Annotated in this window: 53 protein-coding genes; 23 read left to right on the forward strand and 30 right to left on the reverse strand. The window is 64.6% G+C overall.

The features are described from left to right. Window positions 1–158 (reverse strand): SDR family NAD(P)-dependent oxidoreductase (locus DIE17_RS31070; protein WP_124523396.1); only part of this gene is annotated, 158 nt, incomplete at its 3' end. Window positions 159–209: 51 nt separating this feature from the next. Beyond that, entirely contained in the window at window positions 210–950 is a 741-nt protein-coding gene (locus tag DIE17_RS31075; RefSeq protein WP_044846508.1) for an acetoacetate decarboxylase, read from the reverse strand. A gap of 449 nt (window positions 951–1,399) precedes the next feature. On the opposite strand from DIE17_RS31075, the gene DIE17_RS31080 reads away from it, so the two are divergent. Continuing rightward, window positions 1,400–1,981 (forward strand): undecaprenyl-diphosphatase, encoded by a 582-nt coding sequence (locus tag DIE17_RS31080; protein WP_124921568.1) that lies wholly within the window; start codon window positions 1,400–1,402, stop codon window positions 1,979–1,981. Between the two features lie 39 nt (window positions 1,982–2,020). Here DIE17_RS31080 and DIE17_RS31085 read toward each other — a convergent pair whose 3' ends face one another. From DIE17_RS31085 to DIE17_RS31095, 3 genes are all read right to left on the reverse strand, one after another. Beyond that, on the reverse strand, window positions 2,021–2,245 hold the full coding sequence (locus DIE17_RS31085) for a hypothetical protein (protein ID WP_124921569.1): 225 nt from the start codon (window positions 2,243–2,245) through the stop codon (window positions 2,021–2,023). A gap of 119 nt (window positions 2,246–2,364) precedes the next feature. Then, window positions 2,365–3,186 carry a siderophore-interacting protein gene (locus DIE17_RS31090; protein ID WP_124530145.1) on the reverse strand — a complete coding sequence of 274 codons (822 nt, stop codon included), beginning with the start codon at window positions 3,184–3,186 and terminating at the stop codon, window positions 2,365–2,367. A gap of 38 nt (window positions 3,187–3,224) precedes the next feature. Next, window positions 3,225–3,935 (reverse strand): PadR family transcriptional regulator, encoded by a 711-nt coding sequence (locus DIE17_RS31095; RefSeq protein WP_044846504.1) that lies wholly within the window; start codon window positions 3,933–3,935, stop codon window positions 3,225–3,227. Between the two features lie 875 nt (window positions 3,936–4,810). On the opposite strand from DIE17_RS31095, the gene DIE17_RS31105 reads away from it, so the two are divergent. From DIE17_RS31105 to DIE17_RS31120, 4 genes are all read left to right on the forward strand, one after another. After that, the gene (locus tag DIE17_RS31105) at window positions 4,811–7,594 is read left to right on the forward strand and encodes a type VI secretion system Vgr family protein (protein WP_124488985.1); all 2,784 of its coding nucleotides are present in this window, start codon (window positions 4,811–4,813) and stop codon (window positions 7,592–7,594) included. 11 nt (window positions 7,595–7,605) lie between these two features. Further along, window positions 7,606–9,780: a DUF3274 domain-containing protein gene (locus DIE17_RS31110; RefSeq protein ID WP_124488986.1), complete on the forward strand. Its 2,175-nt coding sequence runs from the start codon at window positions 7,606–7,608 to the stop codon at window positions 9,778–9,780. Between the two features lie 149 nt (window positions 9,781–9,929). Then, entirely contained in the window at window positions 9,930–11,414 is a 1,485-nt protein-coding gene (locus DIE17_RS31115; RefSeq protein WP_260434459.1) for a DUF2875 family protein, read from the forward strand. Between the two features lie 19 nt (window positions 11,415–11,433). Next, window positions 11,434–11,694: a PAAR domain-containing protein gene (locus DIE17_RS31120; protein ID WP_124524079.1), complete on the forward strand. Its 261-nt coding sequence runs from the start codon at window positions 11,434–11,436 to the stop codon at window positions 11,692–11,694. A gap of 69 nt (window positions 11,695–11,763) precedes the next feature. Here DIE17_RS31120 and DIE17_RS31125 read toward each other — a convergent pair whose 3' ends face one another. From DIE17_RS31125 to DIE17_RS31135, 3 genes are read right to left on the reverse strand one after another with little or no spacing between them, the layout of a single operon-like run. Then, complete coding sequence (locus DIE17_RS31125; RefSeq protein ID WP_124488989.1) at window positions 11,764–12,885, reverse strand: aromatic ring-hydroxylating dioxygenase subunit alpha; 1,122 nt, start codon at window positions 12,883–12,885, stop codon at window positions 11,764–11,766. Beyond that, window positions 12,879–14,459 carry a GH3 auxin-responsive promoter family protein gene (locus DIE17_RS31130; protein ID WP_124921571.1) on the reverse strand — a complete coding sequence of 527 codons (1,581 nt, stop codon included), beginning with the start codon at window positions 14,457–14,459 and terminating at the stop codon, window positions 12,879–12,881. Before DIE17_RS31130 ends, DIE17_RS31125 begins: the two co-directional genes overlap by 7 nt. Before the next feature lie 13 nt (window positions 14,460–14,472). Beyond that, the gene (locus DIE17_RS31135) at window positions 14,473–15,408 is read right to left on the reverse strand and encodes a fatty acid desaturase (RefSeq protein ID WP_044846489.1); all 936 of its coding nucleotides are present in this window, start codon (window positions 15,406–15,408) and stop codon (window positions 14,473–14,475) included. Window positions 15,409–15,521: 113 nt separating this feature from the next. Between DIE17_RS31135 and DIE17_RS31140 the strand changes: the two genes are divergently transcribed. Together DIE17_RS31140 and DIE17_RS31145 are read left to right on the forward strand one after the other, a co-directional pair. Beyond that, on the forward strand, window positions 15,522–16,406 hold the full coding sequence (locus DIE17_RS31140; RefSeq protein ID WP_124524083.1) for a metal-dependent hydrolase: 885 nt from the start codon (window positions 15,522–15,524) through the stop codon (window positions 16,404–16,406). Further along, the gene (locus tag DIE17_RS31145; protein ID WP_124530148.1) at window positions 16,403–17,323 is read left to right on the forward strand and encodes a hypothetical protein; all 921 of its coding nucleotides are present in this window, start codon (window positions 16,403–16,405) and stop codon (window positions 17,321–17,323) included. Before DIE17_RS31140 ends, DIE17_RS31145 begins: the two co-directional genes overlap by 4 nt. On the opposite strand, the gene DIE17_RS31150 is transcribed toward DIE17_RS31145, so the two are convergent. Continuing rightward, window positions 17,311–18,429 carry a hypothetical protein gene (locus tag DIE17_RS31150; RefSeq protein ID WP_260426310.1) on the reverse strand — a complete coding sequence of 373 codons (1,119 nt, stop codon included), beginning with the start codon at window positions 18,427–18,429 and terminating at the stop codon, window positions 17,311–17,313. The two genes, DIE17_RS31145 and DIE17_RS31150, sit on opposite strands and share 13 nt — an antisense overlap. After that, window positions 18,422–19,111, reverse strand: coding sequence for a hypothetical protein (locus DIE17_RS31155; protein WP_235879180.1), 690 nt, complete (start codon window positions 19,109–19,111; stop codon window positions 18,422–18,424). Before DIE17_RS31155 ends, DIE17_RS31150 begins: the two co-directional genes overlap by 8 nt. Between DIE17_RS31155 and DIE17_RS31160 the strand changes: the two genes are divergently transcribed. Continuing rightward, window positions 19,110–20,669, forward strand: a complete 1,560-nt coding sequence (locus tag DIE17_RS31160; RefSeq protein ID WP_260426311.1) for a fatty acid desaturase family protein — start codon at window positions 19,110–19,112, stop codon at window positions 20,667–20,669. The two genes, DIE17_RS31155 and DIE17_RS31160, sit on opposite strands and share 2 nt — an antisense overlap. Window positions 20,670–20,990: 321 nt before the next feature. Then, on the forward strand, window positions 20,991–21,365 hold the full coding sequence (locus DIE17_RS31165; RefSeq protein ID WP_260434461.1) for a cobalamin-dependent protein: 375 nt from the start codon (window positions 20,991–20,993) through the stop codon (window positions 21,363–21,365). Between the two features lie 161 nt (window positions 21,366–21,526). On the opposite strand, the gene DIE17_RS31170 is transcribed toward DIE17_RS31165, so the two are convergent. Beyond that, on the reverse strand, window positions 21,527–22,474 hold the full coding sequence (locus tag DIE17_RS31170) for a ketopantoate reductase family protein (RefSeq protein WP_124893861.1): 948 nt from the start codon (window positions 22,472–22,474) through the stop codon (window positions 21,527–21,529). Between the two features lie 10 nt (window positions 22,475–22,484). Continuing rightward, the gene (locus tag DIE17_RS37610; protein WP_185735409.1) at window positions 22,485–22,730 is read right to left on the reverse strand and encodes a hypothetical protein; all 246 of its coding nucleotides are present in this window, start codon (window positions 22,728–22,730) and stop codon (window positions 22,485–22,487) included. A gap of 264 nt (window positions 22,731–22,994) precedes the next feature. Between DIE17_RS37610 and DIE17_RS31180 the strand changes: the two genes are divergently transcribed. The 3 genes from DIE17_RS31180 to DIE17_RS31190 all read left to right on the forward strand — a co-directional run bounded on the left by DIE17_RS31180 (window position 22,995) and on the right by DIE17_RS31190 (window position 25,961). Next, entirely contained in the window at window positions 22,995–23,903 is a 909-nt protein-coding gene (locus DIE17_RS31180; protein ID WP_124921588.1) for a LysR family transcriptional regulator, read from the forward strand. Between the two features lie 352 nt (window positions 23,904–24,255). Beyond that, window positions 24,256–25,188, forward strand: coding sequence for an MBL fold metallo-hydrolase (locus tag DIE17_RS31185; protein ID WP_124921572.1), 933 nt, complete (start codon window positions 24,256–24,258; stop codon window positions 25,186–25,188). A gap of 242 nt (window positions 25,189–25,430) precedes the next feature. Further along, the gene (locus tag DIE17_RS31190; protein WP_124893865.1) at window positions 25,431–25,961 is read left to right on the forward strand and encodes a YbhB/YbcL family Raf kinase inhibitor-like protein; all 531 of its coding nucleotides are present in this window, start codon (window positions 25,431–25,433) and stop codon (window positions 25,959–25,961) included. Window positions 25,962–25,977: 16 nt separating this feature from the next. Here DIE17_RS31190 and DIE17_RS31195 read toward each other — a convergent pair whose 3' ends face one another. Continuing rightward, on the reverse strand, window positions 25,978–26,727 hold the full coding sequence (locus DIE17_RS31195; RefSeq protein WP_124921573.1) for an SDR family NAD(P)-dependent oxidoreductase: 750 nt from the start codon (window positions 26,725–26,727) through the stop codon (window positions 25,978–25,980). A 110-nt stretch (window positions 26,728–26,837) separates the two neighbouring features. On the opposite strand from DIE17_RS31195, the gene DIE17_RS31200 reads away from it, so the two are divergent. Together DIE17_RS31200 and DIE17_RS31205 are read left to right on the forward strand one after the other, a co-directional pair. Next, entirely contained in the window at window positions 26,838–27,722 is an 885-nt protein-coding gene (locus tag DIE17_RS31200; protein WP_124524089.1) for a LysR family transcriptional regulator, read from the forward strand. A gap of 435 nt (window positions 27,723–28,157) precedes the next feature. After that, window positions 28,158–29,153 (forward strand): alpha/beta fold hydrolase, encoded by a 996-nt coding sequence (locus DIE17_RS31205; RefSeq protein ID WP_124921574.1) that lies wholly within the window; start codon window positions 28,158–28,160, stop codon window positions 29,151–29,153. 224 nt (window positions 29,154–29,377) lie between these two features. Here DIE17_RS31205 and DIE17_RS31210 read toward each other — a convergent pair whose 3' ends face one another. Beyond that, complete coding sequence (locus DIE17_RS31210; protein WP_185702672.1) at window positions 29,378–31,102, reverse strand: ATP-binding protein; 1,725 nt, start codon at window positions 31,100–31,102, stop codon at window positions 29,378–29,380. A gap of 205 nt (window positions 31,103–31,307) precedes the next feature. Between DIE17_RS31210 and DIE17_RS31215 the strand changes: the two genes are divergently transcribed. Then, window positions 31,308–31,529: a hypothetical protein gene (locus tag DIE17_RS31215; protein WP_124921576.1), complete on the forward strand. Its 222-nt coding sequence runs from the start codon at window positions 31,308–31,310 to the stop codon at window positions 31,527–31,529. A gap of 281 nt (window positions 31,530–31,810) precedes the next feature. Here the strand turns inward: DIE17_RS31215 and DIE17_RS31220 are convergent, their stop codons facing one another. Beyond that, entirely contained in the window at window positions 31,811–32,761 is a 951-nt protein-coding gene (locus DIE17_RS31220; RefSeq protein WP_124921577.1) for a helix-turn-helix domain-containing protein, read from the reverse strand. A gap of 265 nt (window positions 32,762–33,026) precedes the next feature. On the opposite strand from DIE17_RS31220, the gene DIE17_RS31225 reads away from it, so the two are divergent. After that, window positions 33,027–34,514 carry an NAD-dependent phenylacetaldehyde dehydrogenase gene (locus DIE17_RS31225; protein WP_124921578.1) on the forward strand — a complete coding sequence of 496 codons (1,488 nt, stop codon included), beginning with the start codon at window positions 33,027–33,029 and terminating at the stop codon, window positions 34,512–34,514. Between the two features lie 72 nt (window positions 34,515–34,586). On the opposite strand, the gene DIE17_RS31230 is transcribed toward DIE17_RS31225, so the two are convergent. From DIE17_RS31230 to DIE17_RS31250, 5 genes are all read right to left on the reverse strand, one after another. Further along, window positions 34,587–35,678 (reverse strand): porin, encoded by a 1,092-nt coding sequence (locus tag DIE17_RS31230; protein WP_124921579.1) that lies wholly within the window; start codon window positions 35,676–35,678, stop codon window positions 34,587–34,589. 220 nt (window positions 35,679–35,898) lie between these two features. Next, window positions 35,899–36,621, reverse strand: a complete 723-nt coding sequence (locus DIE17_RS31235) for an SDR family NAD(P)-dependent oxidoreductase (protein ID WP_124921580.1) — start codon at window positions 36,619–36,621, stop codon at window positions 35,899–35,901. Then, window positions 36,599–37,720 (reverse strand): 2,3-butanediol dehydrogenase, encoded by a 1,122-nt coding sequence (locus DIE17_RS31240; RefSeq protein WP_124921581.1) that lies wholly within the window; start codon window positions 37,718–37,720, stop codon window positions 36,599–36,601. Before DIE17_RS31240 ends, DIE17_RS31235 begins: the two co-directional genes overlap by 23 nt. A gap of 1 nt (window position 37,721) precedes the next feature. Next, window positions 37,722–39,032 (reverse strand): MFS transporter, encoded by a 1,311-nt coding sequence (locus DIE17_RS31245; protein WP_124921582.1) that lies wholly within the window; start codon window positions 39,030–39,032, stop codon window positions 37,722–37,724. An 18-nt stretch (window positions 39,033–39,050) separates the two neighbouring features. After that, complete coding sequence (locus tag DIE17_RS31250; RefSeq protein ID WP_044846474.1) at window positions 39,051–39,584, reverse strand: 2,4'-dihydroxyacetophenone dioxygenase family protein; 534 nt, start codon at window positions 39,582–39,584, stop codon at window positions 39,051–39,053. 177 nt (window positions 39,585–39,761) lie between these two features. Between DIE17_RS31250 and DIE17_RS31255 the strand changes: the two genes are divergently transcribed. Continuing rightward, a complete protein-coding gene (locus DIE17_RS31255; RefSeq protein ID WP_124489006.1) occupies window positions 39,762–40,724 on the forward strand; it encodes a helix-turn-helix domain-containing protein in 963 nt (320 codons plus the stop codon). Window positions 40,725–40,816: 92 nt separating this feature from the next. On the opposite strand, the gene DIE17_RS31260 is transcribed toward DIE17_RS31255, so the two are convergent. The 4 genes from DIE17_RS31260 to DIE17_RS31275 form a co-directional block, all read right to left on the reverse strand. Beyond that, on the reverse strand, window positions 40,817–42,406 hold the full coding sequence (locus DIE17_RS31260) for a GMC family oxidoreductase (protein ID WP_409410401.1): 1,590 nt from the start codon (window positions 42,404–42,406) through the stop codon (window positions 40,817–40,819). Between the two features lie 187 nt (window positions 42,407–42,593). Then, a complete protein-coding gene (locus DIE17_RS31265; RefSeq protein WP_124921584.1) occupies window positions 42,594–43,562 on the reverse strand; it encodes a helix-turn-helix domain-containing protein in 969 nt (322 codons plus the stop codon). 584 nt (window positions 43,563–44,146) lie between these two features. Beyond that, complete coding sequence (locus DIE17_RS31270; RefSeq protein ID WP_124921585.1) at window positions 44,147–45,094, reverse strand: aldo/keto reductase; 948 nt, start codon at window positions 45,092–45,094, stop codon at window positions 44,147–44,149. A 359-nt stretch (window positions 45,095–45,453) separates the two neighbouring features. After that, a complete protein-coding gene (locus tag DIE17_RS31275) occupies window positions 45,454–46,074 on the reverse strand; it encodes a LysE/ArgO family amino acid transporter (RefSeq protein ID WP_044846469.1) in 621 nt (206 codons plus the stop codon). A 106-nt stretch (window positions 46,075–46,180) separates the two neighbouring features. Here DIE17_RS31275 and DIE17_RS31280 point away from each other — a divergent pair, with 106 nt between their 5' ends. After that, entirely contained in the window at window positions 46,181–47,074 is an 894-nt protein-coding gene (locus DIE17_RS31280) for a LysR family transcriptional regulator ArgP (protein WP_124524112.1), read from the forward strand. 60 nt (window positions 47,075–47,134) lie between these two features. Here the strand turns inward: DIE17_RS31280 and fnr are convergent, their stop codons facing one another. The 3 genes from fnr to DIE17_RS31295 all read right to left on the reverse strand — a co-directional run bounded on the left by fnr (window position 47,135) and on the right by DIE17_RS31295 (window position 49,309). Next, window positions 47,135–47,881, reverse strand: coding sequence for a fumarate/nitrate reduction transcriptional regulator Fnr (gene fnr, locus DIE17_RS31285; RefSeq protein ID WP_044846467.1), 747 nt, complete (start codon window positions 47,879–47,881; stop codon window positions 47,135–47,137). A 190-nt stretch (window positions 47,882–48,071) separates the two neighbouring features. Next, window positions 48,072–48,539 carry a universal stress protein gene (locus DIE17_RS31290; protein WP_124489012.1) on the reverse strand — a complete coding sequence of 156 codons (468 nt, stop codon included), beginning with the start codon at window positions 48,537–48,539 and terminating at the stop codon, window positions 48,072–48,074. Window positions 48,540–48,898: 359 nt separating this feature from the next. Continuing rightward, entirely contained in the window at window positions 48,899–49,309 is a 411-nt protein-coding gene (locus DIE17_RS31295; protein WP_044846465.1) for a DUF3005 domain-containing protein, read from the reverse strand. A gap of 279 nt (window positions 49,310–49,588) precedes the next feature. Between DIE17_RS31295 and DIE17_RS31300 the strand changes: the two genes are divergently transcribed. Together DIE17_RS31300 and epsC are read left to right on the forward strand one after the other, a co-directional pair. Continuing rightward, a complete protein-coding gene (locus tag DIE17_RS31300; protein WP_044846464.1) occupies window positions 49,589–49,822 on the forward strand; it encodes a hypothetical protein in 234 nt (77 codons plus the stop codon). A gap of 135 nt (window positions 49,823–49,957) precedes the next feature. Next, window positions 49,958–50,878, forward strand: a complete 921-nt coding sequence (gene epsC / locus DIE17_RS31305) for a serine O-acetyltransferase EpsC (RefSeq protein ID WP_124524118.1) — start codon at window positions 49,958–49,960, stop codon at window positions 50,876–50,878. 179 nt (window positions 50,879–51,057) lie between these two features. On the opposite strand, the gene DIE17_RS31310 is transcribed toward epsC, so the two are convergent. From DIE17_RS31310 to DIE17_RS31320, 3 genes are all read right to left on the reverse strand, one after another. Next, the gene (locus DIE17_RS31310; protein WP_124524120.1) at window positions 51,058–51,861 is read right to left on the reverse strand and encodes an SDR family oxidoreductase; all 804 of its coding nucleotides are present in this window, start codon (window positions 51,859–51,861) and stop codon (window positions 51,058–51,060) included. After that, on the reverse strand, window positions 51,861–52,490 hold the full coding sequence (gene folE / locus DIE17_RS31315; RefSeq protein WP_044846461.1) for a GTP cyclohydrolase I FolE: 630 nt from the start codon (window positions 52,488–52,490) through the stop codon (window positions 51,861–51,863). The genes DIE17_RS31310 and folE overlap by 1 nt, the downstream gene beginning before the upstream one ends. A gap of 101 nt (window positions 52,491–52,591) precedes the next feature. Continuing rightward, the gene (locus DIE17_RS31320; protein WP_124489016.1) at window positions 52,592–53,518 is read right to left on the reverse strand and encodes a LysR family transcriptional regulator; all 927 of its coding nucleotides are present in this window, start codon (window positions 53,516–53,518) and stop codon (window positions 52,592–52,594) included. Between the two features lie 117 nt (window positions 53,519–53,635). On the opposite strand from DIE17_RS31320, the gene pobA reads away from it, so the two are divergent. From pobA to DIE17_RS31335, 3 genes are all read left to right on the forward strand, one after another. Continuing rightward, window positions 53,636–54,868, forward strand: coding sequence for a 4-hydroxybenzoate 3-monooxygenase (gene pobA, locus DIE17_RS31325; RefSeq protein WP_124489017.1), 1,233 nt, complete (start codon window positions 53,636–53,638; stop codon window positions 54,866–54,868). 145 nt (window positions 54,869–55,013) lie between these two features. Next, window positions 55,014–55,730 (forward strand): 3-oxoacid CoA-transferase subunit A, encoded by a 717-nt coding sequence (locus DIE17_RS31330; RefSeq protein ID WP_124489018.1) that lies wholly within the window; start codon window positions 55,014–55,016, stop codon window positions 55,728–55,730. A 15-nt stretch (window positions 55,731–55,745) separates the two neighbouring features. Then, window positions 55,746–56,402 carry a CoA transferase subunit B gene (locus DIE17_RS31335; protein ID WP_012365076.1) on the forward strand — a complete coding sequence of 219 codons (657 nt, stop codon included), beginning with the start codon at window positions 55,746–55,748 and terminating at the stop codon, window positions 56,400–56,402. The last annotated feature ends 8 nt before the right edge of the window (window positions 56,403–56,410 follow it).

A 56,410-nucleotide genomic window follows, 5' to 3' on the forward strand; every position in this document is an offset into this window, starting at 1 on the left:
GCCTTGACGATCTCGTCGGCAACCGCGTTTGCGCCGTCCTGGTTCAGGTCGGCGATCGCCACGGCCGCGCCCGCTTTCGCGAGCTCCAGCGCGATTTCCTTGCCGATGCCGCTTGCGGCGCCCGTGACGACTGCGGTCTTGCCATTCAGGTTGCTCATTTCGAATTCCCGTGGTGAAAGGATTGACAGGGAGAAAGGACTGCGGACGTGTTACTGAGCCAGGTAATCGTAGACGACTTCGCCGAGGCCGAGTGTCAAATCCGCGACGAGGTGGCGCGCTTCGACGATCTCGAGCACCGGCAGGTCGGCCACCGGCGCGAGCGCGTGCGGTGCCAGTTCGAGCGACGCGGGGCCCGTCCACGCGCCCTTCATCCTGATGTCCTGCATGTAGTAGCGCACCAGTTCGCACACGCGCGCGGTGCCGTCGACGTGCGGGATGATCTTCAGCAGGAAGTTCGGGCCGGCGAGGCGCTTCGTCTGCTCGTCGATGTCGAGTTCCTTGTGCTTGTAGCCCATCGTGCCGGTCGCGACGCGCACCTTGCCGTAGTCGAGCGTGCCCAGGAGGTGGTCGGTGTTCACGTGCAGCGTGGGCGACGCGAGTTTTTTCGGGAAACCCCACAGCTCGCGGCCGCCGGCGATCGGCGGGTGATCGTCGAGATACATCGCGAGCGTGTAGCCGCCGGCCTGGCCGTTGTACTCGACGGGGATCACCTGGCCGCTTTCCGTGTAGTCGCCGAAGCCGGTCGAATCGGCCATGCGAATGAATTCGTAATGGACGAGCGGCTCTTTGACCTGCAACGGCTCGGGCACGATTTCACGCAGACGGTCCGGATCGGTGCGGTACGTGATGATCAGAAACTCACGATCGACGAAACGGTACGGGCCCATCGGAAAGGCCGGGCTGGTCAACGGCATCGCAAACGCTTTCGATCGGACATCGCTGGGTTTCATGCGGACTCCTTGTTGTTGATCGCTTCGTGGATGAGTGCTCGTAAGCTCGTAATCCTATGCCTGTGCGTTGCCGTTGTGCGATGCCGCATATGGAATTAATTGTTGCCGATTTCGAATGATTTGCGACGCAAATATTGAGACGAACGGTGTAAACGGCATGGCGCGCGTGAGCGGTCCGATACTCGCACGGGCCGGTGACGCCACGATGTGAAAAAGGTGAGCCTTTACGGGATGGTCGGTGAGCTTTTACGGGAGACAGTCGCGCGGGAATGTGACAATTGTGTGAACTTGTGTTGCAGTACAGGCTCTAAGTGCGTTCGCGCGCGGGCCTCGGTCCTGGTCACCGGTCGCCCGGCGCATTAAGCACTGCTTAAGCGAGTGAGCACTAGCATCGTTCGCATCCGACCGGCACCGCCGGTCCCGTCACGACATCCCACGCAACCGGATTCATGCAGAACCTCAATCTCACCCTGTTTTCCGCCTTCAATGCCGGCGCCGCGCCGCACCCCGGCGTTGCCCACCTCGCGATCTTCGCCGCCGACTGGCTCGTCTATGCGCTGCCCGCGATGCTGCTGCTGACCTGGATCTTCGGCGAACGCCCGACGCGCCGCCAGGCGATCGAGGCCGGCGTCGGCACGTGTGTGGCGCTGGCGCTCGCGCAGGTGATCGGGCATTTCTGGTTTTCGCCGCGGCCGTTCATGGCCGGAATCGGCACGCAACTGATTCCGCATGCGCCGGACAGCTCGTTTCCAAGCGATCACATGACGTTTGCCTGGAGTCTCGCGGTCGGCATGATGCTCGCCGGCAGCACGCGGCTGACCGGCGTCGTGATGGCCGCGATGGCCGTCGCGATTGCATGGGGGCGTGTGTATGCGGGCGTGCACTGGCCGTTCGACATGGCCGGCGGCGTGCTGGTCGGCACGGCCGGCGCGCTGGCCGCGCACCTGTACGGACAACGCGTGGTCGAGCTGCTCGAGCGGATCGGCGACGTCGTGCACGCGGTGCTGATGGGGCGCGAGCGCACGCCCTGAGCGGCAGGACTACGCGGGAGAAGTGCGGGCCGGACGCCGTCAACCGGGCGTCTTGGCTGCTTCCGCCGAAGCGGACGGGCCGCCGCCCGCTTCATGCAGTTCGGGCGTCTCGCCCGGATGGTGCGCGGCGTCACGTTCGAGCGCGCTTTCCTTCAGGATCGCGCACATCGCGACGAACAGCGCGAGCACGACGACCGCCAGGCCGCAATAACCGGCGATCTTCAGATTGCGAAGGAAAGGCGAAGCGTGGCGTTCTCTCGTCATGACCGGGCGCTCCTGGGCGGGCTGCGGCGGCTGTCGCCCGACAGCGGCGTCGCAGACATAGATATATACCAGCCGCCCCGCCGATGCCAAGCCCGCCCGTGCGCGGGCACCCGTTCGCGTCAGTCTTCCAGCGTTTCGTGCACGGCCGTCGCGCCGCGCTTCCAGTAGGCCGCCGCGCGGATGCGCGACTTGTCGACGCCGCGCTCGCCGGTCAGGTGCTGACGCACCGCGCGCATCGATTGCGCTTCGCCTGCCGCCCACACGTAACCGTCGCCGGAGGACGGCAGCGGCAGCTCGCGCACCGCGTTCAGCAGCGGGTCGCCGTCCGCGGCGTCGGCTTCGGCGCGAAAGCGCCAGATTTCATGCACGTCGGCACGCGTATCGAACGCGATCTGCGCGGTGCGATCCGCGACTTCCAGCACGACCGCCGTGCGTGCGCCGGCCGGCAATTGCTCGAGACGCCGCGCGACCGCCGGCAGCGCCGTATCGTCGCCGATCAGCAGATGCCAGTCGAAATCGATCGGGACCACGAACGATCCGCGCGGGCCGCCGATGCCGAGCCATTGGCCGACGCGTGCCTGTGCCGCCCACTGCGATGCGGGGCCCGGATGGTTCAGCACGAATTCCAGATCGAGTTCGCAGGCGGCGCGGTCGAAACGGCGCGGCGTGAAATCGCGCGCGACCGGCTTCGGTTCGCCTTCGGGAAACTCGGGGCCGTTCGCGCCGAGCGTCGGCATCGCGGGGCGTTCGGCGCCGGGCGGCGGGAAGAACACCTTCACGTGATCGTCGAACGACGACGATTCGAAATCCGCGAGGTCGGGGCCGCCGAGGGTGACGCGCAGCAGGTGCGGCGTCACGGCGTGCACGCGCACGACCTGCAGCAGGCGGAACTTGAGGGTATGGCGCACGCGCGTGACGGCGCGTTCGGAGGGGTTATGCATCAATCCGTACTCCTTGGGTTTTGACGGGACGGCGCGGGTTACGCGCCGGTGCCGCCTTCGATTTCGGCCGTCGCGCGGCGCATGATTGCCGCGATGCGCCGCTGTTCGTCGGCATCGGCCGCGCTCTTGTGGAGCAGCGCCCGCTTCAGTGCGAGGCGGGCCTCGACGAACTCCGGCAGCCAGCCGGGCTGCGTGTCGTCCTGTGCCTCGCTGCCCGCCGCTTCGCCGGCGAACGCGCGGCGCATGAATTCCATCTTGCGTGCGAGGTGCGTGAGGCGTGCGAACAAGGTGTCGACGCGTTCGCGCTGTGCATCGAGATGCGCGCGGCCGGCGTCGGTCAGCGCGTAGCGCTTGCGGTTGCCTTCCGCCTGCGACGCGACGAAGCCGACTTCGTCGAGATACGTGAGCGCCGGATACACCATGCCGGGGCTCGGGCTGTAGAAGCCGTTCGAGCGCGTATCGAGCGCCTTGATCAGTTCGTAGCCGTGGCTCGGTTGCTCGGCGACCAGCGCGAGCAGCAGGAGCTGGAGATCGTCGGAGCTGAACTGGCGGCCGCGCGGCATGCCGTCGTCGCCGAAATCGCCAAAGCCGCCGCGTCCGCCACGGCCACCGAACGGGCCGCCGCCGAACGGATCGTGGCCGCGCCGATGGCGGCCGATCAGTTGCCAGACACTGGTGTACCAGTCAGGGCCCGCATGCGCACCATGACCGTCGCATCGGGCATGGCCGCGGGAGGAGTTGTGTCGCATGATCGTGTCCTATATGTCGTAAAACATATCTAAAGATATATATCGAAAGATAGGGTGTCAAGGAGGATTATTGGGGGGCGGATGTTGATGGGAGGGGATGTAGGCTGGAAAAACGGTGGCCCTTTTTTGCAGTATTTGAACAAAACTATTAATTTCCCAATTCAATAGCTACCGCTCGAGGTTGACGGGAAGTTCCGCCTAAATGGCGCCCAGCGTCTCGAGACGGGAGATCGTTGCTGTGGCATTGCGGATTGGCAACGGGGCATTGCGATACCAGAAGAGCGTGCTCTGTACGTCGCCGGATATATCGGTTGCTGCCCGAATGATCCGAGGCGCGTCTCCAAGGAACTTCCGTACGCTCTCGGAGCCTGCCAAACGGCTCATCATGTTACGGTGTACATGGGCCAGCCCCGCGAGCGTTTGCATATGGATGTGGATGTGCAAAGCGAGAGCGAATTGCTTCGCCGAGACGATCGGAGCGATGCTCGTCGGTCCTCTCAATGACGCCATGAATTAGGCGAAATCGCTGGAACTGCCGGTGATATCGGATTCCACGACTGCTTTTTATTGCACGCTATATGCACATTTATAGCATCAGCATTCACTTCGGCCCGTCTAGCCAAGACGAACACAGCGATGGAAGCGTGTACGCGCCTTGGGCGGGGCCCGGGAGACATCCGACGTTCGGAGCACTGCGCGTCGGTCCAGATAGAGCGGCGGAATATAGTGTTCTTCGTCGAATAACATGAAAAATTGTTAGTCGGCATCCCCGATTGTTATTTCCGTGTCACATTTTGGTAAACTCGCGCGCAGCCGCCAGCTATTTAGAACAGCAACATCCGGCGGGTCATAACGAATCAAACTGAGAGACCGTCGTGGATATCCGAGAGTCGTTCCGCAAATTCGTATCGGGAATCGATGCGAATCGCCGGCCGGTCGTGCTGAATTGGGGTAAGGCGCAGCACGCGCTGGCGTCGAAGATCGCGTTGCAGCACGCGAGCATCCGCGAAAGCATGATGACCGGCATCAGCGGCTATCTGACCTGCATTTCGCAGCAGGGCGATTTGCCTCCGAAGCTTTTCATTGGTGCGCCGGTCTCAGTCGGTATCGTCACGGATCGCGGCCAACTGCATGCCATCAACGCAATCGTCAGCGCCGTTCAGATCGGCCGGACCGACGGGGAGCTGACGGTTTACCAGTTCACCGTGACCGACGCGGTGAACCTGCTGCAAAAGCGCACCAATTCCCGCATCTTCCGTAACGTCAGCGTTGTCGATGTACTTGGAGTCGTCCTGAGCGAATGGCGACAGCGTAGTGTTGCCCTCGCGCAGGCGTTCGAGTTCGACCTGTCCCAACTCGACAGATCCCGCTATCCAAGTCGCTCTTTCGTACGCCAGGTCAACGAATCTGATGCCCGTTTCATCTCCCGGATTGCACGTCGCGACGGCATCACGCTGTTCGTGCGCGCCGGACGGGTGAGCGGGGAGGCGAAAGACGGCGATCCTCCCGTGCATACGCTGGTGTTCTGCGATGACCCTCAGAAACTGAGCGAGTCCGCCGCAGGTACAGTGCGCGTCCATCCACGAGACGCTGGAACGGAACAGCGCGACACCATCACCGCTCTGACGATGCGCCAGCAACTGATTTCGGGGGAATCGGGGCGACCTTCGTGGGACTACCGATATGCCCGCGTGGACCAGTCGAGCGCATCGACAAGGATCGATCAAGGCGAATCGGGTAACGATCTCGCGAAATTGCTATCGGACTTCGTGATCGACGTCCCGCATATGGCGGACTCGTGGGCAGACCACGAACGGATGACGGAAGATCGCATTCTGGCTCATGAAGCGCAGGCGGTTCGATACGACGGCGTGAGCGGAATTCGCGACCTCGCAGTCGGCTCATGGATCACGATCGCCGGAGAGGACGAGTGGGGCACGCTCCCGTCCGACAAGCAGCAATTCGTGATTACGTCACTGCACCACGAGATCTGGAACAATCTGCCCAAAGGGTTGAACGAGCGTGCGCAGACGCTGTTCGCCGCCAGCCACACGCTTCAGCAGCCACGCTCGCTGAGCGATGGCGACCCGTCCGGGCAGGATACGCGCTACGAAAATACGTTCTCGTGCGTGCCGCGTGGCACGCCTCTCACGCCGCTTTACGATCCCAAGACCGACCTTCCGCCGACGCCGTTGATTACCGGGCGCGTGGTCGGGGCCGAGGGCGAGGAGGTCAGTTGCGACGAGAATGGCTGCGTGTTCGTGCAGATTCTCGGTCAGGATTCCCGCGATCATGCGCACGCGCAGGGTGCCGGAACGAACAGCAACGAGAGCGACAGCGCACCGATCCGCGTGGCATCCAGTCTGGCCGGGCCGAATTTCGGGGAGACTTTCTTGCCGCGGGTGGGCACCGAAGTTCTGCTCGGGAGCCTCGGCGGGGATCCGGACAGGCTGGTCATCATCGGCGTGCTGGCAAACGGCGCGAACATGCCGGCGAGTTTCACTCATACGGGCAGTCTGCCGGGCAATCGCTTTCTCTCCGGTATCAAGACGAAGGAAATCAAGGGGCAACGCTACAACCAGCTTCGTCTCGACGATACACCGCAGCAAATCAGCGCGCAGCTTGCATCGGAGCATGCGCATAGCCAGTTGAATCTCGGCTACCTGACGCAACCACGCGACAACGGACAGGGTGCAGACCGCGGCCAAGGCGCCGAATTGCGCACGGACGCGGCAGCTGCGTTGCGCGCGGCGCAAGGGATGCTTCTGACGACTTACGCGCGTACGCAGGCGAGCGGCGGACAGCTTGACCGCAATGAACTCGTCGAGTTGCTCGGCGAATGCGCTGAGCTGTTCAAGGCGTTGGGAGATTACGCCGGACAGCACGGCGGCACGGCGACCGATGCGACGGGGCAGCAAGCTGTCGTGACCGCCTTCAAGGGATGGACGCCGGGCGGCCACGCTTCAGGCGACGATCGTGCGTCGAACGCCGACGCAGACGACTCTCAGGCGCTGATGGCATTCGGCGCAAAGGCGGGCGCGCTCAATATCACCCCGAAGACTTACGTGACCTACGCCGGCGAGAACATCGATCAGATCGCGCGGCAGAACCTGCAATTCGCCGGCGGTCAGCGCGTAATCACGACGGCGGGCCAGGGCATCCACCTGTTCGGGCGCGGAGAAGGCGTCCGTGCGATTGCCGGCGAGGGCCCCGTTGTCTTGCAGGCGCAACAGGACACGCTTGCGGCGACTGCTCAGAAGGGGATACAGATCATGTCGGTCGGCGACGAGGTGTTGATCTCGGGCAAGTCGATCCGGCTCGTCGCGGAAGACGGAAGCTACGTGAAAGTCGGTGGCGGCGTCGAGGTCGGTTCCGACGGTGCGTTCACCGCGCACACGGCGGGACATGATTTCGTCGGCCCGAACACGGACCACGTTGCGCCGCCGGCGTTCAATCGCGGAGGAGCCGATCAGAAGTTCCGCTTGCGGTACCCCGGCACCGACGGTGACGACGGTATGCATCCCGTGCCGAATCGTCCATACAAGATCACGCTGCGCAATGGCCAGGTCATTAACGGGATCTCGGATGCACACGGGTTGACGGAGCTGGCATCGAGCGACGCGATGCACATTGCACACATTCAGGTTTTCGACGTTTAAGGCAGGCGATCATGTCCGATACCACAACCTCGTCGCCCCGGATCGTCGGCGAACATCAGGCGATTCTCAATTGCAACCGGCCGCAGGATGCGTTCGTCAATACCGACGTACAAAATCGCTTCCCGTGCACGACGATCCTGATCCATGGCGTGAATGACCTTGGAACGGATTTCGGCACGGTCGAAGGCGGACTGTGCGATGGATTGAACGACCGCCTCGGTCGCACCGATTTCAAGGGCGCGGAGTACTCGCACGGCCGCATGGCGAACGACCCGAGCCAGGTGAGCGTTGCCGACATGATGAAGAACATGGACGACGCCATCTATCGTCGGCAGGAAAGCGAAGAGACAAGGAGCCCGTTGATTCCGTTTTATTGGGGGTTACGCGTCGGGAAGGAGGATTTGCCCCGGGACCCCAATAAGGAAACCGTCAACGGCCAGTACGTCGACCGGTTCGGCAACCGCCTCGATGAGCACCGCGCGCGCAACGGCGGATTCTTCGCCAACGCGACCAACAACATCCCCGACATGTTCGACTCGAATTTCAAAGGGGGAATGACGACGAAAATTCTCGACCGGATGCAGGGCGACCCGACGCACCCGCTTCGCGAGGCGGAAAATCGGCACTACATGTTGCTGGCAGCTCGGCGGCTCGCGGCATTGGTGCGGCAAATCCGCCTTATCGACCCGGACGGGACGGTCAACATCATTGCGCACAGTCAGGGCACGCTGATATCGCTGCTCGCCCAGGCCTATCTCGTCGAGGGGCTGATTCCCAACCAATGTGGCCCGGCTGACCGTCCTGCCGACACGTTGGTCCTGATCGACTCGCCCTACAGCTTGAGCGAGGAGTTCATGGATCGGCTGCTGCAACGCGGGGACCAGCAGCAGACGGCTTACGCGCGTGCAAAGACCCTGGCAAACCTGGCCGGGTTTGTGGCGAGCGGCAAATATTCGACGCCACCACTCGATCAATTGAAGTACGTGCCAGGTCGGGACAATTTCGGCATCGTCGGCCCGACGTGGGATCCCGTGCAGGCGACGCGCCTGAGCGGGTTGCAAGGCAACGAATGCGTCGTGTTCGCCGAGCGCGACAATCGCGGCAAAGTGTATATGTACTTCAGCCCGGAGGATGCGACCGTCGGTCTGCGCGGCGTCAATGGCATGGGTTGCTCGGGCTTGCCCGACTCAATCCACGTGCGTGCGGCGCAGCGGGGAAGCAAGCCTGAGAAAATCGATCTGCTGTCGGCGGCTTTCCGGCAGCGTGTCTTTACCCGGCGTCTGCGGCAGGGCAAGCCGGTTCAGGTTGGTACGCCGCCCGGAAACTTTACGATGCGGGAAAAGGGTGAAACATCCCATGGCTTGCCCGGCGGCTTCACGACATGGGTGAAATCGACGCAGATAAGCGTCGGTACCGAGCGCAATATCAATGGCGAAGCATTGACGCCACCGTTCGATCCCGAAATGGAAGGCAATGTGCTGCCTGGAACGGAGGTAACGCCTCTTTCGGCAAATAATGCTGGCGAGTATGCGCCCGGCAAACAATCCATTGACCAGCTCGAAGCGGAAATTGCCTTGAGCACGAACAGTGGCGAAGGTGCGTTGCAGCCATTGCCCGCACAAACCATCGAATGGCCAACGAGCGAGGATGGGACGCTGCCGACCACCGCCGAGGTCGAGGCGTCGTTGAATGCGGGCAAGGATCCAGACGATCAGTGCAAGGTAGGCCGGGTCGTGTCGACGGTACCGCCGTCGCCCGGGCACATCGTCGTCTATCGGCAGGAGACGCTCAACGAAGCCAAGGTTCGGCTGATGAATAATCATCAGGGAGAAAGCTCATATCACTCGGCGGTCATGAGCGGTCGTAGAAATCACCGCTGTGCGACCGCGTTCGATGTATCGGTAGGCCAGGCGCGTGCGCTGGACGATCCGGACTGGGCAAAACTCCTGCGGGCAATTGCCGATTGGAGACTTCCGGAGAGCGATATAGTAAAAGCCGAGAGAAAACTCGGCAAAAAGCTCGACCCCGTAACGTCCGAAATAGTAAAAGCCAATTGCAGCTATTACGAAAGCGGAGTTTTCCCGGAAGAAAATATCGTGCCCAAGGATTTTCCTGACGGTGTGGTCAGTGAAACCAGGAAAGATCGAAATAGCGAAGATACAAAAGAAGCACGATCGGTACATTGACAAATTGATGCGCCATGATTACGACAAACGTCACGCGACCACCGGCTTCACGAATATTTCTGCTCGCACTCGCAATCCTGACTCTCTTATGGATTGCAGTCTTTGAGTTTGTTGTTGGAAGGGAGGGATTTTTGGGAGGGAATATTGCAATGTATCGACGCTTGTCGCTGTTGATCTTGCCGCCGTTATTGTTGGCGGCATGCGTCAGTATCGCCTATGGTGCCTCGTTGCGTCGAGACTCGCCGCCTCGAGACACGCCCGCTGCCGCTCGTCCCTCGAGCGTAAATGAAGCTGTCGTTGCCGGGGACGGATCTCGGGACGCACGGTTCACATTGGAGATACGACGCTTTGGCGTCGCCGTTGACCGGTTTCGCCAGCGTGCGCTATTGATGCGGCTGGACGAGGCAGGAACCAATGGAACGTTGCTCCTGCAAGATCCCAAACAATATCCGTGGTCGAGTAGTGATCGAAGCTTTGCGGGACATAAGCGCGAGAACAACGTTTTCGGCTATACATTGCGTGGATGGGTCGATTATTGGCCGATTCCCGTGATAGTGGCCGGGCCGCCCCGAAACGAGAGTGATCCGGATGCGGGCCGGATGGCAACCCACATCAGTAGTGCGGATAACGGGGCGGGGATTGGCAATACAATTTATACGAGACTCGATGAAATACATACTGCGTATGGGGACGATGTAGTCTCTAGAGCGTTTGATATTTTTGACCGCGAGCCGGACTTGCCGGCAGTAGTGTTGCTGGTTGAGGATGGAATCAACACGCGATCCTATTTGGGTACTCCGGGCGCCGATTACCTGGGTTTGTCCACAAAAGATGGAAACTTCGTACCAAAGAATCCGGACAGTTACGTTGCGTTGCTCGTGACGAGAAAGGATCGCGTTGACCGATTGATTCGTCCATATGTGGTGGACGCACCAGAGGCAATCGACAACACCCAGACCCGATATGACGTGATCAAGCTGTGGAATTATTTCTGGCAGCTTCAGAAAGCCTACTGGAAGAAGGGTGAAAAGGAGATGCCGGCGGATTATTGGCAGGCGAAGCTCCCCGAGTTCTGGAAGACCGCGTCGCTGAAGATACCGGACGGCTTCAAGCCGAACCCGTGGGTGCCGATTCCGTGGACGACGTGGCAACTGAAGGAGTACGACAAATGGCCGGTCCTGGCCAATCTGCATCGGCCGGTGCGAGTTGATCTGAGCAACGGGCACGGGGCGCCGTTGAAGAAGGGCGAGCGAATCGAAAAGATCCGCGCCGGCTGGCAGCAGGCAGTGGGCACGCTTGCGCCCGGCGAGCAGCCGGGACGGATGTTCTACGACACCGGCTCTTCGACCGCCAATCTCGCGTTGCTGGTGCAGTCGCTGCACGACAACCCGCAGCATATCGATATTGACGATCCGAAAGACGCATTCGACATGCAACGCCGTATCGGCGGCGACACCGGAACGAGCTCGATCTGGGTCCAGACCGCGCTGGCGCTGATGATGGGTTATGGCGACGGGAAGACGAGCGCACTGATCAACCTGCGGGATCCGCTGCATGCCACGATCGTCATGCTGACGCCGTCGGACGCCGCGTCGCGGCAAGCGCATCCGCAGACGTTCAGCTGGGATTTCTGACGGACCGGATCGACACGTCATGGGTCAAAAGCGATACATCATCGAAGGCGATGTGCACAGCCACGGCGGACGCGTTGTGTCCGGGGCGCCGAACTCGCGAATCAACGGGCGCGCGATTGCACGCTTGCACGATCCCGCGATTTGCGAGATTCACGGCCTGACCTTCATTGCGACGGTGTCGGGTTACGCCCGGTTCGACGGGCAAGTCGCCGCATGCGACGGCGACTTGCTGGCATGCGGAGCACGCCTGATCGCGAGCCAGGACCAGACGGGAGGCTAACGGAAATACGGGGCACGTGGGCGGTGCGCCGGTCGAGCCGGGCGCCTCGCCCGATCGCGCCGGTGACGCTCAGATCACGAATTCCATCGGCTTCGTGCCGCATTGCGCATCGGGCAACGGCTCGCCACGCTGCGTCGCGGCCAACAACCGACCGATCGCAATGTGGACCACATCGGCGCGCACGCTCGACGGCGTGAAGCCTGCGGCGTTGTCGAGTCCCTCGCGGTGCGCGCGCATGATTCGCACGTCTTGCTGGATCACGGAATGCGTGTAGAGGTGCAGCAGCGGTTTCAGCGCGCGCAGCACCGCAGCCGGCAAGGAAAAGCGATAGGCGATGTATGTATAGACACGCGATCGACGCGTGTCGAGCGGCGTGATCTGGCTGATGATCAGAAAACTCGAACGGCTACCCCAGTGATAGTCGCACCGTGTGACGTTCGGTGCATAAAAATGATCGGTATGCCGAAGCGGTTCCCTGGACGGATTGGTCAGCCAGTCCAGCATGCCGATCTTGTCGCCATCATCGTGATACGTGACCTCGACGCTCTGCTGCTTCAGTTCGACGGTCGCCCGTAGTCGCCGCCCAGTGGATGAGCGAAAGATCCGGTCGTGCACGAACACCGTATGCGGGACGTCCATGAAGTTCTCGACCAGCGCACCGAGATCGCCATCGAACGTATTGACCATGTAGTACGACTGCCACGGCCGTTCGCCGTGGTGCGGCATGTCGAACGGCCGCTTCAGCGCTGGATCACCTCGCCCGCGATAGACCCAGACGAGGCCGTGCCGAGTCAGCACCGGCAACCTGCGCTGACGATATGGGTAGGTCGTACCGGTCGATTCGGCACTTGCGCCGTCGATGCTGGGAATTCGGGTGACGCGGCCGTGCTGGTCGTAATGCCAGCCGTGATACGGACAGACGAGGCAGCCGTCGATGACATTCCCGGCCGACAACCGGGTGCCGCGATGCACGCATTGGTCGACGAGCGCGACGATCTCGCCGTCTGCCGCCCGGAATAGCACGATGCCGAGGCCGAGTACGCGCGTGCCGAACGGTTTGTCCCGCTTGACCTCGGCTTCGGTGCCCGCGACGTACCATTGCTCGACGAGCGCGCCGAAGGCTTCGCCATCGGCGTCCGGCTCGGATTCGTCGCACGGGGGGCACGTTGATGCGATCGATATGTTCAACATGAGCACGCGTCCTCGATGAATGCGCGGAGTGCGTCCGCCACGGCGGGATTGGCCACCAGTGCGCGGGGTTTGACGTCGCCAGCCCGGATGCCAGCACGCTCGTGGGCTCGCTGGACGAGATCCGCCAGCTGGGCGGCACCCCCGGGTATACGAACCACGCGCAACGGGCCAAGCTGGCCGACCGTGCGTGCGTGTCGGTAGTGAAAAGCGCGGGCGAGAGCCTGTTCCAGCGCATCACGCAGGGCGGCGACGTCCTGCGTACCGCTTGCAAGCAACAGCAGGTAATGGGGCGGATCCGCGTCTGCGCACGGAATCACGCAACCTTCATCGCCCGGTTGCAGCACCTCGGAAAGCGACGCAGCCAGATAGGCTTCGTCCAGCTTTTCACCGACCAGATCGCTTTGCGTGCCAGCCCGCCCGACGAAGGCCACGCATGGCGTTCGTCCCGCATATCCGGTCACACGGACCCGATCGCCGAGCCGATAGCGGTACAGGCCGCCTCCGGTCGTCACGACGACCTCGACCGTATCGCCCGGCTTCAGTTCTTCCACGCCTATCGCGGTTCCATCGTCGAGCAGGAACTCCAGGAAGTGGCTGCAGACGGCGAGGGGACAGCCGGCCATATCGCCGAACGGCAGGCTGACCACCGCCTCGGTGGAAAACAAGCCTTTCGGAAGCCATGCGGCCTGCGGAAACAAGGTGCGGGCATGTGCGGCGTAGTGTTTGCTCGGACCGTCCATCCAGCAACTCACTGCCGCGAGCTGCGGCCACAGCCGGCTGCAGTGGCCATCGTCGAGTGCGCGCCGCAGCGCTGCCGTACGGTTCGACGGCAGCGAATCGAACAGGAAGGTGAGCGTATCGCCGCGTTGCGGTTCGGCTTCGTCGAACAGCGGACGAAGCAGACTGGTCAGGAAGGTCGGGCTCCATACGCTGATGAAGGCCAGATCTTCAGCGGCGATCAGCGCGCGCAACGTTTCGTTGCGCCACGCCCGACCGTCACCCGATAGCGATGGTGCGACGAGCGTCGGCAGCAGATCGACGAGCGGGCTGTCGGCCAGGTATTCGAGATCGCTGTCCGATCCGATCATGATGCCGTTGGGAGCGCGTTCGCGCGCGTGCATTGGAGGTGACATCGACCAGTACGCGCGCCCGGCCGCGACGCCGGGCACGGCGCGATGCAGATCGGAGAGCCAGACGATCAGCGCGAACTGCAATTCTTCGAGAAAGGCCGGCGTATAGGGAATGAGCTTTTGCTGCTCGCTGCCGCCGCTCGTGCGCTCGAAGAAGCGTGGCGCTTGCGCGGTCAGGATCGGAGCGGACTCCTTGAGTGCACGATCAATCCATCGGGACATGCCGGCGTAGGGGGCCACCGGCACGCGCTCGCGAAATTGTGCCGGATCTGCGATATCGGCAAACCCGTTGGCAATGCCGAACGTCGTGTTCCGATTCGCGGCGAGCAAGCGTGACAGATAGGCCGCCTGCGCGTCGCCCGGCGCATCGAGCGCGCTGAGCCACGCGCGACGGAAGGGTTCTGCTGCCGCGCCAAACGTGGCCCACGCATCCTGTGCACGCACGTGCGTCCTCTCGTCAGAAATAGGTCTTTTCGAGCTGTGTCGGATCGCTGGGCAAACGCCGGGGCGCCTCGAACACATGCAGCCAACCGTACCACAGCGGTCGCGTCTCCGCTGCGTCGGAGCATGCATGAAGCTCCTGCCAGCGCAGGCTCGGATGCCGGTGATGCGTCAGGTTGTAGTTGAAGTTGAGGAACGCCCAGCGGATCAGTGCGGGGGCACGCATGTTGTATGTGCCCTCGACAACGTCGAGCGGAGTGTGCATGTGATACACCCATTGGAGCGACGACCACGAAAACGCGAATGCGAGGTAGGCAATCGCGATGTCGAGCACGCGCCAGTCCAGCAATGCACCCAGTGCAATCCACGCGGCCACGGCTGCGAGGGTTTCGTATCGAATTCGTCGAAAGTCGGCCTGGTCGAAGTCCCTGAACGCAGCCGCATACGTGTTGTCGTGTCCGTACTTCGCCCAACCATGCGGGATGCGACTCGGAAGCACGGCCAGGACGAAGCTGCCCGCGAAACTCGCCAACCAAATGCCGCCGACGATCGCCACGTAGTATTCGATTCGCTTGCGCCACAGCGAAACGTCCGGCTCGACGAAGTCCACCCGCTCCGCAGGCGTTCGATTCCGCACGTGGTGACCGAGATGATTCACGTGGATCAGCGTTGCTGCGGCGCCGAACATCGTCGATGCCCACCACATCATCAAGTAGTTGATTTCCCCGCGCCGATGCCCGAAACCGTGGAATGTTTCGTGCATCATCGAAAACACACCTTGCATGATCAGGCAGAACGGTACGAGCGACACCCAGCGCAAGGGGCTCGTACCATGCGACAGCCACGTCAGGATGCCGGCCCATGCAACGCTCTGCAGCGCGAGCACGCAGAGATTCAGCCGATCGAACCGTCGCGAACGATTATCTATGGCGCTTGCATTGGCAACGAACATACAATTCGGACATGGATGGTGGCGGCGACGCAGAGCATACCTTCGATCGCCATCATCGAACAATACGCCCGCCTGCGCTGACCCTGCGCGTTACGCCACGATCGGCCACGACCATGTACGCCAAACGAACCGACGATTCAACGCATGAACGCCGCAACGACGCGGCAGACATCCGTCGGCGCAATCCGCGTTTTTGCTTCGCCGACCACATTCCGCGCTATTGGTATCGTGACAACCGCCGCGTGACGCGCTTTTTCGACGCGTTCTCGATCATGTTTCCGCTTGGCGAGAAGTTCTTTGTCGATAGCGTGAGGCAGTACTGCGACGCGCTGCCGGCCGACGGCACGCTCGCCGCGCAAGTGGATGCTTTCCTGTACCAGGAAGCCGCTCACATCCGCGAGCACCGCGCGTATAACCGGCGCCTGGCTCGCCAGGGCATGCCGGTCGACGCACTCGAGGCGCTCATGCGGAGACGGCAGCAACAATGCCGGCGTGTCGCTTCGCCGCTGCTTCAATTGACCTTCACGGCATGTCTTGAGCACTACACGGCCATTCTGGCCGATCTGCTATTGCGCGATCCGGCCATTCTCGACGGCGTCGACCCGTCGATGGCCGCGATCTGGCGGTGGCATGCGATAGAGGAAACCGAACACAAGGCCGTCGCGTTCGACGTATTTCGCGCTTGCGGCGGCGGCGCGATCAAGCGCTATTTCATGCGGACGGCGGCGATGCTCGGCGTTACGGCATGCTTCGTCGTCGATCTGGGCTATTTCATCGTCCGTCTCGCGTGTGCCGACCGCGACGCCGGCAATTGGCGAAGCTGGGCACAGCTTGGCTGGTGGCTGTTCGGCGCGCCGGGCATCGTTACCCGCGTGCTGCCTGCGTGGCTGGCATGGTTCTCGCCGCGTTTTCACCCTGCCCGAATCGGGAATCCAGCCACGCTGGCTGCTGCCCGCGCGGCGCTCGCTGCCGATGGCGTGACAACGGAGCCGGCATGAGCGCACGGTGTCCGGCATGGTCGCCGTCCGGCTTCGACGAGTGGCGGCAACACTACCCGTTGACGCCGTTCGAACCGGCGCCCGCAGCACTCGACTGGACCGGGCGCTTCATCGAATGTTGGCACGCGCATGGCGCTCACGCATTCCCGGACACCGTCATCGTGCTGGTTGCGGGACTCTATTCCGAATGGATACCTGCCTGCTTCGGGCATGCTGCGCGGGCGTTGCGTGCCGCGCGGTACTCAGTCCTTCGTGTGCCGGTCCGCTCGTCGCGCGCCGTTGCCGAGCAGGGCGCGCATATCGTGCGCAACCTGTATGCGCGCTTGCCCGCTGATCGCCGTTTTATCGTCCTTACCCATAGCAAGGGCGGGCTCGATGCATTGGCGGCTCTGCATGCGGATTCAGGGCTTCGTGCTCGCTGCGACGGTATCGCACTCGTTCAGCCGCCCGTCGGCCCGAGTGCGATCGTCGATGGCCTGCTCGAGCAACGGGGGGCGCGCATCGATCCCGCATGGTTGGGTCGAGCCGCCGGGAGATTGCTGCGCACACGCTGGCTGCATGCAGGCTCGCGCGATATCGGCAGCGGGCGCGACGCGGGCATCGCGAATCTGTTGTCTGCGGTGCCCGGTGGCCTGCACTGTGTGCATGTCGTGAGCTGGTCGATAGAACGCACGTCCCGGTTCGACGCACATCACTCACGCCTCGACCGCTACCGTCCCGGTTGTGCGCATGACGGACAGTTCTACCTCGATCACCAGACGATTCGCGGCATGCCCCAAGTGTGCGTGCCGCATCTCGACCATGGCCAGCCTGTACTCGGCGGCGCCGGCTTCGATGCGGGGCGTTTCTGGCTTGCACTCGTTGCGCTCCTGAACGACACGCGAGCGGCTGCGGTCGCGAGCGGTCAGACGAGATAGATTTCGAATCCCGGGATCGCTTCGGTGCCGCCCGGATCAAGTGCGCTCGCGCCGGGCGTGGATAGCGTGTATAGATCCATCGGCAGTGCGGTGTACCGATAGCCGTGCAAGGCGGGCCATAGCGGGTCGTGATCGTACAGGCAAAGCTGCAGCAACGCATAGCGGCTCCGCTCTCGTTGCCAGACCGCATCGAGCAGTGCCTGTGCGATGTCCGGGTTGCGTCCGCTCACATGCAGATGAGTCAGGTAGATGTCCTGAAGCGGCTGGCCGGGTGCTGCGATGGGAGGGCGTCCGAGCAACGGCGCGATGGCGTTGAAGCCGTGACGCAGCGCACCGAGCGAGCGCGGCAGACGTTCCAACACGATGCGCTTGATACGTCCTGCATCCCACGGAGCAACGCAGCCCACGATACGCCGCTGCGCGTTACGTGCGACCAGAAAGCGCTCGATTCCAAAGTCGGGCCAGACGTTCAGGCGGCGCGCGAATTCGTCCGCCGTAAAGACGCAACCGAAGGGTTGGGAACGCGACTCCTGGTCCAGAAATGCGCGGAGCGCGTCGGCGTCGGCGGCCGACGCGTTCGTGATCCTGACGGAACTGGCGCTCCGCGCAGCGATACGCCGCGCATAGATCGACACGTTACTGTAGCCGCGCCAATGTCGAAATCCGAGCCGGGTCCGCTTGCCTGTCTTGAATAGCGATTGCGTTGCGATCCTGTTGTCGCGAATGACGCAGCAGTACGTATGCTGCACATCTTCGTGCCGGGCGAGATCAGCGAGGCGATCGACGACATAGTCGACCCACGTGTGCGCCAGTTCGCGATCGGGTGCGATGCGCAAGTCGCCGAGGTAAGCGATGCGCTGTTTCTCGCCGGCGATGTAGCCGTCGCGAACGACCATGCTGGCTATTCCTTTGACGCGCCCGGCGCTGTCCTCCGCGAGCCAGGTTCGATAGTCGTTCGAATGACACCGATGCAGTGCGGAGTAATCCGGCGAGCGATCGAAGCGAAGCGGCATCCCGCTTAGCATCGCGTAACGTGTTTGAAACGCGAGGAGCCGTTCGTTGTCGACCGCTGTGGCTAGCCGGATCCGCGTCATCGGCTCATTCACCGGTGAAGATTCGTCTTGCCATCGGGCGCAGGTTTTCCGGCGTCAGTTCACACAGGCAGGCGAGCTCGTTGCCGCATGCGTATTCTGGATTGCGCTCCAGAAAATAGGCGACATCCGGCAGCCGTCGATGCACGTCCGGCACTTCGGCGAGGGCTGGGGCGAGGCGGCCTTGCGGTACCGGAAACTTGAGCACGCCGGACGCGGCGTCGTATGCGTGCCCGAAGCGCTCAACTGCCAGATGATCGAGCAGTGCCTGATTCACGGGCTCAGTCGGTCGGTCGAATCGCGGGGTGAAGTCATGCGCGAACGCTCGCAAGTAGCGGTACGTACGATGCCCTTTGCAGATCAGAAACCAGTATAGTGCCACGTCGGGCGAGTTGCGTTTGAGCTCACCTGCGAGTCGAATCCAGCAAAACGCGAGTTGCTGGCTGCCCCAGCAGGCCGGATCCACGATCGTGTCGCCGGAAAACAGGATGCGCAGTGTGGTGTCGCACCACTGCTGTTCATATAGTTTCAATGTGGAGAAGCCGCGCAGCTTGCCGGTGTCATCGCGCATGATGACGCAATGTGTCTTGTCGTCGAGATCGTGTTCGAAACGTGCCTGTTCCGTATCCCGGTAACAGGTCGAGTAGAGCGCGTACATATGTGCAACGTCGACGTCGCGCAGCTGCGCACGTGTCATGGAACTGGCTCGAAGCGGCATAGCGTCGTTATTCATGCGAGCTGAAACGATTTATCATGATACGCGATTGAGCCGCTCCTTTTTTCACATGCGCGCCATACCTCCTGTTTCCGCCTCCTATATACCGTCAGCGTTCGACGCGTGGCGCTGGCTCGCAATCTATGTCGTCGTGTCGGGTGCGCTGTACTTCTGGGTCACACACGCGCCGATGGCACCCGTGGCGCTGTTGCGTCCGGGGCCGTACGATGCGGTCATTCCGCGCGTGTCCGCCAGCGTGCCGCTTTATTTGAGTTACGCGCTCGTGATGCCGTCGATCGTCTGGTTCGGCCGATGCCGAAATTGGCTGCTGCCCGCGTTTTTCGCAGGTGCGCTTGCCGCAGGCCTGTGCATCGTCAGTCATCTGCTATGGCCGACTGCCGTGAGCCGGTCGCCGGCTGCGACAGGATGGATCGCGTGGCTGTATCGGATCGACGCGCCACTCGCCGCGAGTCCATGCGGGCATGTTGCGCTGCCTGTGGCTGTAACCGTGGTATTGGCTGCGCTACGTGTCCGTGCAGCGCGCTATTACGCTGCGTGGAGCGCAATGCTGGCGCTCACGGTTTTGACGACCGGGCAGCATCTGATCGCGGACATGCTCGCGGGACTCGCACTCGGTATTGGCGTTGGCGGTGCGACGACCGTGCTCATTCGTCTCGACGTTGACCTGCGTACGGCCGCCGCATTGTTGCTTGAATGGCTATGTATCGTAGTTATGCTGCGAGTTGCGTTATCGGTGGGGCATTGGGGAGGCTACCTCGTCGCTGCCGTTGTTGTCGCGACCCGGCAACACGCGTTATTCATTCTGTATCACGACGCGACACACTATCATTTGACCCGCCGCCGTTTCGCGAACGACTTTCTGATCAACTTGGCAATCGGCGTACCGGGACTCGTGCCCATCGAGTTTTATCGCCCGCTGCATCTCGCACACCATCGTCACGTCGGGACTTCGGAAGATCCAGAGCGGAATTATCTGTACCACGCGCAGCCATGGAAATTCGAGCCACTCGACACACTCCCGCTCGTCCGGCAACTGCTCGGTGATTTGTTCCTGGTCAACATGGTGAAAAACATGCGCGCATACCGGCGTGCGAACGGGCGTGGTGCGTCCATGTCACTGCCGCTGCTTACGGCGATAGCGACTTGGGGCATCCTGCTCGTGCCGCTCCTGCATGCATGCACAGTACGCGAACTGTTGACGCTTGCGGCGCTTTGGTTCGTTCCTCTTGTGACAATTGGGGCGCTGGTGCAGAAGATCCGTAGTATTGCAGAGCACAGCGGCGGGCCGGGTGTCACGGCTGGCTGGAATGACTGGACTTATTCGTGGCGCGTCGGGTTACTGGGCCGCTTCTTTATCTGGCCGTACAACATCAACTATCACCAACAGCATCATCGCGAACCCGGCGTGGCGTGGCATCGCTTGCCCGGATTGCGCTCGTCTGACGAGCCGGTTCTGCCTTCGCGGCAATTGCTTGCATTGCTCTGGTCGGGTGCTTCGCGCCGTGGTAGTCAAAGATAGAAAAAATCCCTTCCACGACGCGATGAAGTTTCCTATCGGTCCTGGAGCGAAAGAACGGCTCGACCCGTCGCGATCCGTCTGACGCGTGCCGCGCAACCATTGCACACGGATTGCGTCATGAGGTCCCACCGCTGCCCGGCAGATAGTCGAAAGTGATCGACGTGTTGCACACATTCAATGCGGCGCTCCGAGCGTCGTCAGCGACGCGCTGAAGCGCATTCCGAACCCGCCCGTACACGCGGCCGTGTCGGTCAGCTCGCTCGCCGGCATCACCGGTTCGGCGTCGACCGCCTGGCAAAACGCGCGGGACGCAGGCCGCGCATCGCGATCGCCAAGCTCGGCCAGGACGGACACGACCGCGGTGCGGCCGTCGTCGCAGCCGCGCTCGAGGACGCCGGATTCGACGTCCTGCGCCTGCCGCTGTTTCAGCAACCGGCGTCCGTGGCGGCAGCCGCGCAGGCGCATGGCGCCGATATCGTGGGCATTTCGTCGTTGTCGGGCGCCCACCTCGAGCTCGTCGAAGGGCTGCTCGACGAACTGGCATTGCATCGCGCCCGGATTCCGGTGGTGTTGGGTGGCATCTTTCCGGCCGCGGATATTCGCCATCTGAAGGCGAAGGGCGTCGCGGCGACGTTCGGGCCCGGCACACCGCTCGATGCGATCGCCCAAGCGCTGTGCGCATGTCTCGACGCATGAGTCGTTCCGCGAGAAGTTCAGGGTGCGGTCGGAACGAGGTCGAGAGGAACGGGTGATCGTCGCCGATGCGCCGATTTGCGTGACGCTCCGCACCGCGGCCAGCTGCGTGGATGTGTTGACGGACGCTTCGACGAAGCGCCCGGCGGCAACCGCCACGCGCTTCAGTGTCGAGCCGTCGCGCCGCCCGACTGACGTGTACGCGCGTCGACGAGCCTGACGAGGCAGGCCACGCTGTTCGTATATGGCACCTCCACCCCGGCCTTGCGAGCGGCCTCGACCACCGCGCCATTGATCGCTTCGATCTCGGTGCGCCGGCCGGCCAGCACGTCCTGCAGCATCGATGGCCGATGCGTACGATGATGGGCGAGCGCATCGCGCACATTCGACGCCACGTGCGCTTCACTTGCCGAAATGCCGAGCGCACGCGCGACGGCCATCACCTCTGAAACGATCTTCAGCGCCAGCTCTTCGCCGTCTGGAGTATTCGTCAATTCGCCGACCGTGCATTGCGTCACGGCACACAGACTGTTGAGGGCGGCGTTGAATGCAACCTTCTCCCAAATCGCGGCCCAGACGTCGGGATCGACATGGCACGAGAGGCCGGCGTCATTCAACGCATGCACGGTCTGTTCGAGCGCGCTCGTATGCGTGCCGTTCGCGTTCATCAGCCGGATCGTGCCCTGGCCATGCGAGCTGACGGCGCCAGGCTCCGACTTGTCGGCGGGCCACGTGGTGACGCCGACCATGACCCGGTCGGGCGAGACGGAACGGGCGAGCCGTTCGGCGTTCCCCAGGCCGTTCTGCAACGACAGGATGACGGTGTCAGGGCCGAGTACGGCGCTCGCGGCAGCGAGTGCGGCGGTCGTATGCATCGTCTTCGTGAAGACGATGACGACGTCGACGGGCTTGCCGGCCTCCTCCGGCCTCAGCACGACGAGATTGCGCACGATTTGCTCGCCGGAATCGGTCGAAAGCCGCAGGCCGTGGCTGCGAATCGATGCGAGATGAGCGTCGTCGATATCGAGCAGGCTGACCGAATGCCCCGCAAGCGCGAGGCGGCCGCCAAAGAACGAGCCCATCGCACCGGCACCCAGAATGGCGATCTGCATGGCGTGCTCCTCAGAACGGATCGTGGTGGAGAGTGGTCTGCAGGGTAATCCCCCGCAAGTCGGTGAATTCCGCGACACCCGCGCGGCCGCCGAAGCACCGGAAGCCGCTGCCCCGCTTGAGCGGGCCGAATCCCGACCAGATCGGGAATGCGCGGGCCGCGGCGTCCACCGCTGCCTCGGCATCCTCGACGCCGGCGGCGGCGGCGGGCGCGCGCGACGCTACCTCACCGTCGATGAGCATCGACACTGTCTTCATCGTTTGTCTCCTGGATTTCTTCGACGCCGATGTCCTCGGCGAGACGGGCTTCACTCGGCGCTTGCAGCGCGACGGCGACCGACATGCGCTCTCACCCGGACCGGGCGCAAGCGCGCGCGGCGGAAACTGACGGGGCGCCTAGCGGCGGGAGGCTGAGCTCCATTGAAGTCTCCTGTCGTTCAGTACGGTTCTGGTGAACGCATTATCGAAACATCAGGAAGAATCCGAAATTGCCGATTTCACAAAAAGGCATTACCTTCAGGCATGACTTTCAATCTCCAGCAGCTTCACGCATTCGTCACGATCGCCTCGGCCGGTAGTCTCGGGCGCGCGGCCGAGTCCTTGCACGTCACCCAACCGGCCTTGAGCCGCGCGATCCGCCGGCTCGAAGACGAGGTTGGCGCCCCTTTATTCGAGCGCCATACGCGCGGCATGCACCTGACGGCGGTGGGAGAGGCGCTGCTGCCGCACGCGATTCTGTTGCAGCGCGAGGCGGAGCAGGCGCGTGAAGAGATCGACGCGATGCGCGGGCTCGCACGCGGGACGATTCGCTGCGGTGCGGTAGGCAGCATCGCGAGCCTCGTGCTGCCGCTCGCCGTGAGCGGCGTGTTGCAGAAGTGGCCCAATTTGCGCGTTCACGTCATCGAAGGCGTCTGGGATCGTCTTGCCGAGGCGCTGGTGCAGCGCGAAATCGATCTCGCACTCAGCATGGTGATGCCCGACACCGAGGAGATCGTCGCGATCGAGGACTGTCGCTGGGAGGACAACAGCTACGTGGTGGCGGCGCTCGATCACCCGCTGCGGGCAAAGCCGGGGATCACGCTGGCCGATACGCTGGATCAGCAGTGGGCGATCCCGCCGCGCGGCACCGCGCCGTTCGAGCACATGCAGCAGGTGTTCGTCGCAAACGGGCTCGGCTTGCCGAACGTCGTGGTCGAAACCCGATCGATCACCGTGCTGAAGAGTCTCGTCGCCCGATCCGGTTTTCTGAGCTGGATGGCCGAACCGATGTACGTGACGGAGAGCAAGGCGGGGGTGTTCGATACGCTCGAATTGCCGGGGGTGGTCGGGCGGCGCACGTTGACCGCATTTCGGCGTCGGCACGGTTTGTTGCCGAGTCCTGCCGTCAAGCTGCTCGAACAGTTGCGGCAACTGACGGCTGAACCGCGCTAGCGCCAGCGGCTGGACACATGCACGTCGGCGTTGCCCTTCGAGAGAAAAAAGGTCGGCGCCGACGGTGAACTGATTTGCGCTGAAATCCACCTCCTGTCGAAGGATCCGGTCGAACGCTCAAACACGACGGGTGACGGATCGGCTCGTGTTGCCTGCCGGACGTCGATTGTTGCCGGTTGGACAACGCGGTGTGTGCATTCCCGACGCTACTGGCGTTTGCCTCCCCCCGACTACAATCCGTCTCACGTTCGGTTGAAATGCGAGCGAAACCAGGCGAGCGAAATTCGTGGCCGCGCTCGTGAATCGCGCCGCGCCGAGCGCCTCACCCACTTGACCAACAGGACAATCGAAGATGAGCGAAACGACCCGCAATGTGCAGCCGGTTACCTCCGGGCTCGGCAAAGAAGGATCGGGAGAACTCGTGCCTTCCCGTTACGCCGTGCGCGTGGGTAACGTCGACGTCGTGCTGATCAGCGACGGCGTTCTGCCGCTGCCGACTTCCACCATGTCCACCAACGTGAGCGAAGCAGACAGAAACGAGTGGTTCGACGGCCGTTTCCTGCAACGTGACATGTTCGACTGGGCACTGAACATCGCACTCGTGCGTAGCGGCGAACGCCTGATCCTGATCGACTCGGGTGTCGGCGACGGATTTGAGTACTTCACGCGTGCAGGGAAGTCGGTGATGCGACTGGAATCGGCCGGCATCGACCTGGCTGCGATCACCGATATCGTGATTACGCATATGCACATGGATCACGTCGGCGGGCTGAACGTCGACGGTATCAAGGCCAGGCTGCGTCCGGACGTGCGCATTCATGTATCGGCCGAGGAAGTGGCGTTCTGGAAAAATCCGGATTTCAGCAAGACGGTGATGCCGGAAACGGTTCCTCCCGCGCTCCGCAAGGCAGCTTCGAAGTTCGTGGAACTCTATCGCGAAAACATCGTGCAGTTCGATCGGGCCGTGGAAGTTGCAGCGGGCGTGTCGGCGCGCGTGACGGGGGGGCACACGCCGGGGCACTGCGTGGTGGATGTCGCATCGAACGGTGAGAAGCTGACGTTCGTGGGCGACGCGATTTTCGAAGTCAACTTCGACAATCCCGACTGGCAAAACGGCTTCGAGCACGATCCTGAAGCCGCTGTGGACGTACGTATCTCGCTGTTGAACGAAGCCGCCGAGACCGGCGCTCTGCTGGCCGCGGCACATGTCGCGTTCCCGTCCGTCGGCCACGTTGCAAAGAAGGGGAACGGTTTCAGCTTTGTGCCTGTTATGTGGGACTACTGATTGATTTTTGAACGTCGGCGGCCGATGCGGGAGGCGTCCGTACTTGGTCGGGCGAACGCACGCAAGCCTGCACGGTGATCTTGGGGCGAGCGGCATGCGCGCCAGCACCCTGGCAGCGCAAGTGTCGTCTCGTCCCGCCCCGCTCGGCCGGGTCGTTCTCGCCCCCTGCAGAAGCGCCCTCCTTTTCAACGGAGTACACCGTGCGATTCAACTTCTTTCCGCGCTCGACCCTCTGCTCTGCAATGCTCTTGTCGATCGTGCCGACGATCGCTGTCGCGGGTGCGTTCTCCGTTAAAGTCGATGGCCTGAACCGCGGCCGGTTCGAGAACGAACAGGTCTACGGCGGATTCGGCTGCCACGGCGACAACGTCTCGCCACGCATTTCGTGGTCCCATCTTCCTCATGGAACGAAGAGCGTCGTCGTGACCATTCACGACCCAGACGCCCCGACCGGCGGGCTGGGCTGGATGCATTGGGGCGTCGTCAATATACCGGCGTCGGAAGCGTCGATCGAAAAAGGCGCGTCCGGCAATCCGAAGCGGATGCCTGCCGGGGCCATCGAAACGCTGACCGACTTCGGGGCGGCGAAATACGGCGGCCCTTGCCCGCCTCAGGGGGAATCGCACCGATACATCGTCACGGCATCGGCGCTCGCCGTGCCAAGTATCGACGTGAACGCCACATCGAGCCCGGCCCTCGTTGCCTATCAGATGCACGGAAAAGTGATTGCACGGGCACGCTACGTTGCGATGTATCGCCGAGCGGCAGAGTGAGCGCCCTGGCGGGAGGTCAGCGCAGCGACATCCCGCCGTCGACATTCAGGTTCACGCCGTTGACGAAGCTCCCTTCGCTGCTGACGAGAAACAGTGCGGCGCGAGCCAGTTCTTCCGGGCGGCCGAAACGACCGAGCGGGATGCTGTCAGAGACGGCAGCCTCGTATGCCGGTCGGTCAGCGGATTCGATACCGAGCTTGGAAAGAATGGGGGTGTCGGTGGGACCGGGACTGATTACGTTGACCCGGATGCCGCGGGTATTGAATTCGAGCACCCAGCTGCGGGCAAATGCTTCGATGGCGGCCTTCGTTCCCGCATAAACGGCATGTCCGTCGAACACTTTGGAACTGGCGATCGAACTCGTCAACAGGATCGCTCCGCCGTCGCGCACGTGGGGCGCGATCTTCTGCACGCCGAAGAACACGGCTCTGGTATTGGTGGCGAAATGATCGTCATACGACTCGACGCCCACCTGGCTCGACGGTGCAATCGTATTGACGCCGGCATTCGCGACGTATATGTCGACGCCGCCGAACCGTTCGGCCACCAGGGTTGCGACGCGCTCGTGCGTTCGAAGATCGGCGAGATCTCCTGTCAGTCCCGTCGCGCGATTTCCGAGTTCCGCCACGGCCGCGGTCACGGCCTCGGAGCGACGGCCCACGATGACGACGTTTGCACCTTCCTCGACGAACAGCCTTGCCGTGGCATACCCGATTCCACTGTTGCCACCCGTAATGACGGCAACCTTGTTTGCGAGTCGGTTCATTGAAATCTCCGTTGTTTCGCGCCGGTCTGGCGTACGGCGCCAATATAGTCCGGGGACTTCGAGTGCTGTAGTCATGCAACGGAACTATCAATTTTGCCGGAGAGTCACGAATGGCATTCGAGAAATTCAGCGGTCTTCCAGCGTTCGTGAGGTCGGTCGAGGCAGGATCGTTCACGGCCGCGGCACGGTCGCTCGAAACGACACCGTCCGCCGTGTCGAGGAGCGTCGCAAGGCTGGAGAAGCGGCTCGGCGTAACGCTGTTTCAGCGGTCGACGCGGGCGTTCGTCCTGACGAGCGAAGGGCAAACATACTATGAGCGCGTTGCGCCGCTCATGCGAGGTCTCGAGGATGCGAGCGACGTTCTGACGACGCCTGAAAAAGCGGTAGGAAAGTTGCGCGTGAGCCTTCCAGTCGATCTGGGGCGGACCCTGCTCGAGCCGATCACGCGGGAATTGATGGGCAGCAATCCCGAATTGTCACTCGAAGTCAACATCAGCGATCGTCACGTCGATGTGATCCGTGAGGGCTTCGATATCGCCATCAGAGCTGGGCGCGCCGTCGATAGCAGACTCTATGCGCACACGCTGATGAGCCTGCCGCTGGTGCTCGTGGCTTCCCCGAACTATCTGCTCAAGCATGGCATGCCCAAGGGAAAGGACGATCTCGTTGCGCATCTTCATGTGCGTTACAAACTCGACGGACGCGTCGTACCGATCGTTTTTGCCGACGGAACGAGCATCCCCATCGATGGCATGTTCGATGCCGACAATGGTGATGCGATGAGAGTGGCTGCATTGAATGGACTCGGTATCGCCCAGATTCTGAGAACGGCAGTACAGCCTGATCTCGATTCCGGCCGGTTGACAGAGGTGCTGCCTGACGTGAAGTTGAGTGCGGTGCCGGTCATTGCGCTGCACGCATTCGGAAAAGGTTTGCCCGCCCGCGCGAGAATATTCATCGATTTCGTCTCGCAACAGCTCGCTCGATCCAGATAGCGCGAGAAGGAACATGGGCCGACATGAATGAGACGCTCAAATTTGGCCGGCGAGACAAAATCGTCGAGTGATTCCTGTCGATATGCGTGAGGTGCGGATATTCGGCCCGGCGTCTGCTCCGGCGTCGAAATCTCGATGGCCGACCGCGTTCATCTTCACGCCGCAATCCCCCACATGTCCTGAGTTGGTCCGGGCGAGGGCATGTTGAGGCGCGCGGATTGGTGCTGTTTGAACAACACCGTGAGCACTTCTACGTAGCTACCGCCGGGTTAATGGCCGTCCTACGATTCCCGCCATATCGAGCAAACATGATCGCGAGTTCCAATCGCCTCGTGAGCGCGTGCTTGTATCTGAAATTCGCCAACGGCGCGGCGGGTTCGTCTGGCCGATCGATCGGCCGGCATGACGATTTCTTCCACAACAGGAGCATATTGCATGAAGCCTGATTCTCACCTGTCTCCCGACGATGCCAGCCGTCGAGGTCTGATGCTGGGCGGTGTTCTGGCAACCGTCGCTGCCGTTGTACCGGCTGCAGCGGACGCAACGACTGGGCGCTTGTCGAAGTCCACTGCGGTTTCCGGCGCGAGGAGAAATCAATCGGCGGACAGGATCATCACCAGGGACGGCGTGGAAATTTTCTACAAGGACTGGGGACCGAAGGACGCTCCGGTAGTCACACTCAGCCACGGCTGGCCCCTTAGCTCGGATAGTTGGGACAACCAGGCATTTTTCCTTGCGTCGAACGGCTTCCGGGTGATTGCTCATGACCGGCGTGGGCATGGAAGATCAAGCCAGCCGTGGGACGGCAACGACATGGACCACTACGCCGACGACCTGGCTGCCGTCATTGACGGGCTGAACCTCAAGAACGTGACGGCGATCGGCTTTTCGACCGGAGGGGGCGAAGTCACGCGGTATATCGGCCGCCATGGTGGCTCGCGCGTGACGAAAGTCGGCCTGATTTCGGCCGTTCCGCCGTTGATGCTCAAGACTCCCGCCAATCCGCAGGGGGTACCGATAGAGGTTTTTGATGCCATCCGTTCCGGGATGGTTGCTGACCGGTCACAGTTGTTCAGGGAGATTGCCAGCGGCCCGTTCTATGGCTTCAACCGTCCCGGCGCCAAGGTGTCTCAGGGGATGATCGACTCGTGGTGGAGCCAGGGAATGATGGGGGGCTTCAAGAACACTTACGACTCGGTGCGGGCATTCTCGGAAACGGACTTTTCTTCGGACCTGAGCAAGTTCGACATGCCGACGTTGATCGTGCACGGGGACGACGATCAAGTCGTGCCGGTCGACGTCGGCGGGCGCGCCACGAAGAAACTGGTTCCGCACGCCATTCTGAAGATTTACAAGGGGGCGCCGCACGGTTTGACCGAAACGCACAAGGCGCAGATCAACCAGGACCTTCTTGCGTTCCTGCGTAGTTGACCGGTACACGGACCTGTCGACCAGGGACCGCCCGCCGCATTGATGTCGCAATGAAGCCGGTGACGGGCGTTCCTGATGACTGGTCGGAAACCGGGAACCGCGAATGAGGCGTCGGTGGTCGATCGTTTCAATATCCAAACCGCGAGCCCGCATGGACCGACACCGCTACAGAGTACGTGGCACCTCGCGGGCGCGTGGCGGGGCGGCGCTTCAAGGAACGGGCATCAGGCACCGTCCTGTATCGACGAGACACCCGGCAACGTCAGGATGAACGTGCAGCCTTCGCCCGGGCGGGTATGCAAATCGATGTTGCCGCCATAGCGCTTGGCGATCGTCTTCACGAAAGCCAGCCCGAGACCGGCGCCCGAAGGGTAACGAGGCGGTTCGACTTGCAGCCGTTGAAATGGCTCGAACAGACGTTGTTGGGCTTCGGCCGATATGCCGGGCCCGTGGTCTGCAACGGAAATGGCGTAGCCATGTTCGACGCCGGTCAGACGCACGGTTACCGTCGCATTGCCAGGACTGAACTTGATGGCATTGCTCACGAGATTGACGACCGCGCGCATCAGCAGGAAGGGTTCCACGCGTGCGATGCAGATCTCGTCCCCGACGTTCACGTCGAGCCGGATGCCGCGCGCTTGAGCGAGTGCCCACAGTTCGTCGATCGCATCGAGTACCACGCTGCCGATATCCGTTTCCACCAGTGACCAGGTCGGTGCTTCGGCGCGCGCCAGCAGAACGAAGTCGTCGGCCAGTGCCAGCGTACGGCGCGCGTACGCGGCAATTCGATCGAGCAGGTCCTTGGCGGGCGGGGCCGGTTCAGCGGCTCGCTGAAGATCGATCAACGCGAGAATCGATGCCTGAGGCGAGCGCATGTCGTGGGAAATGAAGTGCAGCCATGCCTCCCGGCGCCGCTCCGCCAGGCGAATCTTCGTCACGTCGAGCACGAACCCGATCGTTCGCTGGGTCACGCCGTCTTCATGCTGCGGATAGGCGGTGGACTGAACCCATCGAATCTCGCCGTTGGGCTGAATGACGCGATACTCGACGCGATAATCCCTGCCGAACGAATTGAATTCCTCCGCGGTCCGAGTGACCTTCATCGCCTTGTCGACGTCGTCCGGATGAATCAACGCGCGAAACTGGTCGATCGAGGTAATCGCCTTCCCGGGAGCGTGGCCCATGATTCGATGCCAGTTCTCGTCGCAGTGCAGTGTGTCCGATGCGATGTCGTAGTCCCAGATTCCCAGTCCGCCGACGCGGGCCGCGATGGCCAGCCTTTCTTCGCTTCGCCGAAGCAGATCGAGCGCCACGCGCTCGCGCGTCACGTCTCTCGAAACACACAGAATGGCGGTCGTTTTTCCATCGGCGTCCAAGATCGGCGTCAGCATGTTGTCCCAGTATTGAACGTCGCGCCCCGGACGCTCGCTGCGCCCGGGAAACCTGCCGAACACACCGTTCCTGGCGGATTCGAGCGCGACATTTCCGTCGGGCCACACGTCTTCGGGCAGGAGCGGCAGCCACGGCATACCGAATCCCGAGTCTTCGTCGACGCCCAGCGCCTGGCATCCGGCGCGGTTCATGTGCAGCACGTTGCCTGTCGGCGAAATCAGTTTGATGCAGTCGATGCTGATATTCAGCATGTCTGTCTGTATCGACGTGTGACTCTTCAGTTCGATTTCCTTGGCCTTCAGGTCATGGATATTCGTGCAGGTGCAGAGCCATCCGTCGTCGACACGGTGAAGGTCGACGGTGAACCACTGGTCGATGCCGTGGGAACCCGCCAGCCGGCACTCCAGCGTTTCGTGTACCGAGCCGGGTTGCGCCGCGTGAAGTGTCGACTCGGCGGTGCATCGGTGCTCCGGATGGATCAACTCCGTCCATTGGAGTCGATACGTGGCCTCGGCGGAGCGATCCGCGTAGGCAAGCCATGCATCGTTGATGCTCACGACCCGCCCGTTCTCGTCGAAATGGCATGCCGGTGTCCGAAGGACATCGATCAGGCGGGCAATCCTGAGACAGTCGGGGCGTGCGGGGGCTGTTTCGTCGGGCGAAACAACAGGAGATTCCGTCTTCGAACGTGTGGGGGGCGCAAGGTCCGGGCCGTCTACGTTGCATGCGCAAGAAATTTCATTTTCAAGACGAAATCCATTCATGTTTGTTACATTCCATGCATCGCTGACACGCTTCCAGAATGTCAGACATCAAATGATGCATCAATGGGTAGTCAGCACTATGGATTGGCACCGTAGTAGTGCATATTATTTTCGAGTGATGGAATCAGGTGAAGATGCGGAGCTCGTCGAGTGGAAGTTGGGCCTGATTGCGGCGCGTGTTGCACATAGTGCCGGCTTCAAGCGTCGCATTGAATGCTGATCATGTTGAATGACTTGTGCGGAGGCCGGACGGGGCGATACGCGTGGTGTCGCCGATTTTTTGCAGTAACGGACCGTCGAGCCGACACGCCGGAATCGCAAGTGGACGATCGCATGTGCGTTGGCCGACGTCGTCGAACCGTGCCGGGACGACACGAATGCACGTGTGGTCGACACCGGGCGGCGATGCGAGGCTGCTGATGATGCATATTTCCCCGGAGCACGCGAGCGTCGACCCCGGGATCGTTCATCGAAGCCGCCGCAGTTCACGGTGATCCCGCTTCACGCCTCCGAAATACCGCGACACGCGACGCGATACGCGCCCGGGCTGCATCCGAACCGTGCCTTGAACGCGCGCCCGAAATGCGTGATGTCCGAGAAGCCGCACGCGATCGCCAGCTCCAGCAGGTTGCGGTTGGGATCCGCCGGATCCTCCAGCGCGCGCCTGCTCGCCTGCAGCCGGTATTCCTGGATCAGGCTCTGCGGCGTGCGCCCGGTCGCGGCCAGCGCGCTGTACAACGTGCGCCGCGACACGTTCAGCGCACTCGCGAGCTTGTCCGGCGACAGGTCGGGATCGCTGTAGTGATGCGACAGATGGATTTCCGCATTCATCCGCAGCGTCGCGCTGCGCGCATCGGCGCCGCTCAGCGAATCGCTCGCCTCGCGGCGGATCACCGAATCGAGCAGCATCAGCGTCGACTGCTCGAAGCCGAACAGGCTTTCCGGATCGTTCGGCACCTGCCCGTCCATCAGGTAATGGATCGATTGAAGCGCCAATTGCGCATTGCCGACGGTTCGACGGACCTGCACGCCCGCGCGCTCCACGAACCAGCGCCACATCGTGCCGCTTCTCGGCGGCGTCAATGCCGCGACGAAGCGCGACGCGTTCGCCGATTCGATCATGTACGGCTGCGTCGCATCGTAGATCACCCACTCGCCGGGATTGACCGTCGACGCCGCGTTGCGCTGCGTGACGCGGCTTTGTCCGGCGATCTGGAACAGGATCTTGTAGCAGTCGCTGTCGGCGCGCGACGCGAGCGAGCGGTCGCGATCGACGCGGATCGCGGTGGTGTCGACCTCCGCCATCCGCAGGCCGCCGACCGTGGCAACCCGCACCGACATCCGGAACTGCGGGCCGGTGTCGTGAAAGACCAGCGGCAGGAAGCTGTCCGCGATCAGGTCGCGCAGATTCGCGTTGCTGTTGCTGGCGTCGACGACGAGTTCGTGTGCCATTGCCGGAAGAGGGAGAGGGCCGGGGAATGCGTCGAGCTTAATGCATTCGGCTTGGACGCGGGGGCGAAACGCAATCATCGTCGGCAGCGGCGACTTTCAGCGTCAATGGCGGTTTCCACAGGGAAACCGCTGCATCGCACCGATCTGCACGCTGAAGCCAAAAGTGTGCACGCAACGCCGATCCGCGTGCGCGACGCGTCCCTAGAATCGAAGAGCGGCCGGCAAGTCGGGCCTTTCACTCAATTCGAATTCCGGAGGGACACAGATGGCACGGGTACGAATGCTGGACGAAGTCAGCGCGTTTCTCGCGCGCGAACACGGTCACTACATCGACGGCCACGCGGTAGCCGGCCGCGGCGAGCGGATCGACGTGCGCGATCCGTCGACGCGCGCGGTGATCGGCTCCGTCGCGCAGGCGACCGACGACGACGTCGAGGCCGCGGTCGCGTCGTCGCATCGCGCGTTCCGCGGCGAGTGGGCCAGCCTGACGCCGGCCGATCGCGAGCGCATCCTGCTGCGTTTCGCCGACCTGATCGACGCGCACGGCGAAGAGATCGCGCAGATCGAAACCGCGCAGTCGGGCAAGCTGATCGGGCTGTCGCGCGTGATCGAAGTCGGCTGGTCGGCTCGCTGGCTGCGCTATTACGCGGGCTGGGCGACGAAGATCGCGGGCGAAACGCTCGCCCCGTCGTTCCCGAGCATGAACGGCGAGCGCTACACGTCGTTCACGCTGCGCGAACCGCTGGGCGTCGTGTTCGGGATCATTCCGTGGAATTTCCCGGTGATGATCCCGGTATGGAAATTCGGCGCGGCGCTCGCGACCGGCAACACGGTGCTCATCAAGTCGTCGGAGTTCACGCCGCTCACGATGCTGCGCATCGCCGAACTGGCGACCGAAGCCGGCCTGCCGCCCGGCACGCTCAACGTGATCAACGGCACGAGCCAGGTCGGCGCGAAGGTGATCCGCGATCCGCGCGTGGCGAAGGTATCGTTCACGGGGTCGGTGCCGACCGGCCGCATCATCGGCGAGGAGGCCGTCAACGCGAACTTCACGCGCTTCACGCTCGAACTGGGCGGCAAGAACGCGGCGGCGTTCCTGCCGGATACGCCGGTCGACAAGATCCTCGACGGCATCGTCGAAGCCGGGTTCCTGCATAGCGGGCAGGTGTGCGCGTCGGCGGAACGCTTCTTCGTGCATCGCGCGAAGTTCGACGAGGTGGTCGAGAAGATGAAGGCGCGCCTGGACAGCTTCCAGCCGGCCGACCCGATGGACGACGCCGGGATGATCGGCCCCGTCTGCAACGAGCCGCAGTTCCGCAAGTGTCTCGACGCGTTCGAGCTCGCGCGCATGGAGGGCGATACGATCGTCACCGGCGGCGGTGCGTATGCGCGTGACGGCTTCTACGTGAAGCCGACGATCGTGCTGCCGCGCTCGCTGGAATCGGCTTCGTATCGCAAGGAGATCTTCGGGCCGGTCGGCGCGTTCGTGCCGTTCGACGACGAGGAAGAACTGATCGCGATGATGAACGACACGCCGTTCGGGCTGACCGCGAGCCTGTGGACGAACGACCTGTCGAAGGCGCTGCGCTACGTGCCGCGGATCGAAGCCGGCACCGTGTGGGTGAACATGCACACGCTGGTCGACCCGGCCGTGCCGTTCGGCGGCGCGAAGGGCTCCGGTATCGGACGCGAGTATGGCTCGTCGTTCATCGACGCTTATACCGAGCCGAAATCGGTGACCATTCGCTTCTGACGACGTGACCCGCCAACGGAAACCCGCCCGGCATCGACCGGGCGGGCGTTTTCCGTTCAACGCCGACGTCGATCAGAACCGCGTACTGAACCCGATCCGCGCGACCGACTGCAGCGCGCCGCTCGACGCGCCGTTCGCATCCATCACGCCGTTGATCTGCGCGTTGCTGCCGTGGCTTGCACGCTGATGCACGCCCGCGACATACACCATCGTGCGTTTCGACAGCCAGTACTGGACGCCGGCCAGGAACTGGTGCGCATGCGCGTTGTCGAGCGTGTCGTTGCCCTTCATGTACGTGTAGCTCGCCCCGATCACCCAGACCGGCGACGGATGCCACGCGGCGCCGGCTTCCGCCGACCACGCGCCCGCGCCGTTCCACGCGTTGCGCACGGTCGTGAAGAGCGCCTTCGCCGTGACCGTGCCGAGCGTGTAGTGCGCGCCCGCGCCCCAGTTGCGCACGGTGGTGGCCGGCAGCCCGCCCGCCGCGCCGTACTTCTGGTTCGTATAGGCCGCGCCGGCGCCGAACGGGCCGTTGTCGTAGCTCGCGCCGACGCTGACCGTATTGTTCGCGCCGACCGATCCCGCGACGTTGCCGAAGCCGTACAGCGCGCCGAAGGTCAGGCCCGAGATCGACGCGCTCGTGTACTTCACGGCATTCGCGACGCGGTTGCTGCCCGCGACGCGATCCCAGTCGAATGCGCCGGTCGGGTTGTTCGGCAGCGCGAGCTTGTCGAACGGGCCGTTGCGAAAGCCGTACAGCCCGACGAGATCCTGCGCGATCTCGTTGCCGCTCGCGGCCAGCGCGTCGACCATGAACTCGTACTGGTTGCCGAGCGTGAGCGTGCCGTAGCGGTCGTTCTGCAGCCCGACATAGGCCGTGCGCGCGAACAGGCCGCCGCCGATCATCGATCCGTTCGCGAGCGAGAACTGATTGACGAGCCGGAAGATCGCGCGCGTGCCGGCGCCGAGGTCCTCCTTGCCCTCGAAACCGAGCAGGTTCGGGAAGAAGATGTTGTCGTCGAATTTCGCGTTGCCGTGGCCGCCTTCGTTGCTCACGTAGCTGAGGCCGGCGTCCAGCAGCCCGAACATCGTCACGCTGCTCTGCGCGAACGAGGCGGCCGGAATCGTGCAGGCCGCGAGGGCCAGCAAGGTCTTTTTCGTCATCTCCAAAGTGCTCCTCACATGTCCGGTCACGCCGGAATATTTTTGATTGGACTACTGATTGATATGAAGATAGTGAAACGTGCAACGGTCGATCGGGTCGCGCCCGGAAACAGGAGCCGAAAGCAGGAGCCGAAAACGTAAGCCGGAGACGGCACGCCGGCATTCCGGCACGCGGACACCGACGCACACCTCCTGCGCCGATGCCCTCGCGCGCCCGGCGCTAGACCGTCGAATACCCGCCATCCACCGGCACGATCGCGCCGGTGACGAACGATGCGCCGGGCGAGCACAGGAACAGGATCACGTCCGCGACCTCGTCGGCCGTGCCCCAGCGCGCGAGCGGCGTGCGATCGAGAATCCGCCGCGACGCCTGCGCGTCGGCCATCAGCCCGCTGCTGAGTGGCGTTTCGATCCAGCCGGGCGCCACCGCGTTCACGCGGATGCCGCGCTCGGCCCACGCCTGCGCGAGCGAGCGCGTCAGTTGCGCGATGCCGCCCTTGCTCGCGCTGTATGCCGGGCGATCCTTGCTGCCGAAGTACGTGTACATCGACGCGACGTTGACGATGCTGCCGCCGTTCGCCGAGAGTGCCGGCAGCGCGGCGTCGGACGCCCGCATCACCGACGTCAGGTTCACGTTCAGCACGAGTTCGAACTGGTCCATCCGGTATTCGTCCGCGTGCCGGCTGATGCCGACGCCGTTGACGAGCACGTCGACGCGCGGCAGCGAGCGGATCCGCCGCGTCAATGCTGCGTCGTCGGTCACGTCGAGCTCCACGCAGCCGATGCCGGGATGCACCGGCGCATGCGGGCCGGCGGCATCGAGCCCGAGCGCGACGACCGACGCGCCCGCTTCCGCGAAATGCCGCGCGGTGCGCGCGCCGATGCCCGACGTGCCGCCCGTGACAACGACGGTCTTGCCGTCAAACGACCAGGGGCGGCTCATGTTCGATGCTCCCGACGGTGTGAACACGGCGCGCATGCCGGCGCGATGGTGCAACCAGGATCTTGATCTGCGCGCGATCGGCGAGCAGCGCGTCGAAGCCGTCGCCGACGGCGTCCTCGAGCGAGACGGTGCGCGTGACGATCGACGTGAGATCGAGCGCGCCCGACCCGATCAGCCGCAGCAGGTCTTCGTACACGTGCCGGTAGCCGACGCTCGCCGTGAAGGTCAGCTCGTCGTTGACCGCGCGGAACGCATCGAAGCCCGCATGCGGCATCAGGCCGACCATCACGAGGCGGCCGCCCTTGCGCAGCCCCTGCATCGCCGCCTCGAACGTGGCCGGCAGGCCGGCCGCCTCGAAGCTCACGTCGACGCCGAGCCCGCCCGCTGCTTCGCGGATCGCGTCGCGCAGCACCGGGGCGTCGAGCGAGCGCGCATCGAACGCATGCGTCGCGCCGAAGCGCGCGGCCGCCGCGAGCCGCTCGGGCGACACGTCGACCGCGACGATGGTCGTCGCGCCCTGCAGTTTCGCGAGCATGATCAGCAGCAGGCCGATCGGCCCGAGCCCGAACACCGCGCAGGTGTTGCCGAGCCGCAGCTCGCCGCGCCGCAGCGCGTGCAGCGCGACGGCCGCCGGTTCCATCACCGCGGCCTGTTCGAGACTGACGTCGTCGGGCAGGCGGTGCAGCATGTAGGCCGGCACGACCGCGAAATCGGCCATTCCGCCGTCGCCCATCAGGCCGGCGAAACCCATCGACACGCACAGGTTGTACGACCCCGCGCGGCAATACGCGCACTGGTGGCAGTGATACTCGGGCTCGACCGCCACGCGGTCGCCGGGGACCAGCGTCGTGACGCCCGCGCCGACTTCGACGACGGTGCCGCAGAACTCATGACCGAGCGTCAGCGGCGCGGTGCGGCCGGACAGCGGATGCGGCGCGTCGACGGGAATCGCGTGCGGGCCGTCCGCGTATTCGTGCAGGTCGCTGCCGCAGATGCCGCAATACGCGACCGCGATGCGAACCTCGCCGGGCCCGGCGCGCGGCGTGTCGAGATGGACCAGGCGGATGTCGAGCGGGCCGTGCCATTGAAGTGCGCGCATGTCAGCGTCCTCCGAGGTTTTGCGTATCGAGACGGGGAGCGGCATCGGCGCGCGCGCGCTTGCGCAGCACCGCGGGCGCGGTTTCGACCAGGCCGAACGACAGCACGCACGCGAGGATCGCGCCGGCGGCCGACGTCCACATCGCGAACTGCAGGCCGTACTTGTCGGCCGCGAAGCCCGCGACGGTCGGCGCGACGAAGCCGCCGATCAGCTCGCCCGCGCCCATGATCAGGCCGAGCGCGCTGGCGATCGCGCGGGGCGGCACCGTTTCGGCCGGGATCGTCGCCATGAACAGCGTGAAGCAGCCGAGGCCGGTGTACGTGACGAACACGAGCGCGCCGAGCGCCCAGAGCGAATCGACGTGGATCATCACGACCGGGCAGGCGGCGGCGATCAGCGCGAACGCGATCATCGTCGGCTTGCGACCGATCCGGTCGGAGATCGCCGGCACCGCGAAGCCCCAGAACACCCACGCGGCGCCGAGGCACGTCATCACGACGCCCATGTCGGCCGGGGACAGGTGGCGGCTCTCGACGAGGAAGACCGGCGCGAACGAGATGATCACGATGAACCACGTGAGGAAGAAGCAGCTGATCAGCACGCAGAGCAGGATGTTGCGCTCCTTCAGCAGCGCCCAGCGGTCGATCGCGGCGCCGCCGGCCGTCTGCGTACCGTGCGTGGCCGCGCCTTCGGCCTGGGCGCGCCGTACGCCGCCGGGCGGCACCTCGCGCACCCGGCGCCAGATGCAGAACGCGATCAGGAAGCCGGGCACGCACGACACGTAGAACGCCTCGCGCCAGCCGTAGGCGGTCGCGATGCCGATCACGACGGGCGGGCCGATCATCGCGCCGAGCAGGCCGGCGGCCGAGCCCTGCAGCAGGCCCATGTTCAGCCCGCGGCGGCTCGGCGTCGAGCTCTCGACCATCAGCGATTGCGACAGCGGCAGCACGGGGCCCTCGGCGATGCCCATCAGCGCGCGGAACGCGATCAGGCTCGCGAAGCCGCCGACGAGCCCCGACAGCGCCGAGCATACGGAAAAGCCGAGCACGGCCGCGATCAACAGCGGCTTGCGCGTGCCGCGCGCATCGGACCACGCGCCGGTCGCGGCGCCCGACAGCGCCCACGTGAGCGCGAGCGCGGACGACACCATGCCGAGCTGCGTGTTCGACAGGTGCAGCTCGGCCGACATGAACGGGAACAGGAACGACAGCGCGAGGCGGTCGAAGAACACGAAGCCGAACGTCATGAACAGGATCAGCAGCAGCCTGTTCTCGTACGTCCATGCGAGTTTGGGGGAAGGGCGGGATGTCATGGGCGGCCTCGTCGCGCGTCAGCGGAACAGCTTCTCGATCGCGTGCGCGCCGAGGCCGACCTTCTCGTAATGCGCCTTGCACATCGCGATGTACGAATGCACGTCGAAGTAGCCGTCGGGGTTGCCTTCGTCGTCGAGCCAGATCAGCGGGCCCTTGACGATGAAGAACGCGCGCATCGGTTCCGGATGATCGAACGCGACGAGCGTGTGGCCTTCGCCGGGCGTTTCATACACGAAATCGCCGCGCGTCGCGGTCCATTCGTGCTCCAGGTAGCCCCACTTGCCGGACAGCGTGTAAGCGAACACCTCGTGCGGGTGGTAGTGCCGGTTCACGAGCCCGGCTTCCTTCGCCATCAGGATGTCGCACCATTTGTTCTGCGACGGCGAGATCCACAGCGGCCGCGACGAAACCGTTTCGGTGAACGGAACGTAATAGCGCGCGTCCTCGGTCGCCGCGTTCGGGATGTACGCTTCCGGCAGCGCATCGGGCTTGAACGGATTGGCAATCGGCGCGATGTTTTGCCAGAATTCGGATACGGCTTGGTCGACCACGGTTCGTCTCCTTGTGGTTAGGTGTCGTGGGGTCGACTTTAGCCAGCCGGTGCGCGCCGCTCTTGACTGGGCTGGACGAATTGCTTGATCCGGCCGGACATCGCACCGCAACAACAACCAGACGCACCATCCCCCAATCCGTGCCGCTCCGCACGACAGGCGCCCGCAGGAGGCGACGTGACGAATTCGACCGTTCTTTCATGCACGCGCGGCTCGACGGCCGACGTGCCGGTGCGCGACCGGATGGCCTACTGGGATGCGTTCAACGCCGCGACGCTGGTCGGCCTGCGCTGCTCGTCGCTGTCGCCGGCCGGGCTCGAGGTCGAGAAGACCGATCTCGCGCTGCCGGGGCTCGGCGTGGCCGACATCAGCGGGCGCGATCACGTGATCGAGCGCAGCCCCGCGCTGGTGCGCCAGTTGCCGAAGGAGTCGCTGTTTGCGTGCCAGATCCTGAGCGGTCGCGCGTATTTCATCCAGCGCGAGCGCTGCCTGCTCGCGGAAGCCGGCGACATCGTCGTGTACGATACGCGCGTGCCCTATCTGTTCGGATTCCTGACGCCGATGCGGCAATTGCTGATCGATATCCCGATTGCCACGTTCGACGATCGATTCGACGCGGAGCTGGCGGCGCTGCCGTTGCGGATCGCGCCGAAACCGGGTGCGGGCGCGATGCTCGGCGCGACACTGCGCGCGAGCGTCGAGCGCTTCATGAAGGCGCCGGTCGAAGACGACGCCGCGCGCTTCGTCGAACACACGCGCATGCTGGTCGCGGAACTCATCGACGCCGAAGTGAACGGCGCAGGCGCATCGCGCGCGTCGCTGTCGTACCTGCTGACCGCGAAGCAGTACATCGCGACCCGTCTCGGCGATCCGGAGCTCGGGCCACAGGCGGTGGCCGATGCGGTCGGGCTGTCGTTGCGGCACCTGGGCCGGCTCTTCGCGGCCGAAGGCGAGTCGATCACGCAGCACATCTGGTCCGAGCGGCTGACGCATGCGCATCGCGAGCTGACCGACGCGCGCCTGCGCAAGACGAGCATCGGCGAGATCGCGTTTCGGTGGGGCTTCTCCAGCCAGGCGCACTTCAGCCGTGCGATTCGCGAGCGCTACGGTGCGTCGCCGATGGCGCTGCGCAGCGCTTGACGCTGAAGCAGCGGAACCGATGCCGACGCGGCGCGCGGCTCACGCGCTGCTTTCGTTTTCATTGCATGCCGGTCGCGGCGTGAGTCGCCGCGTCACTCCGCGAGCATGAACTCGGCACAGCGTTCCGCGATCATGATCGTCGGCGCGTTCGTGTTGCCCGATACGATGCGCGGCATCACCGATGCGTCGCAGATCCGCAATCCGTCGATCCCTTGCACCGCGAGACGCGGCGTCACGACCGCGGTTTCGTCGCTCCCCATCCGGCAGGTGCCGGCCGGGTGATAGACGGTTTTCGCGCGGTGCCGCACGTAGTCGGCCAGCGCGTCGTCGGTCAGCGCTTCGGCTTCGCGGACGATGCGGGCGAGCGACGGCGCGCGGATGATCTTCCGGGCGAGCGCGACGCCGCGCACGAGGCCGTCGACGTCCGCCGGATCCGACAGTGCGCCGCTGTCGAACCGGATCGGCGCGGCCGGATCGTTGCCGCGCAGTTGCACCGAGCCGCGCGAACGCGGCCGCAGCAGGCACGGATTGATCGACAGGCCGTGGCCCGGCAGCGGTTCGCGATCGACGTCGCCGACGAGCGTCGGCAGCACGTGGAACTGGATGTCGGGGCGGCCGCTGCCGGTCGTATCGACGAACGCGCCGGATTCGACGACGTTCGACGTCAGCAGGCCCGTGCGGGTCAGCATCCATTGCAGCCCGTGCCGCAGCGCCTTCAGCCCGCGATCCTCGCCGAACAGGCTGATCGGCGCGTGGCTGTAGCCGTAGATCGAGACCTCGAGATGGTCCTGGAAATTCGCGCCGACTTCCGGGCTGTCGTGCAGCACGTCGATGCCGTATGCGCGCAGGTGCGCGCCGGGTCCGATGCCCGACAGCATCAGCAGCTTCGGCGTACTGAGCGCGCCGGCGGCGAGTACCACGTCGCCGCGCGCGGTGGCCGAGCCGGTCGCGCCGTTCTCCATCCGCCATTCGACGCCGGTCGCGCGCCGGCCGTCGAAACGCACGCGGGTCACGCGGCAGCCGGTCAGCACGCGGAGGTTCGGGTGGCCGAGCGCGTCGGCGAGATAGGTCGCCGCGGTGCTGCCGCGCTGCCCGTCGAAAATCGTCGTGTGGTAGAAGCCGGCGCCGTGCTGCGCGGCGCCGTTGAAATCGTCGTTGTACGCGATGCCGGTTTCCTGCGCGGCCTTCACGAACGCGAGGCTCAGCGGATGCCGGAAGCGCGTGTCGCCGACCTTCAGCGGCCCGTCGGTGCCGTGGAACGGCTCGGACAGCCGCAGGTGCGACTCGGCGCGCTTGAACACCGGCAGCACGTCGCTCCAGCGCCAGCCCGTGCAGCCGAGCGCGGCCCATTCGTCGTAGTCGGCGCGCGCGCCGCGCACGTACAGCATCGCGTTGACCGAACTGCCGCCGCCGAGCGTGCGGCCCTGCGGCACGTAGGTCCTGCGTCCCGCCGCGCCGGCCTGCGGCTCGCTTTCGAACGTGACCGTGCGCTGTGTGCCGAGCACGCGGATGAACGTCGCCGGAATCCGGATGAACAGGTTGTCGTCCTTCGGGCCGTCCTCGAGCAGCAGCACGCGCCTGCCGGCCTTTACCAGTCGATGTGCCACCGTGCAGCCGGCCGAACCGCCGCCGACGACGATATGGTCGTACGTCTCCATCCCGCTTTGTCTCCTCGCTGTCAGGCGGCGGAACGAGCACCGCCGCGCAGGAAGCCAGCTTAGCGACGGGCGCGTGTCCCCGTTTGACCGGCGCGGACGCCGGGTTTGCTTCGCGCGGACACGGCGGGGCGCCGCTGCGGCTCATGCAGCGATCTCGTTGCGCTGACGGTTGGCCGTGGATTGCGCAGCGGGAGAACCCGGCGACGAGCGGCTAGCGCGGGTTGCCCGGCGCGCGCGTGTCGCTCGGCGTCTCGCCGAAGCGCGCGCGATAGCTGCGGCTGAAGTGCGCGCTGTTGTTGAAGCCCCAGCGGAACGCGATTTCGCTGACCGTGAGGTGCTTCAGCGATCGGTCGCGCAGGTCGGCGCGGCAGCGTTCGAGACGCCGCGCGAGGATGTAGCGCGTGAGCGGCATCCCTTCGATTTCGAAGATGCGCGCGAGCTGGCGCGGCGACAGGTTGATCGCGCGGCTGACCGACCGGGTATCGAGATCGTCGTCGGCGAGATGGCTGTCGATGAATGCCTTCGCGCGCGACAGCGTGTGGACGGTCGACTTGGTCGGCGACGCGTCGCCGTCGCGCAGCCGCAGCATCGACTGCATCAGGTCGAGCATCGCGGCGGCGCGCCGTTCGCGCGCGTCGGGCATCGATTCGTGCGGTTCGGCGAGCAGTGCGTAGAGCTGCCGCGCGGCCCACGACGTGACGCCGTCGTCGCGGTCGATCTTGACGACGCTGCGATGGCGCCACGGGCCCACGTGCGCTTCGAACACGTCGCGCGGCACGTCGAGCACGGTCATCGCCATGTTCGCCGGAAAGCCGTGACCGTACGGCATCGACGTGTCGTACAGCACGATGTCGCCGGGCGCATGCTGGATGCACTCGACGTCCTGGAACGTATAGCCCTGCCCTTCGTGCATCAGGCACACGAACACGGCGTCGCGCGGGTCCGCGTGGATGTTGTGCGGCGTGCGCACGACCGCATGCCGGTTCGCGACGATGTCGCACACCCCCAGCAGCCCCAGGTCGCGCTTGCGCAGCGACGCGTCGATGCCTTCGGACGATTTACCGCTGCATTCGATGCGCACGAGCGAGCGGGCGACATGGTCGACCCAGAAGTCGACGCGTTCGTCGCCGCGTACGGCGCGCGTCGAGATCGACACGATTCCCGTGCTGATGTCCGGCATGACGTCCTCCCAATGACCGCCCGAGCGGCGCAGTCTCGGATACGCCGGCGGGCGCGGTCAATCGGTGAAAGACCCGGGGCGGGCCCGGGATGCGCTTGCGGCGGCGCGTTGCGGCCGGATGTCCGTGTGAGTCAACGAATATGGCCGGGAAAGGCAAAACGTGCGGGCGTGTTCGGGGTATGTTGTTCGGTTCGGTTCGAACGGTAAGACGCGAGGCTGCTTCGTTATACGGAATAAAAGTCGCGTGCCGCCGGATTGTCTCGTTGAAGCTGCGCGGTGGTCGCGTGATTCATCGAGCTCGCATCTCGCGCGCTGGCGAAGCGATGGCGGTATGCATGTTTGCGTGCCGCCGATGACCTGGGGGCAGCGGTGTGTCGTGGATTTTTTTCGTTGTGTTGGAGCAGAAGCGCGTGTTGTCGGATCGTCTTGCCGAAACCGCGCGCCGGTCGAGTGATTCGCGGCGCTCTTCCCGCGCGCGCGGCGTGAGCGATGCCGACGTCCCTGTTCGCGTCACCCGCGCCTCGCACCGGCGGCTTGAAGCGCGAAACGCCGCGATTCAAGCCGTCATCTGCTTGTACGCGACGTCAGACCGCGCTGGCCGCGTCGATCTTCCGAATGTCCTCATCGTCGAGCCGCACGCGAATCGCCTCGCCGAGCAGCGCGAGCTGTTCGAGCGACGTCGCGCTGGCGATCGGCGCGGTGATCGTCGGCCGCGCGATCTGCCATGCGAGCGCGATCGCGGCCGGCTGCGTGCCGTGCTTCGCCGACACATCGTCGAGCGCCGCGAGAATGCGCAGGCCGCGCGCATCGAGATAGCGGGAGACGCGATCGCCGCGCACGCTCTTCTTCAGGTCGGCCTCGCTGCGGTACTTGCCCGACAGGAAGCCGCTCGCGAGCGCGTAGTAGTTGACGACGCCGAGCTGCAGGTCGCGCACGACCGGTTCGAGATCGTGCTCGTAGTCGGCGCGGTTGATCAGGTTGTATTCCGGCTGGATCACCTGGTACGCGGGCAGGCCGTCGCGCTTGCTGATGTCGGCGGCTTCGCGCAGGCGCGCGCCGCTGTAGTTCGACGCGCCGATGATGCGCACCTTGCCCGCGTCGATCAGCGTCTGGTATGCGGCGAGCGTTTCTTCGAGCGGGGCCGTGTCGGCCAGATCGCGGTGCGAAAAATACAGGTCGATGTAGTCGGTCTGCAGGCGGCGCAGCGAATCGTCGGCGGCCTTCAGGATGTTGTCTTTCGTGAGGCCCGCACGCGCGTCGAGCAGGCCGACCTTGGTTGCGATCACGACCTGGTCGCGCTTGCCGGAACGCTTCAGCCACTTGCCGATGATCGTCTCCGATTCGCCGCCGCGGTTGCCGGGCACCCAGGCCGAATAGACGTCGGCCGTGTCGATGAAGTTGATGCCGGTGTCGGCGAGTGCGTCGAGCAGCGCAAACGATGCGTTTTCGTCGACGGTCCAGCCGAAGACGTTGCCGCCGAAGGCGAGCGGGGAAACCTGGATGTCCGAGGTGCCGAGGGTGCGTAGTGCCATGTTGCTCTCCGGAATCTGAAGGGTGACGGGTTGGAACGACGGGATTGGCCGCGATGAATGCGACGGGACGGCGGTCGGGTGAAGCACGTTCGCCGTTGTCGCGGGACGCTGGAACATTCTCGCCGATCGACCGGATTCGTGCAGCGGGCGCGCGGCCGTGAAGACGGAGGAATTGCCGCGGACGGCGGACGCATCGTCTGCTGCGTGGGTCATTCGTGCCGCCGCGTTCGATCGGGAACCGAATTTTGTTGCGGCCGGGCGCGGCAACGGGAGAGACGGGCGGAGCTGGCCGCTTCGCCGCAGCGGAACGAAAAGCGGGCGGCAAGTTGCCGCCCGCGATCGATCATTCACCGAGCCCGTTATCGCAACTGCACGGCCGCCAGGAACAGCACCATGCTGCCGATCGCGCCGTCCAGCACGCGCCACGCGACGGCCTTGCGGAACCACGGCGCGAGCAGTCGCGCACCGTATCCGAGCCCGAGGAACCACACGACGCTGACCGACATCGCGCCGATCGCGAACGCCAGCCGCGTGCCTTCCGGCTCTCGCGCACCGGCCGTGCCGATCAGCAGGAACGTATCGAGATACACGTGCGGGTTGAGCCACGTGAACGCGAGCGTCATCAGCACGATCGCGACCGCGCTCTGCGGCGGCGGCGCGACGGCGTCGCCGCGCACGTCGAGCGTTGCGTGTCCCGGCTTGAACGCGCGACGCAGCGCGTTGAAGCCGAACCATGCGAGATACGCGAGGCCGACGTACAGCACCGCGTGGACGAAGGTCGGATAGCGTTCGACGAGGACCGACGCGCCGCCGACGCCCGCGCCGATCAGGATCATGTCGGACAGCGCGCACAGCAGCACGATCTTGCCGACATGCGAGCGCATGATGCCTTGCCGGAGCACGAATGCGTTCTGCGCGCCGATGGTGACGATGAGCGACCCGCACAGGGCGGCGCCGTGGGAAAAAGCGATCCAGTTCATGATGGGGAGCGGTGACGCAGTAGACGGGTGAATCGGTTGGCGCTAGTCTGCGATGAGCTCGAACATAAGAGAAGCTAATTCACCTAATGCAGATTAAGGAAATCTAATGCTCGACTACGCATTGCTCGATGCCCTCGCGGCGGTGATCCGGCACGGTTCGTTCGAGCGGGCGGCCAAGGAGCTGAACGTCACGCCGTCGGCGGTATCGCAGCGCGTGAAACTGCTGGAGGAGCGCGTCGGCAGCGTGCTCGTCAAGCGCGGGCAGCCGTGCGTCGCGACGACGTCGGGTGCGCTGCTGTGCCGGCATACCGAGCGCGTGCAATTGCTCGAGGCCGAACTGGGCGGCCGGATGCCCGCCTTGCCGGGCCAGATCGCGAGCGCATGGCCGACGTTGCGTGTCGCCGTCAACGACGACAGCGTCGCGACCTGGTTCATCGATGCGGTCGGGCCGTTCTGCACCGAGCGCGAGACCTTGCTCGACCTCGTGATCGACGACCAGGACCATACGGCCGCGCGAATTCGCGATGGCAGCGTGCAGGGCGCGGTGACCGCGCAGGCCGAGCCGATCCAGGGATGCCGGTCGACGCGGCTCGGGCGTATCCGCTATCGCGCGGTGTGTTCGCCGGCGTTTTACGCGCGCTATTTTGGTGCGGGCATCACGCGCGATGCGCTGCGCCGCGCGCCGTGCGTGATGTTCAATTCGAAGGACGGCTTGCAGGCGCGCTTCGTCCGGCGCGTGACGCGCGCGGATCTCGATCCGCCGCAACACTGGATCCCGCACGTCGCGGGCTACCTGCGCGCTTGCGAAACGGGGCTGGGATGGGGGATGTGCCCGGACCGGATGGTCGATCGCCAACTGGCGGCGGGCGAACTGGTCGACATGTCGCGCGGGCGGACCGTCGATATCGATCTGTACTGGCAGAGCTGGCGCCTGTCGATCGGCTGGCTCGACGACTTCAGCGCGGCACTGAAGGCGCGCGCCGCGCTGTTTCTCGACTGATCGAGGCGGGCGCGGCGAATGGCGGCCGGCGGCGGCGCGCAGGTCACGCGCCGCGCGGGGTCAGACGTGGTGCAGGCCGTCGAAGTCGACGATCTGCACGAGGCGGCCGTGCATTTCGATCAGGCCGCGCTTCTGGAACTTCGACAGTGTGCGGCTGACCGTTTCGAGCGTCATGCCGAGGTAGCTGCCGATGTCTTCGCGCGTCATCCGCAGGTTGAATTCCGACGGCGAGTAACCGCGCTTCAGGTAGCGTGCCGACACGTCGAGCAGGAATGCGGCGACGCGCTCTTCGGCGTTCAGCGAACCGAGCAGCATGGTCTGCGACGTTTCGCGCACGATCTGTTCGCTCATCAGCTTGTGCATGCGCAGCTGCATCGTGCCGGCTTCCGAGCACAGCGACTTGAGCGCGCTGTACGGAATCACGCAGACCGAGCTGTCTTCCAGCGCGACCGCGGTGCGCGGGTGCGTGTCGTCGCAGATACCGTCGAGGCCGAGCGCCTCGCCCGCGAGGTGCAGGCCGGTGACCTGCTCGCGGCCGTCGTGGCGCGTGGCGACGGTTTTCAGCGAACCCGAGCGCACGGCGTACAGGTTGTCGAAGGTGTCGCCTTCGCGGAACAGCGCTTCGCCGCGCTTGACCGGGCGTGCCGCGCAGATGACCGATTCGAGGCGGCTGAGCGCGTCGGGTGCGAGGCCCTGCGGCATGCACAGGTGCCGCATTGCGCACGACGAGCAGTGCGGGGCCTGGCGGGGCGCCCAGGTGCCTGCATGGGACGGTACGGCGGGGCGTGTGGCGACGGGCGTCAACATGATCGTTTACTCCGGCATTGAATCGACGGAATCATTGTCCCACCGCAAGTTGCCGCTGTCGGGCGACAAAACGTCGCGACCGCGCGCACATGCCGCGGGCATTGCAGCGGCCTGCGTGCAGGCACGCCGCTGCGCGTGCGCGCCGCGCCGCGCACGCCGATGCCGATGCCGATGCCGATGCCGACACCGCTCAGCCTTCCTGATCGTCCGTATGCGCGGCGGCCGGGATCAGCAGCACGGGCAGCGTCGCATGCCGCACGCACTGTTCGGCGATGCTGCCGAGCACGAGGCGACGGAACCCGCGGCGGCCGTGCGTGCCGAGCACGAGGAGGTCGGCGCCGAATGCTTTCGCACCGTCGAGGATCAGCGTCGACACGTCGTTGAGCGACGACGCCTCGCTCGTCAGCGTCTCGCCCTTCACGCCGGCCGCCTGCATCAGCTTCCTGAAATCCGCCGCGAGCGCATTGCCTTGCGCGATGAGCTGATCGCGCAGCACGGACGGGTCGTAGCCCGGCACGTTGTAGTAGATCGCGGCGTTTTCGACGACGTAGAACGGCTGCAGTTCGGCACCGTGCTCCTTTGCGAGCGCGAGGGCGGCGTCGAACGCGTGGCGTGCGGTGTCGCTGCCGTCGATGGCAACCAGAATGCGCTTGTACATAGTGTCTCCGAGTGGCGGATTGAACGGAAGTCGGCCGAACGGCCGTGCGTCGCTGCGAGGCAGGGTAAACCAACGGCGGGGACTTTGCAGCGACGTGCCGGCGGTCGCGAATGGGCATTGAATCGCATCCGTATCGCGAGGACGTGACTTCGATCAATGCCGATGCATCGGCGTCGTGAAATCCCGCGTGCCGAACCCGAACCGGGCGCCGATATCGATTCCGGCGCCGATTCGGAAGATCGCACCGCCTGCGCACCGAGCGACCGGCCGGCGCGCGAACGCGCACGCCGGTCCGCCGCCATCGGCCGTCGGCGCCCTTCAACCCGCCGATCGAACGATCGATTCAAACGCTACGTGCGTTACCGCGGCACCGCGGTGATTTCGATCACCCGTTCCGGCCGGCGTCCGTGGCCGGGCCAGTGCGCGCTGCCGTACATCCGGTGAACCGGGCCGTACGGCGCGTCGCCCGCGTGCGACGGCGCGTCGAACCCCTTCTCGATCACCATGTAGCCGGCCCGCAGCGCGAACGCCGGATGATTGCCGCCCGGCCGGCTGTCGAAGCCGGCGAAGCCGTCACCGGCCTCGGGCATCGCGTTGACGAGCGACGCGTTGCTGCCCGTGATCTGGTCGGGCGGGAAGGGGTTGCCGCTCGCGAGACGCGCCGCCTCGCGATTCTTGCCGTCGGTGTCGACGGTGCTGTCGTGCGTGTCGTCGTTGTCGAGTTCGATGCTGCGCGGATGCGCGGCGTGCGCTTGAGCTGACGTTTCCATCACGGCTCTCCTGGCGGCGTAGCGCTCCGGATCGAAGCAAATCCCGTTCCGGGCAAGACGGGAAAATGGTGCGCGGGCGATCGCCGCGGTCGCGCGGCGCGCACTGATTTGTCATGATTTATTTCAGCTAGAACACCCGTTTTCTACAGAGTATGATTCTTTTCCTGCGAAGCGGCGACAGGGGATGCAGTACGCGCCGACTCTGCCCGCACCGGGCGCCGCAGCACCCTTAGAGACGGGTAGCGAACAACAAGCAAAGGGACTAGAGGTGGCGGATTCATGCAAGCGACTACTGCCTTCACGCACCGCGGTTATCTGTTGAATTGCGCGCCCGCGCGCGCCACTGACGGGTCGTTCAAGCCCTACGTCGTGATCTCCCGATCGAGTGACGGGGAACTCGTCGCGAACCGTTTTTTCCCGAGCGAGCTCCAGTTCAACGACGAAGGCGACGCGATCGCGCATGCGCGCGACTGGGCCGTGCGCTGGATCGACGCGAGCAGCGTCACGATCTGACGCCGTCGCGCGGCGGCAGCGGCGGCCGTCCGGCCGATCCCCCGGCGTGCCGCTGCCCGGCGAAAACGCGGTAATCTTGCGGAACCCGTCACTTTATTAGCGGCCGTGCGATCGCGCGGCTGCCTGCATTGGCATATGTCGACATCACCCGCCCGTCAGTGGGGCCTCGAAGAAATCGTTGCCGGCTTGCGCGAATCGCGCGAGGAACTTCACCGCACGCGTCATCCGCGCGGCATCCGCGAGCTGCCGTCGCGCGACGCGATCTGCAAGATCGTCACCGGCCTGCGTGCGTCGATGTTCCCGACGCACTACGGCGCGCCGGATCTGACCGACGAAAGCGTCGACTACTACGTCGGCCACACGCTAGAAAGCACGCTGCGGATCCTGTCCGAACAGATCCGCCGCGCGCTGCCGTTCCTGCCGGAGCATGCGGACACGCCATTCGCGGAACTCGACGAACGCGCGTTCGAGATCGCGCGCGAGTTCGGCCGGCAGTTGCCGGCGGTTCGCGCGCTGCTGGTCAGCGACATCCAGGCCGCCTACGCGGGCGATCCGGCCGCGCAGCACATCACCGAGATCCTGCTGTGCTATCCCGGCGTGTTCGCGATGATGCACCATCGGCTCGCGCATGCGCTGCACCAACTCGGTGTGCCGCTGCTCGCCCGTTTCATCAATGAAATCGCGCACTCGGCCACCGGCATCGACATTCACCCGGGCGCGCAGATCGGCCCGAGCTTCTTCATCGATCACGGCACCGGTGTCGTGATCGGCGAAACCGCGATCATCGGCGAGCGCGTGCGCGTGTACCAGGCCGTCACGCTCGGCGCGAAGAGCTTCCCGGCCGATGGGGACGGCACGCTGGTGAAGGGCAACGCGCGGCATCCGATCGTCGAGGACGACGTGGTGATCTATGCGGGCGCGACCATTCTCGGCCGCGTGACGATCGGGCGCGGCTCGGTGATCGGCGGCAACGTGTGGCTTACGCACAGCGTGCCGCCCGGCACGAGCGTCGCGCAGGGCAAGGTCCGCGAAGGCGGCAGCGGCGAGAAGCCGTAACGCGGCGCGCGAACGGCGAAACTGTCGTTCGCGCGGCGCAGGCGCAGGCGCAGGCGCAGGCGCAGGCGCAGGCGCAGCGAAGGCGAAGGCGAAGGCGAAGGCGAAGGCGAAGGCGCGCGCCGACACCCGCATACCGATGTGCCAAGAGGGTGCACGGCTGCCGCCGCACCCCCGCTTCGTCAGTGCTTGCCGGCCGGCGAGCGATGCTTGTAGAGCACGTCCTGGTCGACGCGGATCAGGTTCTGCCCCGCATCGACGACGAAATCCACGCCGTTGTACGCGCTGCCCGTCAGCAGCAGGATCGCGCTCGCGACGTCGTCGGGGCCGGCGATGCGCGCGAGCGGCGTCGACGCGCGGCTCGCGTGTTCGAAGTCGGCCTGCGTCTGGTCGTCGCTCGGCAGCATCAGCCCCGGGAACACCGCATTCACGCGCAGCACCGGCGACGACGACAGCGCGAGCATCTGCGTGAGGTTGCCGAGCGCGGCCTTCGCGACCGTGTAGCTGAAATGGTCGCGGTGGAAGTTTTCCTTGATCTTCTGGTCGACCACGTTGACGACGACGCCCTGCGTGCCGGCCGCGCGGGCCCGTTCGTAGAACGCGCGCGTGAGCAGGATCGGCGCGCGGCAGTTGACGGCCCAGGCCTGGTCGAATGCCGCAAGGTCGAAGCTCGGGAAATGGTCCTGCCAGAACACCGACGCGTTGTTGACCAGCACGTCGAGGCGGCCGAAGCGCGCATAGACCTGGTCGATCAGTGCGGTGATCTGCACGGCATCCGACAGGTCGGCCTGCAACGCGACCGAATCATGCCCGCGTTCGGCGATCGTGCGGGCGGCCGCCTGCGCGGCATCGGCGGAGCGGTCGTAATGGACCGCGGTGCGATAGCCGTGCGCGGCGAAATACTCGGCGAACGCGCGCCCGGCCCGGCGCGCGGCGCCGGTCACGAGCACGACCGGCGCGTGTGCCGCTTGCTTCGTGGACTGCATTACGTATTCGTCAGGTTGACTGAAGAAGGATTGGCGACGATCGACAGGAATTCGCGCCGCGTCGACGGATCGGTGCGGAACGTGCCGAGCATGCGCGACGTGACCATTTCGACGCCCGGCTTGTGAATGCCGCGCGTCGAGATGCACTGGTGCGCGGCTTCGAGGATCACGCCGACGCCCTTCGGCTGCAGCACGTCGAACAGCGTGTCGGCGATCTGCACGGTCATCTTTTCCTGGATCTGCAGGCGCTTCGCAAACGCGTCGACGAGACGCGCGAGCTTCGAGATGCCGACCACGCGATGGTTCGGCAGATACGCGACGTGCGCGCGGCCGATGATCGGCACCATGTGGTGCTCGCAGTAGCTCTCGAAGCGGATGTCCTTCAGCACGATCATCTCGTCGTAGCCGTCGACTTCGCTGAACGTGCGCGCGAGGATGTCGCGCGGTTCCAGCGCATAGCCGGCGAAGAACTCTTCGTATGCGCGCACGACGCGCGCCGGCGTGTCGAGCAGCCCTTCGCGGGCGGGATCGTCGCCGGCCCAGCGCAGCAGCACGCGAACGGCATCCTCCGCTTCTTCGCGGCTCGGCCGGGATGCGGCCGGCTCGGGCCGCGCGTTCTTTTTACCCATCTAGTCGCTCCATCGAATGCGGCCGCCTGCGGCGGCGCGGATATCCGGTCATTGTTTCATGCTTTCGCGGGTCGTGCGTGCGGCCTGCCGCACACCCCGCGTCACTTCGGCCACTCGTCCTGCTCGTCGTTGAACAGCGACGCGACGACGCCGCGCAGCCACGCGGTGCGCGGGTCGTTGTGGAACTTGCGATGCCAGTGCTGCTTCAGGTCGAAGCGCGGCAGCGGCACCGGCGGCTCGACCGGCACGATGAACGCGTGCTCCGCCGCATACGCATAGCCGATCGCGTGCGGCACCGTCGCGATCAGGTCGGTGCGGCTCAGGATGAACGGCAGGCTCATGAAGTGCGGCGTCTCGAGCACCGCGCGGCGCTGCATGCGCTGCTTCGCGAGGTATTTCTCGAGCACCTCCTGGCTGCGCCCTTCGGCGCGCACCACCGCATGCCCGCATGCGAGGAACTGCTCGGCCGTGAACGGGCGCGCCTGTTCGAGCGGATGGCCGCGCCGCATCAGGCAGACGAACCGGTGTGTAAACAGACGCTGCTGGAAGAAGTTGTTGCCGTCGAGATCGGGGAAATAGCCGACCGCGAGATCGATCGAGCCGGCTTCGAGGCCGCGGCCGACTTCGTCGTGCGCGAGCGAGACCGAGCGCAGGTTCGCGTGCGGCGCGCGCGTCGCGAACGCCTGCAGCAGTTTCGGCAGGAACACGATCTCGCCGACGTCCGACAGCGCGATCGAGAACGTATGCGTGCTCGCCGCCGGATCGAAGTCGTGCGGCGCGACGAGGCCGCGCTCGATCTGCGCGAGCGCATCGCGCGCGGCCGGCAGCAGCGCGAGCGCGCGCGGCGTCGGCTCCATCCCGCGCGACGTGCGCACGAACAGCGGATCGCCGAAATACTCGCGCAGGCGGCCGAGCGCGGTGCTCACGCGCGGCTGGCTCACGCCGAGCAGGTCGCCGGCGCGGCTGACGTTGCGCGTGTCGTCCAGCGCGACGAGGTACGGAATCAGGTTCAGATCGAGCGTTTCCATCACGGGAGCCAGTATCTTCAAAGCGTATACAACATATCTCCTGAATCGCGTTGCTGCATAGTCGGGAAAGCGCTCAAATGGGTTCCATTACTCGAACCAATGTTCAGGAGACGAACAATGCGCACCCAGGTCGCCATCATCGGCGCCGGTCCGTCCGGCCTTTTGCTTTCCCATCTGCTGCGCCTGCAAGGCGTGGATTCCATCCTCGTCGAGGCGCGTTCGCGCGAATATTGCGAGAACCGCATCCGCGCCGGCGTGCTGGAGCAGGGCACGGTCGATACGCTGAACGAAGCCGGCCTCGGCGAGCGGATGCGCCGCGAAGGGCTCGAACACCACGGCATCGAGCTGCTGTTCTCGGGCCAGCGCCATCGCATCGACCTGAGCGCGCTCACCGGCGGGCGCGCGATCACCGTCTACAGCCAGCACGAAGTGGTGCGCGACCTGATCGCGGCCGGCGTCGAGCACGGCCACGCGATGCATTTCGAAGTGAGCGACGTTGCGCTGCACGATGTCGAGAGCGAGCGCCCGTTCGTCACGTTCAAGCATGCCGACGGCCGCGAAGACCGCATCGACTGCGACTACATCGCCGGCTGCGACGGCTTTCACGGCGTCGCGCGGCAGACGATTCCGGCCGAGCGGCTGAACACGTTCGAGCGCGTCTATCCGTTCGCGTGGCTCGGCATCCTCGCCGACGCGGCGCCGTCGCTCGACGAACTCGTCTACGCGCATCACGACAACGGTTTCGCACTGTTCTCGATGCGCTCGCCGACGGTCACGCGCCTCTACCTGCAGTGCAAGCCCGACGAAGACCTCGCCGAATGGTCCGACGCGCGGATCTGGGACGAACTGCACACGCGCTTCTCGAACGACACCGGCTGGACGCCGACCGAGGGCCGGATCACGCAGAAGAGCGTGACGCCGATGCGCAGCTTCGTGTCGGAGACGATGCAGCACGGCCGCCTGTTCCTCGCCGGCGACGCCGCGCACATCGTGCCGCCGACCGGCGCGAAGGGGATGAACCTCGCGGTGGCCGACGTCCGCGCGCTGTCCCGCGCGCTCGGCGCCCGCTACCGCAACGGCGACGCGACGCCGCTCGAGCGCTACTCGGCGACCTGTCTCGAACGCGTGTGGCGCGCCGAGCATTTCTCGTACTTCATGACGAACATGCTGCATGCGTCGCCGGAGGACTCGCCGTTCGTCAATCGCCTGAAGTTTGCCGAGCTGAAGTACGTGACGCGCTCGCGGGCCGCCGCGCAGTCGCTCGCCGAAAACTACGTCGGCCTGCCGTTCGACGACCAGACGCCCCCCGAGGGATCCCGCCTTGACAACGCGCTGTGCGCGACTCTATGATCGGCCCATCGTTCGCTAATCGAATCTCGGTTCGATAAGCGAACAAATGCCGAAGGTCGACGACGGCCTTCGACGCGGCACGCGACACGCGCGTGTCCCCTCGACAGGCCGCGCATCGAGCCGCGGGTTCGTATCAGGAAGAGACATGGTCAACAAGATTTTCGAATCGCTTCAATCGGCGGTCGCGGACGTCCACGACGGCGCGACCATCATGATCGGCGGGTTCGGCACGGCAGGCATGCCGTCCGAGCTGATCGACGCGCTGATCGAGCAGGGCGCGCGCGGCCTGACGATCGTCAACAACAACGCGGGCAACGGCGAGACCGGCCTCGCGGCGCTGCTCAAGGCGAAGCGGGTGCGCAAGATCATCTGTTCGTTTCCGCGCCAGAGCGACTCGCAGGTGTTCGACGCGCTGTACCGCGCGGGCGAGATCGAGCTGGAGCTCGTGCCGCAGGGCAACCTCGCGGAGCGGATCCGCGCGGCGGGCGCCGGCATCGGCGGCTTCTTCACGCCGACCGGCTTCGGCACGAAGCTCGCGGAAGGCAAGGAAACGCGTGTGATCGACGGCAAGTCGTACGTGTTCGAGACGCCGATCCACGCCGATTTCGCGCTGGTCAAGGCGTACAAGGGCGATCGCTGGGGCAACCTCGTCTATCGCAAGACCGCGCGCAACTTCGGGCCGATCATGGCGAGCGCCGCGAAGGTCGCGATCGTGCAGGTGTCGGAAGTCGTGCCGCTCGGCGGGCTGAACCCGGAACACATCGTGACGCCGGGCATTTTCGTGCAGCGCGTCGTCGAAGTGCCGCAGGCCGCGCACGCGGCCGAGCTGGCTGCCGAACATGCTGCATCGCAAGCTGCCTGACCGAGGAGACCCGACATGAAACGACTGACCCGCGATGAAATGGCCAAGCGCGTCGCCCAGGACATTCCCGAAGGCGCGTACGTGAACCTCGGCATCGGCGTGCCGACGCTGGTGGCGAACCACCTCGACCCGAGCAAGGAGATCTTCCTGCACAGCGAGAACGGCCTGCTCGGCATGGGCCCGGCGCCCGCGCCCGGCGAGGAAGACGACGAGCTGATCAACGCCGGCAAGCAGCACGTGACGCTGCTCACCGGCGGCGCGTATTTCCACCACTCGGATTCGTTCGCGATGATGCGCGGCGGCCACCTCGACTACTGCGTGCTCGGCGCATTCCAGGTGTCGGCGAACGGCGACCTCGCGAACTGGCATACGGGCGCGCCGGATGCGATTCCGGCCGTCGGCGGCGCGATGGACCTCGCGATCGGCGCGAAGCAGGTGTTCGTGATGATGGAGCACCTGACGAAGCAGGGCGAGAGCAAGATCGTCGCGCAGTGCTCGTATCCGGTCACCGGCGTGCAATGCGTGAGCCGCATCTACACCGATCTCGCGGTGCTCGACGTGACGGCCGACGGCCTCGCGGTGAGCGAGATCTTCACCGACCTGTCGTTCGACGAACTGCAGAAGCTGACCGGCGTGCCGCTGATCGACGCGACGCGCAAGGCCGCGGCCTGACCGGCAAG

It is taken from the genome of Burkholderia sp. Bp9099 (assembly GCF_003857805.1).
Classification (GTDB): domain Bacteria; phylum Pseudomonadota; class Gammaproteobacteria; order Burkholderiales; family Burkholderiaceae; genus Burkholderia.

What these genes read in the sequence shown, in the direction of transcription:
- fnr (WP_044846467.1), bottom strand. Translation starts at nt 47,881, where the DNA reads ATGTTGACGCCCGTCGCCACACGCCCCGCCGTACCGTCCCATGCAGGC.
- DIE17_RS31245 (WP_124921582.1), bottom strand. Translation starts at nt 39,032, where the DNA reads ATGACATCCCGCCCTTCCCCCAAACTCGCATGGACGTACGAGAACAGG.
- DIE17_RS31235 (WP_124921580.1), bottom strand. Translation starts at nt 36,621, where the DNA reads ATGAGCCGCCCCTGGTCGTTTGACGGCAAGACCGTCGTTGTCACGGGC.
- DIE17_RS31095 (WP_044846504.1), bottom strand. Translation starts at nt 3,935, where the DNA reads ATGCGACACAACTCCTCCCGCGGCCATGCCCGATGCGACGGTCATGGT.
- DIE17_RS31335 (WP_012365076.1), top strand. Translation starts at nt 55,746, where the DNA reads ATGAAACGACTGACCCGCGATGAAATGGCCAAGCGCGTCGCCCAGGAC.
- DIE17_RS31135 (WP_044846489.1), bottom strand. Translation starts at nt 15,408, where the DNA reads ATGTTCGTTGCCAATGCAAGCGCCATAGATAATCGTTCGCGACGGTTC.
- DIE17_RS31115 (WP_260434459.1), top strand. Translation starts at nt 9,930, where the DNA reads ATGTATCGACGCTTGTCGCTGTTGATCTTGCCGCCGTTATTGTTGGCG.
- DIE17_RS31180 (WP_124921588.1), top strand. Translation starts at nt 22,995, where the DNA reads ATGACTTTCAATCTCCAGCAGCTTCACGCATTCGTCACGATCGCCTCG.
- DIE17_RS31185 (WP_124921572.1), top strand. Translation starts at nt 24,256, where the DNA reads ATGAGCGAAACGACCCGCAATGTGCAGCCGGTTACCTCCGGGCTCGGC.
- DIE17_RS31120 (WP_124524079.1), top strand. Translation starts at nt 11,434, where the DNA reads ATGGGTCAAAAGCGATACATCATCGAAGGCGATGTGCACAGCCACGGC.
- DIE17_RS31300 (WP_044846464.1), top strand. Translation starts at nt 49,589, where the DNA reads ATGCAAGCGACTACTGCCTTCACGCACCGCGGTTATCTGTTGAATTGC.
- DIE17_RS31320 (WP_124489016.1), bottom strand. Translation starts at nt 53,518, where the DNA reads ATGGAAACGCTCGATCTGAACCTGATTCCGTACCTCGTCGCGCTGGAC.
- DIE17_RS31215 (WP_124921576.1), top strand. Translation starts at nt 31,308, where the DNA reads ATGTTTGTTACATTCCATGCATCGCTGACACGCTTCCAGAATGTCAGA.
- DIE17_RS31270 (WP_124921585.1), bottom strand. Translation starts at nt 45,094, where the DNA reads ATGGCACTACGCACCCTCGGCACCTCGGACATCCAGGTTTCCCCGCTC.
- DIE17_RS31205 (WP_124921574.1), top strand. Translation starts at nt 28,158, where the DNA reads ATGAAGCCTGATTCTCACCTGTCTCCCGACGATGCCAGCCGTCGAGGT.
- pobA (WP_124489017.1), top strand. Translation starts at nt 53,636, where the DNA reads ATGCGCACCCAGGTCGCCATCATCGGCGCCGGTCCGTCCGGCCTTTTG.
- DIE17_RS31170 (WP_124893861.1), bottom strand. Translation starts at nt 22,474, where the DNA reads ATGCAGATCGCCATTCTGGGTGCCGGTGCGATGGGCTCGTTCTTTGGC.
- DIE17_RS31145 (WP_124530148.1), top strand. Translation starts at nt 16,403, where the DNA reads ATGAGCGCACGGTGTCCGGCATGGTCGCCGTCCGGCTTCGACGAGTGG.
- DIE17_RS31330 (WP_124489018.1), top strand. Translation starts at nt 55,014, where the DNA reads ATGGTCAACAAGATTTTCGAATCGCTTCAATCGGCGGTCGCGGACGTC.
- DIE17_RS31275 (WP_044846469.1), bottom strand. Translation starts at nt 46,074, where the DNA reads ATGAACTGGATCGCTTTTTCCCACGGCGCCGCCCTGTGCGGGTCGCTC.
- DIE17_RS31265 (WP_124921584.1), bottom strand. Translation starts at nt 43,562, where the DNA reads ATGCCGGACATCAGCACGGGAATCGTGTCGATCTCGACGCGCGCCGTA.
- DIE17_RS31140 (WP_124524083.1), top strand. Translation starts at nt 15,522, where the DNA reads ATGTACGCCAAACGAACCGACGATTCAACGCATGAACGCCGCAACGAC.
- DIE17_RS31195 (WP_124921573.1), bottom strand. Translation starts at nt 26,727, where the DNA reads ATGAACCGACTCGCAAACAAGGTTGCCGTCATTACGGGTGGCAACAGT.
- DIE17_RS37610 (WP_185735409.1), bottom strand. Translation starts at nt 22,730, where the DNA reads ATGAAGACAGTGTCGATGCTCATCGACGGTGAGGTAGCGTCGCGCGCG.
- DIE17_RS31310 (WP_124524120.1), bottom strand. Translation starts at nt 51,861, where the DNA reads ATGCAGTCCACGAAGCAAGCGGCACACGCGCCGGTCGTGCTCGTGACC.
- DIE17_RS31240 (WP_124921581.1), bottom strand. Translation starts at nt 37,720, where the DNA reads ATGCGCGCACTTCAATGGCACGGCCCGCTCGACATCCGCCTGGTCCAT.
- DIE17_RS31080 (WP_124921568.1), top strand. Translation starts at nt 1,400, where the DNA reads ATGCAGAACCTCAATCTCACCCTGTTTTCCGCCTTCAATGCCGGCGCC.
- DIE17_RS31200 (WP_124524089.1), top strand. Translation starts at nt 26,838, where the DNA reads ATGGCATTCGAGAAATTCAGCGGTCTTCCAGCGTTCGTGAGGTCGGTC.
- DIE17_RS31125 (WP_124488989.1), bottom strand. Translation starts at nt 12,885, where the DNA reads ATGTTGAACATATCGATCGCATCAACGTGCCCCCCGTGCGACGAATCC.
- DIE17_RS31190 (WP_124893865.1), top strand. Translation starts at nt 25,431, where the DNA reads ATGCTCTTGTCGATCGTGCCGACGATCGCTGTCGCGGGTGCGTTCTCC.
- DIE17_RS31295 (WP_044846465.1), bottom strand. Translation starts at nt 49,309, where the DNA reads ATGGAAACGTCAGCTCAAGCGCACGCCGCGCATCCGCGCAGCATCGAA.
- DIE17_RS31280 (WP_124524112.1), top strand. Translation starts at nt 46,181, where the DNA reads ATGCTCGACTACGCATTGCTCGATGCCCTCGCGGCGGTGATCCGGCAC.
- folE (WP_044846461.1), bottom strand. Translation starts at nt 52,490, where the DNA reads ATGGGTAAAAAGAACGCGCGGCCCGAGCCGGCCGCATCCCGGCCGAGC.
- DIE17_RS31290 (WP_124489012.1), bottom strand. Translation starts at nt 48,539, where the DNA reads ATGTACAAGCGCATTCTGGTTGCCATCGACGGCAGCGACACCGCACGC.
- DIE17_RS31110 (WP_124488986.1), top strand. Translation starts at nt 7,606, where the DNA reads ATGTCCGATACCACAACCTCGTCGCCCCGGATCGTCGGCGAACATCAG.
- DIE17_RS31155 (WP_235879180.1), bottom strand. Translation starts at nt 19,111, where the DNA reads ATGACACGTGCGCAGCTGCGCGACGTCGACGTTGCACATATGTACGCG.
- epsC (WP_124524118.1), top strand. Translation starts at nt 49,958, where the DNA reads ATGTCGACATCACCCGCCCGTCAGTGGGGCCTCGAAGAAATCGTTGCC.
- DIE17_RS31230 (WP_124921579.1), bottom strand. Translation starts at nt 35,678, where the DNA reads ATGACGAAAAAGACCTTGCTGGCCCTCGCGGCCTGCACGATTCCGGCC.
- DIE17_RS31090 (WP_124530145.1), bottom strand. Translation starts at nt 3,186, where the DNA reads ATGCATAACCCCTCCGAACGCGCCGTCACGCGCGTGCGCCATACCCTC.
- DIE17_RS31220 (WP_124921577.1), bottom strand. Translation starts at nt 32,761, where the DNA reads ATGGCACACGAACTCGTCGTCGACGCCAGCAACAGCAACGCGAATCTG.
- DIE17_RS31225 (WP_124921578.1), top strand. Translation starts at nt 33,027, where the DNA reads ATGGCACGGGTACGAATGCTGGACGAAGTCAGCGCGTTTCTCGCGCGC.
- DIE17_RS31085 (WP_124921569.1), bottom strand. Translation starts at nt 2,245, where the DNA reads ATGACGAGAGAACGCCACGCTTCGCCTTTCCTTCGCAATCTGAAGATC.
- DIE17_RS31075 (WP_044846508.1), bottom strand. Translation starts at nt 950, where the DNA reads ATGAAACCCAGCGATGTCCGATCGAAAGCGTTTGCGATGCCGTTGACC.
- DIE17_RS31160 (WP_260426311.1), top strand. Translation starts at nt 19,110, where the DNA reads ATGGAACTGGCTCGAAGCGGCATAGCGTCGTTATTCATGCGAGCTGAA.